The organism is Cellulomonas palmilytica (assembly GCF_021590045.1).
Lineage (GTDB): Bacteria > Actinomycetota > Actinomycetes > Actinomycetales > Cellulomonadaceae > Cellulomonas > Cellulomonas palmilytica.
Genome location: NZ_CP062221.1, coordinates 3,613,708 through 3,670,827 on the forward strand (window position 1 = coordinate 3,613,708; position 57,120 = coordinate 3,670,827).

At 72.9% G+C, this 57,120-nt stretch carries 52 protein-coding genes and 4 tRNA genes (2 of these 56 cut by a window edge); 12 read left to right on the plus strand and 44 right to left on the minus strand.

Going from position 1 to position 57,120, the window contains the following annotated elements; all coding sequences use genetic code 11:
• The 20 genes from rplD to F1D97_RS16470 form a co-directional block, all read right to left on the minus strand.
• Positions 1–654 carry the 5' portion of a 50S ribosomal protein L4 gene (rplD, locus tag F1D97_RS16375; RefSeq protein ID WP_094182299.1) on the minus strand. It extends 33 nt beyond the left edge of the window, so only the first 654 of its 687 coding nucleotides appear in the window; it begins with the start codon at positions 652–654; its stop codon lies beyond the left edge, outside the window.
• A gap of 5 nt (positions 655–659) precedes the next feature.
• Positions 660–1,319 carry a 50S ribosomal protein L3 gene (rplC, locus tag F1D97_RS16380; RefSeq protein ID WP_236121547.1) on the minus strand — a complete coding sequence of 220 codons (660 nt, stop codon included), beginning with the start codon at positions 1,317–1,319 and terminating at the stop codon, positions 660–662.
• Between the two features lie 23 nt (positions 1,320–1,342).
• Positions 1,343–1,651 (minus strand): 30S ribosomal protein S10, encoded by a 309-nt coding sequence (gene rpsJ / locus F1D97_RS16385; RefSeq protein ID WP_013117879.1) that lies wholly within the window; start codon positions 1,649–1,651, stop codon positions 1,343–1,345.
• A 314-nt stretch (positions 1,652–1,965) separates the two neighbouring features.
• Positions 1,966–2,379 carry a hypothetical protein gene (locus F1D97_RS16390; protein WP_236121548.1) on the minus strand — a complete coding sequence of 138 codons (414 nt, stop codon included), beginning with the start codon at positions 2,377–2,379 and terminating at the stop codon, positions 1,966–1,968.
• Positions 2,376–2,639, minus strand: coding sequence for a hypothetical protein (locus F1D97_RS16395; protein WP_236121549.1), 264 nt, complete (start codon positions 2,637–2,639; stop codon positions 2,376–2,378). Before F1D97_RS16395 ends, F1D97_RS16390 begins: the two co-directional genes overlap by 4 nt.
• The gene (locus tag F1D97_RS16400; RefSeq protein WP_236121550.1) at positions 2,636–3,847 is read right to left on the minus strand and encodes a hypothetical protein; all 1,212 of its coding nucleotides are present in this window, start codon (positions 3,845–3,847) and stop codon (positions 2,636–2,638) included. The genes F1D97_RS16395 and F1D97_RS16400 overlap by 4 nt, the downstream gene beginning before the upstream one ends.
• Positions 3,844–4,158 carry a hypothetical protein gene (locus F1D97_RS16405; protein WP_236121551.1) on the minus strand — a complete coding sequence of 105 codons (315 nt, stop codon included), beginning with the start codon at positions 4,156–4,158 and terminating at the stop codon, positions 3,844–3,846. Before F1D97_RS16405 ends, F1D97_RS16400 begins: the two co-directional genes overlap by 4 nt.
• A 171-nt stretch (positions 4,159–4,329) precedes the next feature.
• On the minus strand, positions 4,330–5,169 hold the full coding sequence (locus tag F1D97_RS16410; RefSeq protein ID WP_236121552.1) for a LiaF domain-containing protein: 840 nt from the start codon (positions 5,167–5,169) through the stop codon (positions 4,330–4,332).
• A 219-nt stretch (positions 5,170–5,388) separates the two neighbouring features.
• Positions 5,389–6,582 (minus strand): elongation factor Tu, encoded by a 1,194-nt coding sequence (gene tuf / locus F1D97_RS16415; protein ID WP_236121553.1) that lies wholly within the window; start codon positions 6,580–6,582, stop codon positions 5,389–5,391.
• A 122-nt stretch (positions 6,583–6,704) separates the two neighbouring features.
• On the minus strand, positions 6,705–8,807 hold the full coding sequence (gene fusA / locus F1D97_RS16420; RefSeq protein WP_317618902.1) for an elongation factor G: 2,103 nt from the start codon (positions 8,805–8,807) through the stop codon (positions 6,705–6,707).
• 78 nt (positions 8,808–8,885) lie between these two features.
• The gene (gene rpsG / locus F1D97_RS16425) at positions 8,886–9,356 is read right to left on the minus strand and encodes a 30S ribosomal protein S7 (protein ID WP_236121554.1); all 471 of its coding nucleotides are present in this window, start codon (positions 9,354–9,356) and stop codon (positions 8,886–8,888) included.
• A 4-nt stretch (positions 9,357–9,360) separates the two neighbouring features.
• Positions 9,361–9,729, minus strand: a complete 369-nt coding sequence (gene rpsL, locus F1D97_RS16430; RefSeq protein ID WP_013882841.1) for a 30S ribosomal protein S12 — start codon at positions 9,727–9,729, stop codon at positions 9,361–9,363.
• 381 nt (positions 9,730–10,110) lie between these two features.
• The gene (locus tag F1D97_RS16435) at positions 10,111–10,350 is read right to left on the minus strand and encodes a hypothetical protein (protein ID WP_236121555.1); all 240 of its coding nucleotides are present in this window, start codon (positions 10,348–10,350) and stop codon (positions 10,111–10,113) included.
• A 100-nt stretch (positions 10,351–10,450) separates the two neighbouring features.
• A complete protein-coding gene (locus F1D97_RS16440) occupies positions 10,451–14,320 on the minus strand; it encodes a DNA-directed RNA polymerase subunit beta' (protein ID WP_236121556.1) in 3,870 nt (1,289 codons plus the stop codon).
• 130 nt (positions 14,321–14,450) lie between these two features.
• Complete coding sequence (gene rpoB, locus F1D97_RS16445) at positions 14,451–17,960, minus strand: DNA-directed RNA polymerase subunit beta (RefSeq protein ID WP_236121557.1); 3,510 nt, start codon at positions 17,958–17,960, stop codon at positions 14,451–14,453.
• A 439-nt stretch (positions 17,961–18,399) separates the two neighbouring features.
• A complete protein-coding gene (gene rplL, locus F1D97_RS16450) occupies positions 18,400–18,792 on the minus strand; it encodes a 50S ribosomal protein L7/L12 (protein WP_236121558.1) in 393 nt (130 codons plus the stop codon).
• 96 nt (positions 18,793–18,888) lie between these two features.
• The gene (gene rplJ, locus F1D97_RS16455) at positions 18,889–19,419 is read right to left on the minus strand and encodes a 50S ribosomal protein L10 (protein WP_236123641.1); all 531 of its coding nucleotides are present in this window, start codon (positions 19,417–19,419) and stop codon (positions 18,889–18,891) included.
• A 255-nt stretch (positions 19,420–19,674) separates the two neighbouring features.
• Positions 19,675–22,311, minus strand: coding sequence for a CHAT domain-containing protein (locus F1D97_RS16460; RefSeq protein WP_236121559.1), 2,637 nt, complete (start codon positions 22,309–22,311; stop codon positions 19,675–19,677).
• 8 nt (positions 22,312–22,319) lie between these two features.
• Positions 22,320–22,823 carry a transthyretin-like family protein gene (locus tag F1D97_RS16465; RefSeq protein WP_236121560.1) on the minus strand — a complete coding sequence of 168 codons (504 nt, stop codon included), beginning with the start codon at positions 22,821–22,823 and terminating at the stop codon, positions 22,320–22,322.
• The gene (locus tag F1D97_RS16470; protein WP_317618904.1) at positions 22,820–23,449 is read right to left on the minus strand and encodes an RNA polymerase sigma factor; all 630 of its coding nucleotides are present in this window, start codon (positions 23,447–23,449) and stop codon (positions 22,820–22,822) included. The genes F1D97_RS16465 and F1D97_RS16470 overlap by 4 nt, the downstream gene beginning before the upstream one ends.
• 365 nt (positions 23,450–23,814) lie before the next feature.
• On the opposite strand from F1D97_RS16470, the gene F1D97_RS16475 reads away from it, so the two are divergent.
• Entirely contained in the window at positions 23,815–25,785 is a 1,971-nt protein-coding gene (locus tag F1D97_RS16475) for a peptidase S32 (protein WP_236121562.1), read from the plus strand.
• Between the two features lie 100 nt (positions 25,786–25,885).
• On the opposite strand, the gene rplA is transcribed toward F1D97_RS16475, so the two are convergent.
• From rplA to F1D97_RS16500, 5 genes are all read right to left on the minus strand, one after another.
• Positions 25,886–26,602 (minus strand): 50S ribosomal protein L1, encoded by a 717-nt coding sequence (rplA, locus tag F1D97_RS16480; RefSeq protein ID WP_236121563.1) that lies wholly within the window; start codon positions 26,600–26,602, stop codon positions 25,886–25,888.
• A 74-nt stretch (positions 26,603–26,676) separates the two neighbouring features.
• Positions 26,677–27,108, minus strand: coding sequence for a 50S ribosomal protein L11 (rplK, locus tag F1D97_RS16485; protein ID WP_236121564.1), 432 nt, complete (start codon positions 27,106–27,108; stop codon positions 26,677–26,679).
• 103 nt (positions 27,109–27,211) lie between these two features.
• The gene (nusG, locus tag F1D97_RS16490) at positions 27,212–28,000 is read right to left on the minus strand and encodes a transcription termination/antitermination protein NusG (RefSeq protein ID WP_236121565.1); all 789 of its coding nucleotides are present in this window, start codon (positions 27,998–28,000) and stop codon (positions 27,212–27,214) included.
• Between the two features lie 72 nt (positions 28,001–28,072).
• Positions 28,073–28,351, minus strand: coding sequence for a preprotein translocase subunit SecE (gene secE / locus F1D97_RS16495; RefSeq protein WP_236121566.1), 279 nt, complete (start codon positions 28,349–28,351; stop codon positions 28,073–28,075).
• A gap of 72 nt (positions 28,352–28,423) precedes the next feature.
• Positions 28,424–28,496 (minus strand) — tRNA-Trp (locus F1D97_RS16500).
• A gap of 248 nt (positions 28,497–28,744) precedes the next feature.
• Between F1D97_RS16500 and F1D97_RS16505 the strand changes: the two genes are divergently transcribed.
• From F1D97_RS16505 to F1D97_RS16525, 5 genes are all read left to right on the plus strand, one after another.
• A complete protein-coding gene (locus tag F1D97_RS16505; protein WP_396022538.1) occupies positions 28,745–30,010 on the plus strand; it encodes a pyridoxal phosphate-dependent aminotransferase in 1,266 nt (421 codons plus the stop codon).
• A 96-nt stretch (positions 30,011–30,106) separates the two neighbouring features.
• Positions 30,107–30,994, plus strand: coding sequence for an ABC transporter ATP-binding protein (locus F1D97_RS16510; RefSeq protein WP_236121568.1), 888 nt, complete (start codon positions 30,107–30,109; stop codon positions 30,992–30,994).
• Positions 30,991–31,848: an ABC transporter permease gene (locus F1D97_RS16515; RefSeq protein WP_236121569.1), complete on the plus strand. Its 858-nt coding sequence runs from the start codon at positions 30,991–30,993 to the stop codon at positions 31,846–31,848. The genes F1D97_RS16510 and F1D97_RS16515 overlap by 4 nt, the downstream gene beginning before the upstream one ends.
• A 118-nt stretch (positions 31,849–31,966) precedes the next feature.
• The gene (locus F1D97_RS16520) at positions 31,967–33,169 is read left to right on the plus strand and encodes a sensor histidine kinase (protein ID WP_236121570.1); all 1,203 of its coding nucleotides are present in this window, start codon (positions 31,967–31,969) and stop codon (positions 33,167–33,169) included.
• Complete coding sequence (locus tag F1D97_RS16525; protein ID WP_236121571.1) at positions 33,166–33,825, plus strand: response regulator; 660 nt, start codon at positions 33,166–33,168, stop codon at positions 33,823–33,825. Before F1D97_RS16520 ends, F1D97_RS16525 begins: the two co-directional genes overlap by 4 nt.
• A 34-nt stretch (positions 33,826–33,859) precedes the next feature.
• Here F1D97_RS16525 and F1D97_RS16530 read toward each other — a convergent pair whose 3' ends face one another.
• A complete protein-coding gene (locus F1D97_RS16530) occupies positions 33,860–35,935 on the minus strand; it encodes a variant leucine-rich repeat-containing protein (protein ID WP_236121572.1) in 2,076 nt (691 codons plus the stop codon).
• Positions 35,936–36,070: 135 nt separating this feature from the next.
• On the opposite strand from F1D97_RS16530, the gene F1D97_RS16535 reads away from it, so the two are divergent.
• Positions 36,071–37,129 (plus strand): adenosine deaminase, encoded by a 1,059-nt coding sequence (locus F1D97_RS16535; RefSeq protein ID WP_236121573.1) that lies wholly within the window; start codon positions 36,071–36,073, stop codon positions 37,127–37,129.
• 71 nt (positions 37,130–37,200) lie between these two features.
• Positions 37,201–37,977, plus strand: coding sequence for an SDR family NAD(P)-dependent oxidoreductase (locus F1D97_RS16540; protein ID WP_236121574.1), 777 nt, complete (start codon positions 37,201–37,203; stop codon positions 37,975–37,977).
• A 6-nt stretch (positions 37,978–37,983) separates the two neighbouring features.
• Here F1D97_RS16540 and F1D97_RS16545 read toward each other — a convergent pair whose 3' ends face one another.
• The 3 genes from F1D97_RS16545 to F1D97_RS16555 are packed head-to-tail and all read right to left on the minus strand — an operon-like array spanning position 37,984 to position 41,909.
• Positions 37,984–39,096, minus strand: a complete 1,113-nt coding sequence (locus tag F1D97_RS16545) for a UDP-N-acetylmuramate dehydrogenase (protein ID WP_236121575.1) — start codon at positions 39,094–39,096, stop codon at positions 37,984–37,986.
• A gap of 9 nt (positions 39,097–39,105) precedes the next feature.
• Positions 39,106–40,407 carry an MFS transporter gene (locus tag F1D97_RS16550; protein WP_236123642.1) on the minus strand — a complete coding sequence of 434 codons (1,302 nt, stop codon included), beginning with the start codon at positions 40,405–40,407 and terminating at the stop codon, positions 39,106–39,108.
• Positions 40,408–40,430: 23 nt separating this feature from the next.
• Entirely contained in the window at positions 40,431–41,909 is a 1,479-nt protein-coding gene (locus tag F1D97_RS16555) for an MFS transporter (RefSeq protein WP_236121576.1), read from the minus strand.
• Between the two features lie 306 nt (positions 41,910–42,215).
• Between F1D97_RS16555 and F1D97_RS16560 the strand changes: the two genes are divergently transcribed.
• On the plus strand, positions 42,216–43,277 hold the full coding sequence (locus F1D97_RS16560) for a LacI family DNA-binding transcriptional regulator (RefSeq protein WP_236123643.1): 1,062 nt from the start codon (positions 42,216–42,218) through the stop codon (positions 43,275–43,277).
• A 43-nt stretch (positions 43,278–43,320) separates the two neighbouring features.
• On the opposite strand, the gene F1D97_RS16565 is transcribed toward F1D97_RS16560, so the two are convergent.
• From F1D97_RS16565 to F1D97_RS16600, 8 genes are all read right to left on the minus strand, one after another.
• Entirely contained in the window at positions 43,321–43,743 is a 423-nt protein-coding gene (locus F1D97_RS16565) for a MaoC family dehydratase (protein ID WP_236121577.1), read from the minus strand.
• A complete protein-coding gene (locus tag F1D97_RS16570; protein WP_236121578.1) occupies positions 43,743–44,192 on the minus strand; it encodes an FAS1-like dehydratase domain-containing protein in 450 nt (149 codons plus the stop codon). Before F1D97_RS16570 ends, F1D97_RS16565 begins: the two co-directional genes overlap by 1 nt.
• Before the next feature lie 8 nt (positions 44,193–44,200).
• A complete protein-coding gene (gene rpmG, locus F1D97_RS16575) occupies positions 44,201–44,371 on the minus strand; it encodes a 50S ribosomal protein L33 (RefSeq protein ID WP_029290226.1) in 171 nt (56 codons plus the stop codon).
• A gap of 212 nt (positions 44,372–44,583) precedes the next feature.
• Positions 44,584–44,730, minus strand: coding sequence for a hypothetical protein (locus tag F1D97_RS16580; protein WP_236121579.1), 147 nt, complete (start codon positions 44,728–44,730; stop codon positions 44,584–44,586).
• 58 nt (positions 44,731–44,788) lie between these two features.
• Positions 44,789–44,862, minus strand: a tRNA-Met gene (locus tag F1D97_RS16585).
• Between the two features lie 51 nt (positions 44,863–44,913).
• Positions 44,914–44,986, minus strand: a tRNA-Thr gene (locus tag F1D97_RS16590).
• Between the two features lie 287 nt (positions 44,987–45,273).
• Positions 45,274–46,170: a type IV toxin-antitoxin system AbiEi family antitoxin domain-containing protein gene (locus tag F1D97_RS16595; protein ID WP_236121580.1), complete on the minus strand. Its 897-nt coding sequence runs from the start codon at positions 46,168–46,170 to the stop codon at positions 45,274–45,276.
• A gap of 444 nt (positions 46,171–46,614) precedes the next feature.
• Positions 46,615–46,696, minus strand: a tRNA-Tyr gene (locus F1D97_RS16600).
• 194 nt (positions 46,697–46,890) lie between these two features.
• Between F1D97_RS16600 and F1D97_RS16605 the strand changes: the two genes are divergently transcribed.
• Positions 46,891–47,388: a YajQ family cyclic di-GMP-binding protein gene (locus F1D97_RS16605; protein WP_236121581.1), complete on the plus strand. Its 498-nt coding sequence runs from the start codon at positions 46,891–46,893 to the stop codon at positions 47,386–47,388.
• A gap of 67 nt (positions 47,389–47,455) precedes the next feature.
• Entirely contained in the window at positions 47,456–47,905 is a 450-nt protein-coding gene (locus F1D97_RS16610; protein ID WP_236121582.1) for a hypothetical protein, read from the plus strand.
• A gap of 25 nt (positions 47,906–47,930) precedes the next feature.
• On the opposite strand, the gene htpX is transcribed toward F1D97_RS16610, so the two are convergent.
• From htpX to F1D97_RS16625, 3 genes are all read right to left on the minus strand, one after another.
• Positions 47,931–48,818, minus strand: a complete 888-nt coding sequence (gene htpX / locus F1D97_RS16615) for a zinc metalloprotease HtpX (RefSeq protein WP_236121583.1) — start codon at positions 48,816–48,818, stop codon at positions 47,931–47,933.
• Positions 48,819–48,952: 134 nt separating this feature from the next.
• Positions 48,953–50,335 (minus strand): FAD-dependent oxidoreductase, encoded by a 1,383-nt coding sequence (locus F1D97_RS16620; protein ID WP_236121584.1) that lies wholly within the window; start codon positions 50,333–50,335, stop codon positions 48,953–48,955.
• Between the two features lie 317 nt (positions 50,336–50,652).
• Entirely contained in the window at positions 50,653–52,464 is a 1,812-nt protein-coding gene (locus tag F1D97_RS16625; RefSeq protein WP_236121585.1) for a carbohydrate-binding module family 20 domain-containing protein, read from the minus strand.
• Between the two features lie 304 nt (positions 52,465–52,768).
• Between F1D97_RS16625 and rarD the strand changes: the two genes are divergently transcribed.
• Positions 52,769–53,779 carry an EamA family transporter RarD gene (rarD, locus tag F1D97_RS16630; RefSeq protein ID WP_236121586.1) on the plus strand — a complete coding sequence of 337 codons (1,011 nt, stop codon included), beginning with the start codon at positions 52,769–52,771 and terminating at the stop codon, positions 53,777–53,779.
• Here the strand turns inward: rarD and F1D97_RS16635 are convergent.
• The 4 genes in view from F1D97_RS16635 to eccD are tightly spaced (at most 13 nt apart) and all read right to left on the minus strand, a layout consistent with a single transcriptional unit that may run on beyond the window.
• Positions 53,736–54,518: a PP2C family protein-serine/threonine phosphatase gene (locus F1D97_RS16635; RefSeq protein ID WP_236121587.1), complete on the minus strand. Its 783-nt coding sequence runs from the start codon at positions 54,516–54,518 to the stop codon at positions 53,736–53,738. The two genes, rarD and F1D97_RS16635, sit on opposite strands and share 44 nt — an antisense overlap.
• Entirely contained in the window at positions 54,515–55,771 is a 1,257-nt protein-coding gene (gene mycP / locus F1D97_RS16640; protein ID WP_236121588.1) for a type VII secretion-associated serine protease mycosin, read from the minus strand. The genes F1D97_RS16635 and mycP overlap by 4 nt, the downstream gene beginning before the upstream one ends.
• Positions 55,768–57,069 carry a type VII secretion protein EccB gene (gene eccB, locus F1D97_RS16645; protein ID WP_236121589.1) on the minus strand — a complete coding sequence of 434 codons (1,302 nt, stop codon included), beginning with the start codon at positions 57,067–57,069 and terminating at the stop codon, positions 55,768–55,770. The genes mycP and eccB overlap by 4 nt, the downstream gene beginning before the upstream one ends.
• A 13-nt stretch (positions 57,070–57,082) precedes the next feature.
• Positions 57,083–57,120 carry the end of a type VII secretion integral membrane protein EccD gene (gene eccD, locus F1D97_RS16650; RefSeq protein ID WP_236121590.1) on the minus strand. 1,312 nt of this gene lie beyond the right edge of the window, so 38 of the gene's 1,350 nt are visible here — the last part of the coding sequence; its start codon lies off the right edge, out of view; the stop codon is at positions 57,083–57,085.

Below are 57,120 nucleotides of genomic sequence, written 5' to 3' on the forward strand. Positions count from 1 at the left end.
CGCCGTCGCCTTCGCACCCTTGACCGGGCCCGCGAGGAACGCGTCGAGCGCGCCCTGCGTGAAGACGACGTCGTCCGAGACGAGGACGTCGTAGGTGTTGAGCTGGTCCGCGACGAGCAGGTGCACGCGCTCGACGTTGCGCAGCGACTTCCACGTGATCTCGTCCGAGCGCTCCACGACCACCAGGACGTGGCGACGCACGGTGAGGTTGTCGAGCACCGCGAGAGCGGCCTTCGTCGACGGGGCCTCACCCGGCGCGAAGCCGGAGACGACGTGCACGCGACCGGCGCGGGCGCGGTCCGAGAGAGCACCGCGGAGCGCCGCGGCCTTCATCTTCTTGGGGGTGCGCTGCGAGTAGTCACGCGGCTGCGGGCCGTGGACGGTGCCACCGCCGGCGAACTGCGGAGCACGCGTCGAACCCTGACGGGCGCGGCCGGTGCCCTTCTGCTTGTACGGCTTCTTGCCGCCACCACGGACCTCACCACGCGTCTTGGTGTCGTGGGTGCCCTGGCGAGCCGCCGCGAGCTGCGCGACGACCACCTGGTGGATCAGCGGGACGTTGGTCGGGGCGTCGAAGACCTCACCGGGCAGGTCGGCCGTACCGGCCTTCTTGCCCTTCGGGTCCAGGACGTCGACGGTCAGCGTGTCGCTCATCGAGGTCACGCACCCTTCACAGCGGTACGCACGACGACGACGCCGTTCTTGGGGCCGGGGACGGCACCCTTGACGAGCAGGAGGCCCCGCTCGGCGTCGACCGCGTGCACGGTCAGGTTCTGGGTGGTCTGACGGGCGACGCCCATCCGACCGGCCATCCGCAGGCCCTTGAACACGCGCGACGGCGTCGAGGCGCCGCCGATCGAGCCCGGCTTGCGGTGGTTGCGGTGCGCACCGTGGGACGCGCTCACGCCGACGAAGCCGTGGCGCTTCATGACACCGGCGGTGCCCTTGCCCTTGGTGGTGCCGATGACGTCGACGAGCGAGCCTGCCTCGAAGACGGTCACGTCGAGCTCCTGCCCGAGCGTGAACTCGGCCGCGTTCGACGTGCGGATCTCGGCCACGTGCCGACGGGGGGTGACCCCCGCCTTCTCGAAGTGGCCCTTGAGCGGCTTGGTGACCTTGCGCGGGTCGATCTGGCCGAAGGCCAGCTGGACAGCCGCGTAGCCGTCAGCCTCAGCGGAGCGGACCTGCGTCACCACGTTCGTGCCGACCTCGACGACCGTGACGGGCACGAGGCGACCGGCCTCGTCCCAGAGCTGGGTCATGCCGAGCTTGCGGCCGAGCAGCGCCGTGACGGGGCGCGCGTTCTGCTGGGTAGCCATGAGGATCAGTTCCTTCCCAGCGATCAGAGCTTGATCTCGATGTTCACGTCCGCGGGCAGGTCGAGACGCATGAGCGAGTCGACGGCCTTCGGCGTGGGGTCGATGATGTCGATCAGCCGCTTGTGCGTACGCATCTCGAAGTGCTCGCGGCTGTCCTTGTACTTGTGGGGCGACCGGATGACGCAGAAGACGTTCTTCTCCGTCGGCAGCGGCACCGGACCCACGACCGACGCACCAGCGCGAGTCACCGTGTCGACGATCTTGCGCGCCGAGCTGTCGATGACCTCGTGGTCGTAGGACTTGAGCCGGATGCGGATCTTCTGTCCCGCCATGGCGTCCTCTACTTCTCTCTCTTCGAACCAGTCCTGTCCGACCCCCGCGCTCGGGCGTGTCGCATTCAGCGACGCACCAGGGCGCTGCGTACCGTGCGGTACAGGATCGGTGGTTGTCGTCGAACCGCCACCACCGGGTGGACCCCGGGGCTGACGCGGTTCGCCACGTCTGTCTGCCCGGCCTCAGGCGCACACGAAGGCACACCCGTAGCGGGCAACCTGAACAGTGTGCCAGACGAGCCCCCCGAACTCCAACCGGCCCCGGTGGTGACCTCGGACTCACCTCGCCGACGCCCGGGCGGCCGTGCCACGCGCTACTGCTGCGCGCCCACCCAGACGCGCGCCTCGAACGCGCCGCCCACCTGGTCCCCGCCGCGGGCCTCGACGCCCAGCAGCACCACCGGCACGCCCGCGACCTCGACGCGCTCCCCCACCTCGAGCGACGACACGTCGCCGAACGTCGTGACCGCGCACCCGTCCTCGGACAGCCCTCCGACCCCGAGCCGCACCTCGCCGACGACGAGCTGCGCGCCCTGCGCGACGGTCTGCACCGTCCCGCCGGCGGGAGCGTCGGCCGTGCGCGAGCACGCCCGCGGCTCGTCGTCGCCGTCGTCGAGCGCGTTCACGGCCACGACCGCCCCGAGTGCGACGACCAGCGCGCCCACCCCCGCGAGCACGGCCCACCGGGTGCGCCGCGACCCGGCGCCCGCCTCGTGCTCGCCGCTCACGCAGCGCCCTCGTCGGGCACGAACTCCAGCACCGCACGCCCCGCGCCGGACGCGACCACGTCACGCAGCGCGAGCGTCCCCCAGCCGGGCACGACGAGCACGCCGCCCCGGTCGACCCACGCCCGGTGCCGGTCGCCCCCCAGCCCGACCGCGAGGCGCGCGCGCACGTCGCCGCCGACGACGTCGAGCCCGACCACGCCGACGAGCGCCCCCGCGACCTCCCGCTGCGTCCCGCGCCGCAGCTCGAACGACTCGCTCACGGCACCTCCGAGACCGTCACGCGGCCGAACACCCGCGCGAACTCGTCCGCGTCCATCCGGAACACCTCGCCGCCGTCGGCGCCGTTGCCCGACCCCCAGGGGTTGCGCACCCACACGCCGCCGTCGTCGTCGATCCGCTCGACCATGTACGCGTGCCCGCCGACGACGTCGACCTGCGTCTCGACGACCGTGCCGCCACGCTCCACCTCGACCGTCAGGTCCTCGACGTCCGGGCGCCCGCCCGTGTCCGCGGTGACCGCCGCGCCACGCTGGAGCCGGTCGGCGATGTCGTCGCGGCTGCCGTCGAACTCGTCGTCCCACGGCCACCACGTGTCCGACGTCGTGTACTCCGTGCCGGCGTGCCCGGTGATCATCTCCATGGCGTCCCGGGGGTACCCGCCGTCGTCCAGGTCGGCGAACCCGAGCTCGGCGCCGAGCGCCGCCTCGTACAGCGACACGAGCCCGACCGTGCCCGCGGGCTGGCGTACGCCGCCGTCGTACACGCCGTCGACGAAGTCCTCCTTAGGCCGGCCGTCGACGTACAGCGTGACCCAGTAGCCCTGGCGCAGCTCGTCCCAGCGCACGTTGCCGCGCAGCAGCGCGTCGCCCGCGTCGGTGCGCATGTACCCCATGAGCGACGACAGCAGGTAGCACGATCCGATCTGCTGCTGGCGCACGTCCGCCTGGTCCGCCGAGCCGGTGAGCACGTCGTCGGGCACGGCCGTGTCGGCACGCGCGGCCGCGGAGAGCTCGGCGATCGCGTCCGCGCCCGTGCCGAGCGCCGCCCGCACCGCGGCAGCGGCCCGGTCGGCGGCGGACTGCGCGGTCTGCAGCGCGAGCCACGCGTCGAGGCGCGCGCGCTGGTGGTCGAACCACGCCGGCAGGTCGAGCGGGTTCGCCTCGACGCGCGCCCGCGCGCGACGACGCCGCTCGTCGGCGCCCTGCGCGTCGGACTGCGCGTCGGTGAGCGCGGCGGTGTACGTGCGCAACGCGGACTCGATCGCGGTCAGGCTCTGCGCCACCGCGTCAGCGCCACCCTCGACGGCCGCCAGGCGCGCGTCGCAGGCCTCGGCGGCCGCGCCGGTCCAGTCCATCGCGCCGCGCTGCGTGCGCACGAGGGTCCCCGCGCCCGTGACCGCGCGCGCCGCGTCCCCGACCGACGTCGCGGTTCGCCCCACCGCGGCCGGGTCGCCCGGGAGGACGCTCATCCGCCGACCCCGAGCGCGCCGAGGAGCCGCTGGAACAGCTGCTGCACGCGCTCGTCGGCCTCGCGGTACGCCGTCGCGCACTCCTGGAGCCGGATCCCGCAGCCGACCGTCACACCCTCGACGTCGTCGATGCGCTGCGTGAGCTGCGTGCGCGCCTCGGCCATCGCGTCCGCGAGCGAGGTGAACCCGTACGCGCCCGTGCCCGCCGCCCAGGTCGAGGGGTCCGCGGGCCGCAGCGTCGTCATGACCCCGAGCAGCGCGGACGCCGACCGCTCCAGGGACTCCGCCCTCGCCTCGAGCCCACCGCCCACGTGACCTCCCCTGCCGACTGGCGACGCGCCGAGACCGGCGCGCTCCGGACAACCCGGGCGACCGTAGCACGGCCACCCCACGCCCCGGTCGAGCCGGTCGCCCGCCCTGGGGACGCGGCAGGAGCCGCCCACCGCGTGCGGTGGACGGCTCCCGTCGAGCGTCGGTGAGGCTCAGGCGTGGTGGACCATGAGGGTCCCGACCCCGCTGGGCACCGTGATGAGGTAGTGCGGCTGGCTCTCGTCGAAGTCCTTGGTCGTGAACGACGAGCCCGAGGTCACGGAGTTCTCGGTCACGTCGTCGATCATGACCTGGCCCGCGCCGCCCGAGACCTCGACCTTCACGGCGACACCCTCCGGCACGGTGAGCAGGAACGACCCGAGGCCGGCCTCGAGGTTGATCACGGACGTGCCCGTCGGCTCGCCGAGGTGCACGTCGACCGACCGGGTCCCCGCGACGACCTGCAGGTCCTTGACGCGCGCCGCCGAGAGGTCACCGGCGACCGTGTCGGTCTGCACGTCCAGGACGAACGACCACTCCGCGTCGGCGGCCACCTTGACGGTCGACGTCTCGCCCGAGAGCGTCGCGACGGCGGGGCTGCCCTCGGCCGCCTGCGCCGCGGCGTCCGCGCCCGTGGCGGCGAGCGCCAGGAGCTGGTCCGCCGGGGCGTCGGCGCTCAGCTGGACCTGACCGACCGAGCCCTCGATGCGCAGGGTCGCGGAGGCGGCGTCACCGCGCGCGAGGGACGCGCTCGTCCCGGCGTTCGCGTCGTCGGCCTTGTCGTCGTCGGAGCCACCGCCGAGGACGGCGTAGGCACCGATGCCCACGACGATCGCGATGGCGAGACCGACGACCCAGCCGACGACCTTGCCGCGCCCGGCGGGCGCGGCCGGCGTGGCCGAGGACGTGACGACCGAGTCGAAGGACGGGGACGTGGGAGGGGTGTCGACGGCGGTCGCGGCGTCGCGACGGCCACCGGCCGCGGCGCGCGGCGGGGGGAGCTCAGCGGACATGCGCAGGACGCTAACCGCGCGCGTGTCGCGCACGCGAGGGATCCGGACGAATCGCCCGACGACTGAAACGTTTTGGAGCCGCCCGTCCGGGTCGCCCCTCCCCCGGCCGGGCGATGCCCGCCACCAGCGCGGACGACCACACGGCGACAGACGCACGCAGGGCCCGGGAGCCGAAGCTCCCGGGCCCTGCGTGACGTGATCAGCCCCGAGGGGCAGGGATCACTTGATGATCTTCGTGACGCGGCCCGAGCCGACGGTGCGGCCACCCTCGCGGATGGCGAAGCCGAGGCCCTCCTCCATCGCGATGGGCTGGATCAGCGTGACCGAGATCTCGGTGTTGTCGCCGGGCATGACCATCTCGGTGCCCTCGGGCAGCGTGATGACGCCGGTGACGTCCGTCGTGCGGAAGTAGAACTGCGGGCGGTAGTTCCCGTAGAACGGGTTGTGACGGCCACCCTCGTCCTTCGCCAGGATGTAGACCTGGCCCTCGAACTCGGTGTGCGGCGTGATCGAACCCGGCTTCACGACGACCTGGCCACGCTCGACCTCCTCGCGCTTCGTGCCGCGCAGGAGCAGACCGACGTTCTCGCCGGCCTCGGCGTAGTCGAGGAGCTTGCGGAACATCTCGACACCGGTGACGGTGGTCTTGATCGCCTTCTCCTTGATGCCGACGATCTCCACCTCCTCGTTCACCTTGAGCTGACCGCGCTCGACACGACCGGTGACGACCGTGCCACGGCCGGTGATCGTGAAGACGTCCTCGATCGGCATGAGGAACGGCTTGTCGATGTCACGCACCGGGTCCGGCACGTTCTCGTCGACGGCGTCCAGCAGGTCCTCGACCGACTTGACCCACTCCGGGTCGCCCTCGAGCGCCTTGAGGCCCGAGACGCGGACGACCGGGACGTCGTCGCCCGGGAAGCCCTGCGAGGAGAGGAGCTCGCGCACCTCGACCTCGACGAGCTCGAGGATCTCCTCGTCGTCGACCATGTCCGACTTGTTCAGCGCGACCAGCAGGTAGGGAACGCCGACCTGACGGGCGAGCAGGACGTGCTCACGCGTCTGGGCCATCGGGCCGTCGGTGGCCGCGACCACGAGGATGGCGCCGTCCATCTGCGCCGCGCCCGTGATCATGTTCTTGATGTAGTCGGCGTGACCCGGAGCGTCGACGTGCGCGTAGTGACGCTTCTCCGTCTGGTACTCGACGTGCGCGATGTTGATGGTGATACCGCGCTGCTTCTCCTCCGGCGCCTTGTCGATCTCGTCGAACGGCGTGAAGGGGTTCAGGTCGGGGTACTTGTCGTGCAGCACCTTCGAGATCGCGGCGGTCAGCGTCGTCTTGCCGTGGTCGACGTGACCGATGGTCCCGATGTTGACGTGCGGCTTCGTCCGCTCGAACTTCGCCTTGCCCACTAGGTGTCCTCCTCAGGACTTGGTAGAGACTGCCCGGCTGCTGGTTCCGGAAGGTACCGGCAGGACGTGCGGTCCCACGGGTCGGTTTGTGTGATGGAACTACAGGTTTCGACCTGTGGGACTTACTCGCCCCGGGTCTTCTTGATGATCTCTTCGGCCACGTTACGAGGAACCTCGGCGTAGCTGTCGAACTGCATCGAGTACACCGCACGACCCTGGGTCTTCGACCGCAGGTCACCGACGTACCCGAACATCTCGGAGAGCGGCACCTGGGCGCGGATCACCTTCACGCCCGTCGCGTCCTCCATGGACTGGATCATGCCGCGGCGCGAGTTCAGGTCGCCGATGACATCACCCATGTAGTCCTCGGGGGTGCGGACCTCGACGGCCATGACCGGCTCGAGAAGAACCGGGTCGGCCTTGCGGACCGCCTCCTTGAGGGCCATCGAGCCGGCGATCTTGAACGCCATCTCCGAGGAGTCGACGTCGTGCGCCGCACCGTCGATGAGCGTCGCCTTGATGCCCACCAGCGGGTAGCCCGCGAGCACGCCGAGCTGCATCGCGCTCTGGATACCGGCGTCGACCGACGGGATGTACTCGCGCGGGACGCGACCACCGGTGACCGCGTTCTCGAACTGGTACAGCTCGCCCTCGTCGGACTCGAGCGGCTCGAAGGTGATCTGGACCTTCGCGTACTGCCCGGAGCCACCGGTCTGCTTCTTGTGCGTGTAGTCGAACTTCTCCACCGTGCGGCGGATCGTCTCGCGGTACGCGACCTGCGGCTTGCCGACGTTCGCCTCGACCTTGAACTCGCGACGCATGCGGTCGACGAGGATGTCGAGGTGGAGCTCGCCCATGCCGCCGATGACGGTCTGGCCGGTCTCCTCGTCGAGCTTGACCCGGAACGTCGGGTCCTCCTCGGCGAGCTTCTGGATCGCGACGGAGAGCTTCTCCTGGTCGCCCTTGGTCTTCGGCTCGATCGCGACGTCGATGACGGGCTCGGGGAACGTCATCGACTCGAGCACGACGGGCGCGCTCGGGTCGGTGAGCGTGTCACCGGTCGTGACGTCCTTGAGGCCGATGAAGGCGTAGATGTGGCCCGCCTGGGCCTCGCCGACCGGGTTCTCCTTGTTGGAGTGCATCTGGAAGAGCTTCCCGATGCGCTCCTTCTTGCCCTTGGTCGCGTTGAGGACCTGGGCGCCCTGCTCGACCTTGCCCGAGTACACCCGGACGTAGGTGAGCTTGCCGAAGAACGGGTGCGCGGCGACCTTGAACGCGAGGGCCGCGAACGGCTCCGTCGCGTCCGGGTGACGCTCGACGACGACCTCGGGGTCCTTGACGTCGTGCCCCTCGACCGCGGGGACGTCCAGCGGCGTCGGCAGGTAGTCGATCACGGCGTCGAGCATGGGCTGCACGCCCTTGTTCTTGAACGCCGAGCCGCACAGCACCGGGTACGCCTCGGAGGCGACCGTCAGCTTGCGGATGCCGCCCTTGATCTCCTCGACCGTCAGCTCCTCGCCGCCGAGGTACTTCTCGAGCAGCGACTCGTCGGTCTCGGCGACGGCCTCGATGAGCTCGGCGCGGTACTGCTCCGCCTTCTCGACGAGGTCGGCCGGGATCTCCTCGATCTCGTACTTCTCGCCGAGCGCGGTCTCACCGCGCCAGACGAGCGCACGCTGCTCGACGAGGTCCACGACGCCGATGAAGTCGCTCTCGGCACCGATCGGCAGCTGGAGGACCAGCGGCTTGGCCTTGAGGCGGTCGACGATGGTCTTCACGGTGAAGTAGAAGTCCGCGCCCAGCTTGTCCATCTTGTTGACGAAGCAGATGCGGGGGACGTCGTACTTGTCCGCCTGGCGCCACACGGTCTCCGACTGGGGCTCGACGCCCTCCTTGCCGTCGAACACGGCGACGGCGCCGTCGAGGACGCGCAGCGAGCGCTCGACCTCGACGGTGAAGTCCACGTGACCGGGCGTGTCGATGATGTTGATCTGGTTGTTCTTCCAGTAGCAGGTCGTCGCGGCGGACGTGATCGTGATGCCGCGCTCCTGCTCCTGCTCCATCCAGTCCATCGTCGACGCACCGTCGTGCGTCTCACCGATCTTGTAGTTGACCCCGGTGTAGAACAGGATCCGCTCGGTGGTCGTCGTCTTGCCGGCATCGATGTGCGCCATGATGCCGATGTTGCGGACCTTCGTGAGGTCCGTCAGCACGTCAAGTGCCACGTTGGTCTGCCCCTTGTCGGTTGGCTCGGTGGGGTGCGGCCGGCTCGCGCGTGGGCGTGCCGGCCGCACCGGCTGGAATCACCAGCGGTAGTGCGCGAAGGCCCGGTTGGACTCGGCCATCTTGTGCATGTCCTCGCGACGCTTCACAGCGGCACCCAGGCCGTTGGAGGCGTCGAGGATCTCGTTCATCAGACGCTCGGTCATCGTCTTCTCACGACGAGCGCGCGAGTAGTCGGTCAGCCAGCGCAGCGCGAGCGTGGTCGCACGCACGGGACGGACCTCGACCGGCACCTGGTAGGTGGCACCACCGACGCGGCGCGACTTGACCTCGAGCGACGGGCGCACGTTGTCGAGCGCACGCTTGAGCACGACGACCGGGTCCGACTGGGTCTTCTCGCGGACGCCCTCGAGCGCGCCGTAGACGATGGACTCGGCGACGGTCTTCTTGCCGTCGAGGAGGATCTTGTTGATCAGCTGCGTGACGACCGGCGAGCCGTAGACGGGGTCGACGATCAGCGGCCGCTTCGGGGCGGGACCCTTACGAGGCATCGGTTCAGCCCTTCTTCGCGCCGTAGCGGCTGCGCGCCTGCTTGCGGTTCTTCACGCCCTGCGTGTCGAGCGCGCCGCGCACGATCTTGTAGCGGACACCGGGGAGGTCCTTCACACGACCACCGCGGACGAGCACGATCGAGTGCTCCTGGAGGTTGTGGCCCACGCCGGGGATGTACGCCGTGACCTCGACGCCCGAGGACAGGCGCACACGGGCGACCTTCCGCAGGGCGGAGTTCGGCTTCTTGGGGGTCGTGGTGTACACGCGCGTGCACACACCGCGACGCTGGGGGCTGCCCTTGAGGGCAGGCGTCTTCGACTTGTTCGTCTTCGCCTGCCGGCCCTTGCGGACCAGCTGCTGGATCGTAGGCACTACGTCTCCGTCTGGTAGATGAGCTCTGGTCGACCGGACCCCGTCACCCAGGACGGCCGGCAAGTGCGCGAGTCGCCGCCCGTCGCGCGGCTATCGCCTGGTCTTTCCTCCCGCACCGACCCCCGCGCTCGGGCGTGTCGCCCCGGTCCTTCGCGGCGCCGGAGCCCAGCAGGAGCTGGACGGCGGGTGCCGCGCGAGTGGCGGGGGATCGCTTGCCGCACTCGTCGTGACGCCCGTCCGGCGAACCGGACATCGTCCGTGCGAGTGCACGCGCGAGGGCCCGACGGCGCGGGCACGGTGTCCAACGTTACCTGGCCGCCCACACACCGTCAAAGGACGACGGTGTGACGCTGCCCCGACGCTACGCGCGGTCGCGCGCGCTCACGACCGGAACGCGACCCGCTCGGGCCACCGCCCCGACGTCCGCCGCACGCGCAACGCCTTGACCAGCACCCACTGCGCCGACAGCGGCCGCTCGGGTGAGCCCTGGACGCACCACGCGTCGAGGTCCGCCACCGGGACGACGAGCACGCCCTCGCCCAGCTCCGGCGTCGCGCCGAACGCGTACCGCACCTCGTCGGGCGACTCGTCGACCTTCCGCCCGTACGCCACACCACCCACCGCACACCTCCTCGTCGTCGCCCGCCGCCCCGGCCAGGAACGCCCGAGGGGGCCCACCGGAGTGCGGTGGACCCCCTCGGGTCGGGTCAGGAGACCGACGTCAGCGCAGGTCGCCGAAGTCGATGTCCTCGAGCGGGATCGCCTCGCCCGAGCCGAAGCCCAGGGCGGGGAAGTCGATCTCGTCGTAGCCGAACGTCGGGTACAGCTCGGCCTTCGCCTCCTCCGTCGGCTCCACGGCGATGTCGCGGTAACGCGGCAGGCCGGTGCCGGCGGGGATGAGCTTGCCGAGGATGACGTTCTCCTTGAGGCCGAGCAGCGGGTCGGAACGACCCGACATCGCCGCCTCGGTGAGCACGCGGGTGGTCTCCTGGAAGGAGGCCGCCGACAGCCACGAGTCCGTCGCGAGCGACGCCTTCGTGATGCCCATGAGCTCCGGACGACCCGAGGCCGGCTGACCGCCCTCGGCGACCGCCCGACGGTTCGCGTCCTCGAACTTCCCGCGCTCGGCGAGCTCGCCGGGCAGCAGGTCGGTCGAGCCGGAGTCGAGCACCGTCACGCGACGCAGCATCTGCCGCACGATGACCTCGATGTGCTTGTCGTGGATGTCCACGCCCTGCGAGCGGTAGACCTCCTGCACCTCGTCCACCAGGTGCTCCTGCGTCTTGCGCGGGCCGAGGATGCGCAGGACCTTCTTCGGGTCCACGGCACCCTGCACCAGCTGCGTGCCGACCGCGACGTGGTCGCCGTCGTTCACGAGCAGACGCGAGCGCTTGGTGATCGGGTACGCGATCTCCTCCGAGCCGTCGTCCGGCGTCAGGACGATGCGCCGCGAACGGTCACCCTCCTCGATCGCCACCCGGCCCGAGAACTCCGCGATCGGCGCCTCACCCTTGGGGGTACGGGCCTCGAAGAGCTCCTGGACACGCGGCAGACCCTGCGTGATGTCCTCCGCGGAGGCGACACCACCGGTGTGGAAGGTACGCATCGTCAGCTGCGTGCCGGGCTCACCGATCGACTGCGCCGCGATGATGCCGACGGCCTCACCGATGTCGACGAGCTTGCCGGTGGCCAGCGAACGGCCGTAGCACTTCGCGCACGTGCCGACGCGCGACTCGCAGGTGAGCACCGAGCGCACCTTGAGCGTGTCGACGCCCGACTCGAGCAGACGGTCCAGCAGGACGTCGCCGACGTCGTCACCGGCGTGACCGATGACCTCGCCGTCGACCTCGATGTCCGTCGCCAGCGTGCGCGAGTAGACGCTCGTCTCGACCTTGTCGTGACGACGCAGCGCACCGTCCGCGCCCGGGACGCCGATCGGCATCGTCAGGCCGCGCTCCGTGCCGCAGTCCTCCTCGCGGACGATGACGTCCTGCGAGACGTCCACCAGACGACGCGTGAGGTAACCCGAGTCGGCGGTCCGCAGAGCGGTGTCCGCCAGACCCTTGCGGGCACCGTGCGTCGCGATGAAGTACTCGAGGACGGACAGGCCCTCGCGGTAGTTGGACTTGATCGGGCGAGGGATGATCTCGCCCTTCGGGTTCGCCACGAGACCGCGCATACCGGCGATCTGACGGACCTGCATCCAGTTACCACGCGCACCCGAGCCGACCATCCGGAACACCGTGTTGCGCGCAGGGAAGTTCTCCTGCATCGACTTGGCGACCTTGTCGGTGGCCTGCGTCCAGATCTCGATGAGCTCCTGACGACGCTCGTCGTCGGTGATGAGGCCCTTCTCGTACTGGCCCTGCACCTTCGCCGCGCGCGCCTCGTGCTCCTCGAGGATCCCGGCCTTCGCCGCCGGCGTGGCGACGTCGGAGATCGCGATGGTCACGCCGGACCGCGTGGCCCAGCGGAAGCCGGCCTCCTTGAGCGCGTCGAGGGACGCCGCGACGGCGACCTTCGGGTAGCGCTCGGCGAGGTCGTTGACGATGACCGACAGGCGCTTCTTGTCGACGACGCCGTTCTCGTACGGGTAGTCGACGGGCAGCAGCTCGTTGAACAGCGCACGGCCCAGCGTCGTCTCGAACAGCAGCGTCTGGCCGTACTCGTAGCCCTCGGGCGCGTCGTCCTCGGACAGCACCAGGTCGTCGAACCGGATCTTGACGACCGCGTTGAGGTCGAGCGTGCCCTGGTCGAACGCCATGACGGCCTCGGCGACCGAGCTGAACGCCCGGCCCTCGCCCTCGGCACCGGCCTTGTCGGACGTCAGGTGGTACAGACCGATGATCATGTCCTGCGAGGGCATGGTCACCGGACGACCGTCCGACGGCTTGAGGATGTTGTTGCTCGAGAGCATGAGGATGCGGGCCTCGGCCTGCGCCTCCGCGCTCAGGGGCAGGTGGACGGCCATCTGGTCACCGTCGAAGTCCGCGTTGAACGCGGCGCAGACGAGCGGGTGCAGGTGGATCGCCTTGCCCTCGACGAGCTGCGGCTCGAACGCCTGGATGCCGAGACGGTGCAGCGTGGGCGCACGGTTCAGCAGCACCGGGTGCTCGGTGATGACCTCCTCGAGCACGTCCCACACGACCGGGCGCGCGCGCTCGACCATGCGCTTGGCCGACTTGATGTTCTGCGCGTGGTTGAGGTCCACGAGGCGCTTCATCACGAACGGCTTGAACAGCTCGAGCGCCATCTGCTTGGGCAGACCGCACTGGTGCAGCTTGAGCTGCGGGCCGACGACGATGACCGAACGGCCCGAGTAGTCGACGCGCTTGCCGAGCAGGTTCTGACGGAACCGGCCCTGCTTGCCCTTGAGCATGTCGGAGATCGACTTGAGCGGGCGGTTGCCGGGGCCCGTGACCGGGCGGCCGCGGCGGCCGTTGTCGAACAGCGAGTCCACGGCCTCCTGGAGCATCCGCTTCTCGTTGTTGACGATGATCTCCGGAGCGCCCAGGTCCAGGAGCCGCTTGAGGCGGTTGTTCCGGTTGATGACGCGGCGGTACAGGTCGTTCAGGTCCGACGTGGCGAAGCGGCCACCGTCGAGCTGGACCATCGGGCGCAGGTCCGGCGGGATGACCGGCACCGCGTCGAGGACCATGCCCGTCGGCGAGTTGTTCGTCGTGAGGAACGCGTTGACGACCTTCAGGCGCTTGAGCGCGCGCGTCTTGCGCTGGCCCTTGCCCGTCCGGATGATCTCGCGCAGGTTCTCCGACTCCGCCTCCAGGTCGAACGCCTCGAGACGCTTCTGGATCGCCGCGGCGCCCATCGAGCCCTCGAAGTAGTTGCCGTAGCGGTCCTGGAGCTGGCGGTAGAGCATCTCGTCGCCCTCGAGGTCCGCGACCTTGAGGTTCTTGAACCGGTCCCAGACCTGCTCGAGACGCTCGATCTCCGCGTCCGCACGCTTGCGGATCTGCGCCATCTCGCGCTCCGCCGAGTCACGCACCTTGCGGCGCGCGTCGGCCTTGGCGCCCTCCGCCTCGAGCTCGGCCAGGTCGGCCTCGAGCTTCGCGGCGCGGTTGTTGATGTCGTTGTCGCGGCGGTCCGCGATCTCCTTGCGCTCCAGGTCGATCTCGTTCTGGAGGTTCGGGAGGTCCTCGTGACGGCCCTCCTCGTCGACCCACGTGATCATGTAGGCCGCGAAGTAGATGACCTTCTCGAGGTCCTTGGGCGCCAGGTCGAGCAGGTAGCCCAGACGCGACGGCACACCCTTGAAGAACCAGATGTGCGTGACGGGGGCGGCCAGCTCGATGTGGCCCATGCGCTCACGGCGCACCTTGGAACGCGTCACCTCGACGCCGCAGCGCTCGCAGATGATGCCCTTGAAGCGCACGCGCTTGTACTTGCCGCAGTTGCACTCCCAGTCCCGGGTGGGACCGAAGATCTTCTCGCAGAAGAGACCGTCCTTCTCCGGCTTCAGGGTCCGGTAGTTGATGGTCTCGGGCTTCTTGACCTCGCCGTGCGACCAGGCACGGATGTCGTCGGCCGTGGCCAGGCCGATACGCAGCTCGTCGAAGACGTTGACGTCGAGCAAGGGGGTCCTACTTCCTTCGCTAGCCGGGCCCGGGACGGGCCTGCGGCGGACGGAATGGTGCAAGGGGTGGTGCGGGCGGCTCGTCGTGCGCTCTCACCCGCAGGTGGGCGGCACGACGAGCCGCTCGACGTCAGATCTCCTCGACGCTGCTCGCGTTGGGGCGACGCGACAGGTCGATGCCGAGCTCCTCCGCAGCGCGGTAGACCTCGTCGTCGTTCTCCTTCATGTCGATCGAGACGCCGTCGGACGACAGCACCTCGACGTTCAGGCAGAGCGACTGCATCTCCTTGAGCAGAACCTTGAACGACTCCGGGATGCCCGAGTCGGGGATGTTCTCGCCCTTGACGATCGCCTCGTACACCTTGACGCGCCCGGGGACGTCGTCGGACTTGATGGTCAGGAGCTCCTGCAGCGTGTAGGCCGCGCCGTACGCCTCGAGGGCCCACACCTCCATCTCGCCGAAGCGCTGGCCACCGAACTGCGCCTTACCACCCAGCGGCTGCTGCGTGATCATCGAGTACGGACCCGTCGAACGCGCGTGGATCTTGTCGTCGACGAGGTGGTGCAGCTTCAGGATGTACATGTAGCCCGTGGACACCGGCTCCGGGAACGGCTCGCCGGAGCGCCCGTCGAACAGGCGCGCCTTGCCGTCGGGGCCGACCATGCGCTCGCCGTCGCGGTTCGGCAGCGTGCTGGAGAGCAGACCCGCGAGGGCGTCCTCCTGCAGACCGTCGAACACCGGCGTCGCCACCGGGTTGCGGGGCTCGCTGCTCGCGGCGTTCGCGGGGACGTTGTCCTTCCAGGACAGGTCGCCCTCGGCGGCCAGCGAGATGTCCCACCCCTGCGCGGCGATCCACCCGAGGTGGACCTCGAGCACCTGGCCGACGTTCATACGGCCCGGGACACCCATCGGGTTGAGGATGATGTCGACCGGCGTGCCGTCCTCGAGGAACGGCATGTCCTCCTCGGGCAGGATCGTCGAGATGACGCCCTTGTTCCCGTGGCGGCCGGCGAGCTTGTCACCCGCGGTGATCTTGCGGCGCTGGGCGATGTAGACGCGCACGAGCTCGTTGACGCCCGCGGGCAGCTCGTCGCCGTCCTCGCGCGAGAACGTGCGCACCTCGATGACCGTGCCGGACTCGCCGTGCGGGACCTTGAGCGAGGTGTCGCGCACCTCGCGCGCCTTCTCGCCGAAGATCGCGCGCAGCAGGCGCTCCTCGGGGGTCAGCTCGGTCTCACCCTTGGGGGTCACCTTGCCGACGAGGATGTCGCCCGCGCCGACCTCGGCACCGATGCGGATGATGCCGCGCTCGTCGAGGTCCGCGAGGACCTCCTCGGAGACGTTCGGGATGTCCCGCGTGATCTCCTCGGGGCCGAGCTTGGTGTCGCGCGCGTCGACCTCGTGCTCCTCGATGTGGATCGAGGACAGCACGTCGTCCTGCACGAGGCGCTGCGACAGGATGATCGCGTCCTCGTAGTTGTGGCCCTCCCACGACATGAACGCGACGAGCAGGTTGCGGCCGAGCGCGAGCTCGCCCTCGTCCGTCGCCGGGCCGTCCGCGAGCACCGAGCCGACCTCGACGCGCTGGCCGCTGTCGACGAGCACGCGCTGGTTGTAGGACGTGCCCTGGTTCGAGCGGCGGAACTTCGCGACGCGGTACGTCGACGTCGTCGCGTCGTCGTTCGCCACCGTGATGAGGTCCGCGGAGACCTCCGTGACCACACCCGGCTTCGTCGCGACGATCACGTCACCCGCGTCGACCGCCGCACGACGCTCCATGCCGGTGCCGACGAGCGGCGCCTCGGAGCGGACCAGCGGCACGGCCTGGCGCTGCATGTTGGCGCCCATGAGCGCGCGGTTCGCGTCGTCGTGCTCGAGGAACGGGATCAGGGCCGTCGCGACCGACACCATCTGGCGCGGCGAGACGTCCATGTAGTCGATCTGCTCGCCGGGGATGTAGTCGATCTCGCCGCCCTTGGTGCGGACGAGGACGCGGTCCTCCTCGAACTCGCCGTTCTCCTTGAGCGGCGCGTTCGCCTGCGCGATGACGTGGCGGTCCTCGTCGTCGGCCGTGAGGTAGTGCACCTCGTCCGTGACCTTGCCGTCGACGACCTTGCGGTACGGGGTCTCGACGAAGCCGAACGGGTTGATACGACCGAACGACGCGAGCGAGCCGATCAGACCGATGTTCGGGCCCTCAGGGGTCTCGATCGGGCACATGCGGCCGTAGTGCGACGGGTGGACGTCACGGACCTCCATGCCGGCGCGGTCACGGGACAGACCACCCGGGCCGAGGGCCGACAGACGCCGCTTGTGCGTCAGGCCCGCGAGCGGGTTGTTCTGGTCCATGAACTGCGAGAGCTGCGACGTGCCGAAGAACTCCTTGATCGACGCCACGACCGGGCGGATGTTGATCAGGGTCTGCGGCGTGATGGCCTCGACGTCCTGCGTCGTCATGCGCTCGCGCACGACGCGCTCCATCCGGGACAGGCCCGTGCGGACCTGGTTCTGGATGAGCTCGCCGACCGCGCGGATGCGGCGGTTGCCGAAGTGGTCGATGTCGTCCGTCTCGACGCGGACCTCGATCGCCTCGCCGTTGCGCGTGCCGGGCAGCGTCGTGGCGTCGATGTGCAGCGCCGCGAGGTACTTGATCGTCGCGACGACGTCCTCGAGCGAGAGCACCGAGTCGGTGAGCGCGGCGTCCCGGCCGAGCTTCTTGTTGACCTTGTAGCGGCCGACCTTCGCGAGGTCGTAGCGCTTGGAGTTGAAGTAGAAGTTCTCCAGCAGGGCGCGGCCGGCCTCGACCGTCGGCGGCTCGCCCGGGCGGATCTTGCGGTAGAGGTCGAGCAGCGCCTCGTCCTGCGTCTGGACGTGGTCCTTCTCGAGCGTCTCGATGACGGCCGGGTACGCGGCGAACTCCTCGCGGATCTCGCCCTCGGTCATGCCGAGCGCCTTGAGCAGGACGGTCGCGTTCTGCTTGCGCTTGCGGTCGACGCGCACGCCGACGTTGTCGCGCTTGTCGATCTCGAACTCGAGCCACGCGCCACGGCTCGGGATGACCTTGGCCGTGAGGATGTCCTTGTCGGACGTCTTGTCCGCCGTGCGCTCGAAGTAGACGCCCGGGGAACGCACGAGCTGCGAGACGACGACGCGCTCGGTGCCGTTGATGATGAACGTGCCGCGCTCGGTCATGAGGGGGAAGTCACCCATGAAGACCGTCTGCGACTTGATCTCACCGGTCGTGTAGTTGACGAACTCGGCGGTGACGAACAGCGGCGCGGCGAAGGTGAAGTCCTTCTCCTTGCACTCCTCCGCCGTGTACTTCGGCGGCTCGAAGCGGTGCTCGCGGAAGGAGAGCGACATGGTGCCGCCGAAGTCCTCGATCGGGGAGATCTCCTCGAAGATCTCCTCGAGGCCGGCGGTCTGCGGGACGTCGTTGCGACCCGCCTCGACCGCTGCCGCCACGCGCGCCTGCCAGCGCTCGTTGCCCAGGAGCCAGTCCATGCTCTCGGTCTGCAGACCGAGCAGGTCGGGGACCTCGAGGGGCTCGTGGATCTTGGCGAAGGAGATGCGGCGAGAGGCGGTGCGGTTCGCGATGGCGTCGGCGGTCGGTGCAGAAGGGGTGCGCGAGGCAGCCAAGAGGGGTCCTTCCCTGCGGTCGAGAGCACGCTGCGCTGCCTGGCAAGGCGCGATCCCCGGCCGCGACGACGGTGTTCGACGCGCACGTACGTCGAGCTCCGAGTCGGGATATCTGAGATCGCGGGCACAGGCCAGCGCAAAGCGCTAGCATACTCGGCCCTGGCGCGAAAGTCCACCGGCTTCCGGCGCGCTCTCGTCGCACCCGCTCCAGCCGGACCCTGCGGTCCGCGGCCGCGCCCGGCCCTCCGGCCGGACGGGCGACCTCGTCGTCGCCGCGGCCATGGTGGCACACGAGCCGCGCCCGGGGGAAGCCGGAGGCCACGACGCTCTCCCGGCTGCCGTCCGTGGGGACGACGAAGGCCCGCCGCCCCACGCGGGGGTGACGGGCCTTCGTGCGTGAGCACCTCCGCTCCGGGGCGAGGCCCCGGGCGGAGTCAGGTCACTTGAGCTCGACGCTCGCGCCGGCGCCCTCGAGCTGCGCCTTCGCCTTCTCGGCCGTCTCCTTGTTGACGCCCTCGAGAACCGGCTTCGGCGCCTCGTCGACGAGGTCCTTGGCCTCCTTGAGGCCGAGCGACGTGAGCGCGCGCACCTCCTTGATGACCTGGATCTTCTTGTCACCGGCGGCGAGCAGGACGACGTCGAACGAGTCCTTCTCCTCCTCGGCGGGGGCGTCCGCGCCCGCACCACCGGCGGCCGGCGCGGCGGCGACGGCGACGGGGGCAGCGGCGGTGACCTCGAAGACCTCCTCGAAGGCCTTCACGAACTCGGACAGCTCGATCAGGGTCAGGCCCTTGAACTGCTCGATGAGCTCCTCGGTGCTGAGCTTCGCCATGAGAGGCGTTCCTTTCTTCGGTGCTCCGCGACGCGTCGTGCGTCGGAAGCGGGATGTGGGGTGATGCGCGGAGCGCTGACCAGGCCGGGGCCCGGGTCAGGCAGCCGCACCTTCCGACTCCTGCTTCTGACGCAGGGCATCGATGACACGAGCGGCCTGGGCGGTGTTCGCGGTGAAGACGTAGGCAGCCTGGTAGAGCTTGGCCTTCATCGCGCCGGCCGCCTTGGCCAGCAGGACCTCACGGGACTCGAGGTCCGCGAGCTTGGTGACCTCCGCGGCGGTCAGGGCGCGTCCGTCGAGGACACCACCCTTGATGACCAGCGCGGGGTTCGCCTTGGCGAAGTCACGCAGACCCTTGGCGGCCTCGACCGGGTCGCCGGTGACGAAGGCGATCGCCGACGGGCCCGCGAGCGCGTCGTCGAGGCCCGTCAGGCCGGCTTCCTTGGCCGCGATCGCGGTCAGCGTGTTCTTCACCACGGCGTAGGTTGCGTTGCCGCCGAGCGCGCGACGCAGCGTCTTGAGCTGCGCCACGGAGAGCCCGCGGTACTCGGTCAGCACGGCCGCGTTGGACGCACGGAACTTGTCCGCGATCTCCGCGACGGCGGCTGCCTTGTCCGGCCTCGCCATGGCAATCCTTCCGATGGTGGTGCCGGTCGGTCCCCAGAACGACGAAGAGCCCCGCGCAGGCGCGGGGCTCGACAGGGCGGGGCGGACGAACCGCACCATCATGTGGAACTCTCACCTGCGCTGGCCTCCGCGAGCTGCGGGACTTCGGTCGCTCCGACGAACGGAGACGACGACCGGCGGTCTTGGGCCCCACGAGACTACGGCAGCGACGGCCGACGACCAAATCGCCGCCGGACCCCGCGCACGAGGGCTCGGTCACACGGGCGCGCCCAGGCACACGAGAGGCACCAGCCCACCGCCACCGCGCTCGTGCTCCGCGCACGCCTGCGCGACCGCCGCAGCCACCGGCACGCCTGCGCGCATGCGCTCGTGCACGCCCGACATCACGTGCATCGCGGTCTCGTCGGGCAGCGGCGCGATCGCCGCCACCACGCACGGCACGCCCGTGCGCAGCAGCACGCTCGCCAGGCCCAGCGCCTCTCCCCCGGCCCGGATCGTCGCACGGCCGACCTCGCACGACGACAGCAGGACGAGGTCGGGCACCCGGCCGCCCGCGTCCAGCTCGTGCGCGAACAACGGGCCGTCGGCCAGCCGCAGCGACGAGAACAACGGGTTGTCCGGCTCGTGCCGCCCGTGCGCCGCGAGGTGCACCACACCCGGAGACGCGAGCGCCTCGGCGACGTTCGCGACGCTCGCCTCGTCCTCGACCAGCACACGCGCACCCGGCCACAGCTTGGCGACGTGCCGCGCCTCGTCGGCCGCGTGCACCAGGCCCGGGCCCGCGGCCGCCGTCAGCGGGGCGTCCGGCAGGCCCGCGCCCGCGTACCGCATCCAGTGGTGCACCGAAGGTGCGACGACCGTGGGCGCGCCCCGCCGGGAGGGCAGCATCGACCACGGCAGCACGCCCAGCCACCCGCCCGCGACGACGACGAGCTCGTCCGCGCCGTCGAGCACCGGCCGCACCACCGCGTCGAGCCGCTCGAGCGCACCCCGCAGCGACCGTTCCGCGACCGCACGCAGCTCCGCGGGCACCAGCGGGTTCGCGACGACCTCGAGGTCCGCGTGCACGCGCCGCACGAGCTCCGCGGCCGGCGCGGCCTCCCCCAGGTCGGCCAGCTCGGACCCCGCCACGCCCATGCTCACCGCGAGCAGGCGCCCCTCGTGGTCGATCACGTCGAGCAGCAGGGTCTGCGGACGTCGCGCGAGCAGCGCGCGCACCTCGTGCGCCCGACCCTCGCGCTCGTCGCGCGCGCTGCGCCCCGGCTCGTGCCACGACCGCGCGAGGATCTCCAGCTTGAGGCGCTGCGCGTCCGCGATCAGCTTGCGCCGCTCCGGGTCCGCCGCGGGACGGCCCGTGACGGGACGGCTGCCCTCCACGAGCCTGCGCAGCTGCGCGAGCAGCTCGGCCGTGCGGGGGTCGCGGGGCGGGTTGACGCGCGGCGCCCCGCCCATGACCGCACGCACGCGCTCGGCCGACTCGAGCACGCGCTCGGGGTGCCCCGTCGCGAGCGCGAGCCGCATGTCGAGCTCCGCGAGCGCCGTGCCGTGCACCGCGCCCGCCGTGCGCAGGTCGAGCGAGCCGAACCGGCTGCGGTGCAGCGCGAGGTCCCGCTGCCCCGCCCGCACGTGGTGCGCCGCCCGGTCGGGGCGGCCCGCCGCCACCGCCAGCAGCGCCCGGATCCGACGACCGTGCAGGCGCAACGTCAGCGGCTCCTCGGCCTGCACCGTGCCCAGCCCGTCGAGCACCCGCTCGGGGTCCGGCCCCACGCCGCGCGCCAGGTCCGCCTCGATGCGCAGGTAGGACGCCGCCCGCTGCCACGTCGGCCGACCGGTCGTCCGGCACAGCTCCTCGACCTCCGCGGCCCGCCGCGCCACGCCCGCCCAGCCGCTGCGCGACGCGCGGCCCTCGCTCTGGCGTGCCAGCACCCCCGCGTCCGCCTGCAGCTCCAGCAGCGACGAACGCACCACCCACGCCTCGTCGCCGCGCCGCGCGAATCGGCGCCGCGCGCTCGACGCCCAGTGCCGCGCGGCGACCGGGTCGCCGCGCAGCAGCGCGCACTCCGCACGACCCAGCTCGCACTCCGCCACCTCGCGCGGCAGCTTCTCGTCGGCGAACATCTGCGCGGCCTGCGCGAGCGTCGCGTCCGCGACGCCGACCAGGCCCGCCTCCAGCAGCACCTCGCTACGGTCCCGCAGCGCCGTGGGCCGCACCGGCCCGGGCAGGCTGCGGGCCGCCGCCTCCATCGTCGCGAGCGCCTCCGGCAGACGCCCCTCCCGGAAGTGCACGTACCCGAGGTTGTGCTCCGCCTTGAACACCAGCAGGTCGAAACCCGCGTCGCGCGCCCGGCGCGCGCACTCCGAGTAGTCCGCGCGCGCCGCCGCCGTGTCCCGACGCTCGCTGTGCAGCGTGCCGCGGTTGAGCAGCGCGCGGCACCCGTCCACGGGGTCCGCGACGTCGAGCTGCGCGACCGCGGCGTCCAGCGCGACGAGCGCCTCGTCCTGCCGCCCGCCGCGCAGCGCCAGCAGCCCCCGCACCCCCGCCGCCGCGGGGACGATACCCGGCCACGCGTGCGCGGCACCCGCCGCGACGAGCCCGTCGAGCTGCGCGAGTGCCGCCTGCGGACCGCCGCGCGTCTCGAACTCGCACTTCGCGAGCTCCATGAGCGCCCGCGCTCGCACGCGCACGCGCAACGGGTCGGTCAGCTCGTCGTCGCCCGGGAGCCGGTCGAGGCGCCCGAGCGCCGCGACCAGCCGACGACGCGCCTGGTTCGGGTGGCCCTCGGCGTTGTCCGCCTCGGCCAGGGCGACGTCCACCGCCACGCGCTCGAGAGCGGTGCGGTGGTCGCCGCCCGGCAGCGGCCCGGCGGAGGCCGGACCGGAGCGTTCGGCCATGGTGCCCGCTAGAGCTCGATCTGCGGGGTCACGACCGGCATGGTCGGGTCCGACGGGCGGCGCAGCACGAGCCGCGCGGGACCCCGGTGCAGGTCGACGAACGCGAACCGACCGTCCTCGTCCGACGTCGTCGTCGTGACGTGGCCCGACTGGTGCAGCTCGACGGCGAGCTCCCCCGCGGGCGCGGCCCACCCGTCGACGCGTACCAGGTCGTTCTCGTGGTGCACGGAGATCATCACGGTCAGGACGTCCGTGGTGAACGTGATCGTGCCGGCCTCGATGCTCGTCTCGTCGGTCCGTACCGCGAGCGCCGGCTCGCCGACGAGGTGCAGTTCGGCGAGCTCCGCGTGCAGGGCCTCCATCGTCAGGGCCAGGCCGATGCTGTCGACCAGCCCCTCGGGCACGGGGTCCGCAGCGTCCACGAGCGCGGCGAGACGGTCGAGGATCTCGATGTCGAGGTCGTCGACGGCGCCCCCGGCGAGCAGGGCGACGGTGACGTCGTCGGGGGTCATGACATGCTCCAGGAAGGGTCGGAGGCGAGGGCTGCGCGCAGCTTGGCGAGGCAGCGCCCGCGCGTGGGGCCGATGCTGCCCACCGGCATGCCCAGGGACTGGGAGACGACGGCGTAGTCGGGTCGGTCGACCATGGCGACCAGGCCGAGCAGGCGACGGCACCGCTCCGGCAGGGTGCGCACGTTGTCCCACAGGACACGGTCCCGCTCGTCGCGCACCGCACGGACGTCCGGCAGCTCGTCGGCCGGCGCCGCGAGCCACTCGGTCGCGGCCTCGTCCGAGTCCGTGCGGGCGGCCTCCTCGCGCGAGCGGCGCACCGCACGCCAGGCCGCGCGCTTCGCGGTGACGAGCGTCCACTGCAACGTCGCCCGGGGGTCGCGGATCGTGTCGATCTCACGCACCAGCGCGAGCCACACGTTCTGCACGATGTCCTGGGCCTGCTCCGTGCCGGCGCCCTGCGCCCGCACGGTGTGCCACAGCAGCGGCGTCATCACCTGCACGAGAGCCGCGAGCGGCGCAGGATCGCCGTCGCGGTACGCCAGCACAGCCCGGGCCGCCTGGTCGGCGAGCCCCTCCCCCTGGCCGCGGAGCGCGGTGTCCACCGGCTCCACCAGGTCGTCACTCATCATTGGCCCCTCACTCGACCGGTCCCGTCGGGCGGCCGTCCCATGACACTAGGACGGCCTGGACAAACCCGACAAGCACGTTGGCGCACGCGGAGCCGGGTCGTCGTCGAGGAGCACGCGCGCGGGACCCAGATACGCACCGGACGGACAGCGGGTGAAGTTCACCCGAGCGGGTGACGGGCGCACTAGCGTTCAGCCAGGGGGCGCCCGCGCCGGCCCGCACCGGCGCGCACGACGACGAGGTCCGCGCAGGTCAGGCGCAAGTCAGGCGGGCGCAGATGTATCAGGCCCGCCCCCCGACGCTCCTGACCGGCGGCCCTCGCAGCCCCTGGCCACCGTCACCCGTCTTGAGGAGTGTCGTCCCGATGACCGAGCAGGACCCCCGCACCGACCCGACGCCCGAGCCCGACGAGGCGCAGCCCACGGCGACCCGACCGCTCGAGGAGCGCGCCCGGATCCGCCCCACCAAGCGTGGCGTCGAGGACGTCCTGCTCTCCCGCTCCGGCGTCGTCGGCGTCGACATCGCCGAGAAGTGGTCCCAGGGCCGCCCCACCGGGCAGCAGGCCATCGTCGTGCACGTCGAGCGCAAGCGCCCCCTCGACGAGCTGTCCGACGACGAGCGCATCCCCGCCGAGTACGACGGCGTGCCCACCGACGTCGTCAGCGGCCGCGTCTCGCCGCTGGCCGCCACCGGCGGCACCGGTGCCGCGGGCCACGCCGCGCGCGTGCGTCCCCTCGCCGGAGGGCTGAGCATCGGCCCGTCCGACGCCGTGACCATCCCCGTCGAGGGCCGCGCGCAGCTGCGCAGCGTCAACGGCACCCTCGGGGTCGTCGTGCGCGAGCGCCACACCGGGCGCCCGTTCGCGCTCACCAACTGGCACGTCGCCGCAGGTGACGGGCGCGAGGACGTCGGGTCGTCGTGGCTGCAGCCCGCGATCGCCGACGGCGGACGCGCACGCGCGGACCGGTTCGGCGCGCTCGTGCGCGGCGCCGTCACCGACCGTATGGACGCCGCCGTCGTCGCGCTCGCACCCGGCGCGCCGTGGGTCCCCGGCATCGTCGGGATCGGCGCCGTCACCGGCGCAGGCCCCGCCGTCGTCGGCTCGACCGTCAGCAAGTCCGGACGCACGACCGGCCTGACCGTCGGCACCGTCGTGTCCACCGACTACACGACGGCCGTCGACTTCGGGCCCGGCGTCGGGCTGCGCACGCTGCGCGACCAGATCCGCGTCGAGCCCGCCGACGGCGCCGAGCGGTTCTCCGCCGGCGGGGACTCCGGCTCCGTGATCGTCGACGAGGACGGGGTCGTCGTCGGGCTGCTGTGGGCCGGCGAGGACGACGGGAGCTTCTCCGTCGCGAGCCCCATCGACGTCGTGCTCGACACGCTGGGGGTGTCCGTGGCCGCCGCGCCCCGCACGTGGCGCGACCGGCTGCGGGCCACGTCAGGGCGCCGGGCGTCGGGGGGCGCCCGCACCGACGGCGCGGACGGCGCCGCGGCCGACGCCTCCGGCGACCGGGACGCGCAGGGGGCGTCCCGGCTCGCCGGGGCGTCGACCCAGCCGTTCACCGAGCCGTTCACCGAACCGTTCACCGAGGCGCTCGGAGCGAACCCGTTCACGGAGCCGTTCACCGAGCCCTTCACGGAGCCCTTCACCGAGCCCTTCACGGAGCCCTTCACGGAGCCGTTCACCGAGGCGCTCGGTACGAACCCGTTCACGGAGCCCTTCACGGAGCCGTTCACGGAGCCCTTCACCGAGGCGCTCGGAGCGAACCCGTTCACCGAGCCGTTCACCGAGCCGTTCACCGAGCCGTTCACCGAGCCGTTCACGGAGCCCTTCACGGAGCCGTCTACCGAGGCACTCGGAGCGAACCCGTTCACCGAGCCGTTCACCGAGCCCTTCACGGAGCCGTTCACGGAGCCGTTCACCGAGGCACTGGGAGCGAACCCGTTCACGGAGCCGTTCACGGAGCCGTTCACGGAGCCGTTCACCGAGCCGTTCACGGAGCCGTTCACCGAGGCCGCCGCCGACGCCCGGCGGACGCGCGCGGCGTACGTCGCGGGCCGGCGGATCGGGGTCACGCAGGCACGTGCCGCGTACGCGGCGGGTGTCCGCGCGGGTCGTCGCGCGGGGGCGGCGGCGAGTGGCGCGACGGCGACGCGCGTCGCACGGCAGGCGTACCGCGCGGGCTACGTCGCGGCGTACCGCGCCGCGGTCAAGGCGCTCGCCCTCCGGGCGCAGGCCGCCCGTCGCGGTGCGGCGCGTTCGGCCTACGTCGCGGGCTTCCGCGCCGGCGTGCGGGCTGCGGGGAGCTCGGGGGGAGACTCCCGCAGCTGAGCGGACGCCGGTCCGCGGGTACGACGAAGGGTCCGACCCCCGTGGGGGTCGGACCCTTCGTGCTGGTGGACCGTGCTCGGTCCTCAGACGTGCTGGGGACTCAGTCCTCGTCCTCGGCGGTCAGGTTCCGGGTCTTGTTCTGGTCGAGCAGGATCCCGGGGCCGTTCGTGGTCGAGATGGTCGCCTTGGTGATGTAGCGGCCCTTCGACGCGGCGGGCTTGAGACGCAGGATCTCGTCGAGCGCCGCGGCGTAGTTCTCGACCAGCGCGACGTCGGAGAACGACGTCTTGCCGATGATGAAGTGCAGGTTGGCGTGACGGTCCACGCGGAACTCGATCTTGCCGCCCTTGATGTCCGCGACGGCCTTGGCCACGTCCATCGTCACGGTGCCGGTCTTCGGGTTCGGCATGAGACCACGCGGGCCCAGGACCTTGCCGAGTCGACCGACCTTGCCCATGAGGTCCGGGGTCGCGACCGCGGCGTCGAAGTCGGTCCAGCCGCCGGCGACCTTCTCGATGAGCTCGTCGCCGCCGACCTCGTCCGCACCGGCGGCGCGGGCCTGCTCGGCACGCTCGCCGTTCGCGAACACGATCACGCGCGCGGTCTTGCCGGTGCCGTGGGGCAGGTTGACCGTGCCACGGACCATCTGGTCCGCCTTGCGCGGGTCGACACCGAGTCGGAAGACGACCTCGACGGTCGCGTCGAACTTGGAGACGGAGGTCTCCTGCGCCAGACGGACGGCCGCGAGGGGGCTGTAGACCTTGCCGTCCTCGATCTTCTCGACGGCGGCGCGGTACGCCTTGCTGTGCTTGGGCATCTGCTTCTCCTTGGTGAGCAGTCGTGGTCAGACGGGCCGCACAGGGCCCTGCCACTGGGGGTGGGGACGAGGGGTCAGCCCTCGACCTTGATACCCATCGACCGGGCGGTGCCGGCGATGATCTTCTCGGCCGCGTCGAGGTCGTTCGCGTTGAGGTCCTCGAGCTTGGTGGACGCGATCTCGCGCACCTGCTCGCGGGTCAGCGTCGCGACCTTGACCGTGTGCGGCGTGGGCGAGCCCTTGGCGACGCCCGCGGCCTTCTTGATGAGCTCGGCGGCCGGCGGCGTCTTCGTGATGAACGTGAACGAGCGGTCCTCGTACACGGTGATCTCGACGGGGATGACGTTGCCGCGCTGCGACTCGGTCGCCGCGTTGTACGCCTTGCAGAACTCCATGATGTTCACGCCGTGCTGACCGAGCGCGGGGCCGATCGGCGGGGCGGGCGTGGCCGCACCGGCGTTGATCTGGAGCTTGATGAGGCCGGTGACCTTCTTCTTGGGGGGCATGACGCCACCTCTTCCTTGCTTGTGGGCCGACGCCGTGGGCGATGACCCGGTTGCAGGTCGTGCCCGCGGCGCGGGCACGAGACGCCCCGAGGGGCGCGTCCGGTCAGATCTTGGCGACCTGGCTGAACGACAGCTCGACCGGGGTCTCCCGGCCGAAGATGGAGACGAGCACCTTGAGCTTCTGCGCCTCGGCGTTGATCTCGGAGATCGTCGCGGGCAGCGTGTCGAAGGGGCCGTCGGTGACCGTGACCGACTCGCCGACCGTGAAGTCGACCTGGATCGCGGCGGCGGCCTTCGCCGCGGCGGCCGGGGCCGCCGGGGCCTTCGTCTCGAGCGTGGGCGCGAGCATCGAGAAGACCTCGTCCAGCGTGAGCGGGACGGGCTGGTGCGTGTGCCCGACGAAGCCCGTGACGCCCGGCGTGTGCCGCACGGCGCCCCACGACTCGTCGGTCAGGTCCATGCGCACGAGGACGTAGCCGGGGATCCGGACGCGGCGCACGACCTTGCGCTGCGCGTTCTTGATCTCCACGACCTCCTCCATGGGGACCTCCACCTGGTAGATGAAGTCCTCCATGTTGAGGCTCTGCGTGCGGTTCTCGAGGTTCGCCTTCACGCGGTTCTCGTAGCCCGCGTAGGAGTGGATGACGAACCAGTCACCGGGCAGGCTGCGCAGACGCGCCTTGAACGCGGCGACCGGGTCCTCGTCGGGGTCGACCTCGTCGCTCTCCTCGGCACCGGGCTCGTCGGCCGGCTCCTCGGTGGCGGACTCGTCGACGACGACCTCGTCGGACGCAACCTCGTCCGCGACCGACGCCTCGACGGCGTCGACCGACTCCACGGCGTCCGACAGCTCGACGTCGGCCGGGGTGGGCTCAGACGACTCGTGCGACACGTACGAACCTGCTTTCTTCCAGTGCGGAGGTGCGGCTCGACCGAGCCTGGCGGGCCACGCGGGCCGCGGGGGTCAGCCCCCGAAGACCCAGAACGTGACCTTGCCGATGCCCAGGTCGACCAGGGTGACGAACGCCATGACCACGGCGACGAACACCAGCACGACCGACGTGTAGGTGATGAGGTCCTGCCGCGTGGGGCGGACCACCTTCTTGAGCTCGGCGACGACCTGGCGCACGAACAGCGCGATGCGCGCGAACAGGCCACGGCGCTCGCCGGACGGGGCCTTCGGCGCGGTCTTCCGCGCCGAACCCTCGGCGCCGGACGCCGCGGAGGCTGCGGTTTCGCTCACGTGTCGGCCTCTGTGTCTCGTCGATGCTCGGACTGTCCCTGTCTGCACGGGAGTGCAGACAGGGAGATTGCGCAGGGCAGACAGGACTCGAACCTGCAACCTGCGGTTTTGGAGACCGCTGCGCTACCAATTGCGCCACTGCCCTACGGCGGTCCCGGTCCAGGACGACGAGCTCCCCACGTGCTCAGGAGCATGCTCCCGAGGCCCGTGCGGGCACAGGTCATCTTGGCGAACGTCAACCGCCGGTGGACAACCATACGGGACGGAGCGCCCCGGGTCGAACCGCGTCCGGGACGAACCGACGAGGGGCACGCGACGGGCGGCCGACGGGCACCCGGCGGACGGCGCACGGACGGCGCACGGACGGCACCCGAGCGCTGCTCGCGCACCGGAATGCGCACGCGTCCGGCGCGTGACCTCTGCCACTATGACCGGGTGAGCCAGCAGACGTCGCAGCCCCGTTCCCGTGTCTCGAAGCGCCTCGCCGCCATCGCACCCTCGGCGACGCTCGCGGTCGACGCGAAGGCCAAGGCCCTCAAGGCCGCGGGCCGCCCCGTGATCGGCTTCGGTGCGGGCGAGCCGGACTTCCCCACGCCGAGCGCGATCGTCGACGCCGCCGCGGCCGCGGTGCACGACCCCACGAACCACCGGTACACCCCGGCCGCCGGCCTGCCGGCGCTGCGCGAGGCGATCGCCGCCAAGACGCTGCGCGACTCGGGCTACGAGGTGAGCCCGGCCGACGTCCTGGTGACCAACGGCGGCAAGCAGGCCGTGTTCCAGGCGTTCGCCTCGGTCGTCGACCCGGGCGACGAGGTCCTGCTCCCCGCGCCGTACTGGACGACGTACCCCGAGGCGGTCCGCCTCGCGGGCGGCGTGCCCGTCGAGGTGTTCGCGGGCGTCGACCAGGGCTACCTGGTGACCGTCGAGCAGCTCGAGGCGGCGCGCACCGAGCGCACCAAGGTCCTGCTGTTCTGCTCGCCGTCCAACCCGACGGGCGCGGTGTACTCGCCCGCGCAGACCGAGGAGATCGGGCGCTGGGCGCTCGAGCACGGGATCTGGGTGATCACCGACGAGATCTACGAGCACCTCACGTACGACGACGCGGTGTTCACGCCCATCCAGCGCGTCGTGCCCGAGCTCGTCGACACCTCGATCGTCCTCAACGGCGTCGCCAAGACGTACGCGATGACGGGCTGGCGCGTCGGCTGGATGATCGGCCCGTCCGACGTCGTCAAGGCCGCGACGAACTTCCAGAGCCATCTCACGTCCAACGTCGCGAACGTCTCGCAGCGGGCCGCGATCGCCGCGCTCACCGGCGACCTCGCGGCGGTGCACGAGATGCGCACCGCGTTCGACCGCAGGCGCCGCACGATGGTCGAGATGCTGTCGCAGATCGACGGGGTCGTCGTCCCCGCGCCGCAGGGCGCGTTCTACGCCTACCCCTCGGTCGAGGGCGTGCTGGGCCGCACGATCCGCGGCGTGACCCCGACGACGTCCGCGGAGCTCGCGGCGCTCATCCTCGAGCAGGTCGAGGTCGCGGTCGTGCCGGGTGAGGCGTTCGGCCCGTCGGGCTTCCTGCGCCTGTCGTACGCGCTCGGCGACGACGACCTCGTCGAGGGCGTCTCGCGCATCCAGTCGCTGCTCGCCGAGGCACGCTGACGCGCCGCGGATGACGGCGGTGCCCACCGATCGGTGGACACGCGGTCCCGACCGACGGTCCTGTCGCGCGCGTCGTGACGGGTCCAGGCTTGAGCCATGACACCAGGACCAGCGGTCGAGGTCAGCGCGCTGCGCAAGGCCTACGGCGAGAAGAAGGCGGTCGACGGTCTGGACCTCGTCGTCGCCCGCGGCGAGATCGTCGCGGTGCTCGGCCCCAACGGCGCCGGCAAGACGACGACGGTCGAGATCCTCGAGGGGTTCCGCGAGCGCGACGGCGGCGACGTGCGCGTGCTGGGCGAGGACCCGGCGCGGGCCGGGCGGGCGTGGCGCTCGAGGATCGGCGTCGTCCTGCAGGGCACCGACGACCTCGCGGAGGCGACGGTCGGCGAGCTCGTGCACCACTTCGCGCGCTTCTACCCCGGCGCGCGCGACGTGGACGAGGTCATCGACGCCGTCGGCCTGCGCGAGAAGGTCCGCACGCGGGCCCGCCAGCTGTCCGGCGGTCAGCGCCGGCGCCTCGACGTCGCGCTCGGCATCGTCGGGCGCCCCGAGCTGGTGTTCCTCGACGAGCCGACCACCGGGTTCGACCCGCAGGCGCGCCGCGACTTCTGGGACCTCGTCGCGGGGCTGCGTGAGGACGGGACGACGATCCTGCTCACGACGCACTACCTCGAGGAGGCCGAGCACCTGGCGGACCGCGTGGTCGTCGTGAACGCCGGCCGGGTGGTGGCCGAGGGCACCCCCGCCGACCTGGGCGGACGTACCGCGCGGCAGGCGCTCGTCCGCTGGACGACGCCCGACGGACCGCGCGAGGAGCGTACGGACACCCCGACCGCGCTCGTGCGCGAGCTCGCGCAGCGGCACGGCGAGGTGCCGGGGCTGCAGGTGCTGCGGCCCACGCTCGAGGACGTCTACCTGTCCCTGATCGGCGACGCGGCCGCAGCACCGGCCACGCACGACGAGCGCGCGGAGGTGCTGCGATGAGCACGACCCAGGCCGGGACCGCACCGCGGACCCGCCCCGCCCTGCCGGGCACGCTCACGCTCGGGCTCGCCCGCACCGGCTACGAGCTGCGCACCTTCTTCCGCGAGCGCGACGCGGTGATCTTCATCTTCGCCTACCCCGTGATCATGCTCGCGATCTTCGCGACGGTGTTCGGGCAGGACGACGCGAGCATCGAGACGGCGAACGGGAACATCCCGTTCGCGCAGTACTTCCTGCCCGGCATGGTGGCCACGGGTGTCATGCTCACGAGCTTCCAGAACCTCGCGCTCTCGATCGCGGTCGAGCGCGACGAGGGCGGGCTCAAGCGCCTGCGCGCCACTCCCCTGCCGGCCACGTCGTACTTCCTGGGCAAGGTCGGGCAGGTCCTCGTGAACTGCACGATGCAGGTCGTGGTGCTGCTCGCCGTCGCGGCGCTCGTGTTCGACGTCCCGATGCCGCAGGACGTCGCGCACTGGGCGACGTTCGCGTGGGTGCTGCTCCTCGGCACGGCGACGGGCGCGGTCTGCGGCGTCGCGTTCTCGTCGCTGCCGCGCAGCGGACGGTCCGCGAGCGCCGTCGTGACCCCGATCGTCCTCGTCCTGCAGTTCATCTCCGGGGTGTTCTTCCAGTTCGACCAGCTCCCGTCGTGGATGCAGCAGGTCGCGTCGGTGTTCCCCCTGAAGTGGATGGCGCAGGGCATGCGCTCGGTGTTCCTGCCCGACGAGGCCGCGCAGCTCGAGGTCGGAGGGTCCTGGCAGCACGGCGCGATCGCCGCGGTGCTGCTCGTGTGGCTCGTCGTCGGTCTCGTCGTCGGCGTGCGCACCTTCCGGTGGCGCCGCCGGGACGACGGCTGACGGCGGGCGCATGGCCGTGCACCACGCACGGACGGGCGGTCCCGGCGGCGCGCCGGACCGCCCGTCGGCGTCGCCCTCCGACGACCGTGCGGGCGTGCGTGACCGGGAGGACCGCGGCGTGAGCAGTCGCCGCGACGAGTTCTGGCGCCACTCGATGCGCGCGTGGGACGTCGCGTTCTGGGTCATGCTCGCGATCAGCGCGGCGTTCGCCGTTCCCGACGCCGAGACGACGGGGCACGCCGTCTCGGTGCTGGCCGGGTTCGCCGTCCTGTCGCTCGCGTACCTCGCGCTCGGCCGGCGCGGGGCGCGCCGGGGCGATGCGCGCCTCACGCAGACCTACCTCGTCGTGCTCGTCCTCGTCGTCACGTTCGAGACGTGGGCTGCCGCTCTCGGCATCGTCCTGCTGTTCGTCGCGTACTCGCACATCTGGTTCTTCGCGCTGTCACGCCTGCAGGGCGTCGGGTGGACCGTGCTGCTCACCGCGGGAGTCGTCGTCGCGACCGCCCTGCGGGTGCGGGCCGAGGCGGTCGACCTGCCGTCCATCGCGGGGCAGGCGACCCTCGGGATGGTCTTCTCGATCGGTCTGGGGCTGTGGGTCACGTACGTCGCCGAGCAGAGCGAAGAACGTGCCGTCCTGCTCGACGACCTGCGCGCCACGCAGGCGGCGCTCGCCGCGAGCCACCACGAGCAGGGCGTGCACGCCGAGCGCGCGCGGCTCGCGCAGGAGATCCACGACACGCTCGCGCAGGGGTTCACGAGCGTCGTCATGCTGACGCAGACCGCCTCCGCCGAGCTCGACGCGGGCCGGGCACCAGCCGCGCGCGAGCGGCTCGCGCAGATCGAGGCGGTCGCGCGCGACAACCTCGCCGAGGCGCGAGCGCTCGTCGCGGCGTTCGCCCCGCCCGCGCTCGACGACGGGCTCGCCGCCGCGCTGCACCGGCTCGGTGACCAGCTGCGCACGCAGGCAGGGCTCGACGTCCGGGTCGAGACCGACGACGTGGGCGAGCTGCCGCAGGAGACCGCGGTGACGCTCCTGCGCGCCGCGCAGGAGTCGCTCGCGAACGTGCGTCGGCACGCCGGGGCGTCGGGCCTCACCGTGCGGCTGGGCAGGTCGTCGGACGTCGTCGAGCTCGAGGTCCTCGACGACGGACGTGGCATGCGGGACGACGACGGCGAGGGCAACGGCGTGCGCGGCATGCGCGAGCGCGCCCGCGCGGCGGGCGGCGAGCTCGAGCTCCACGGGACGCCCGGTGCGGGCACGCGCGTCGTGCTGCGCCTGCCGACCACCCCCGACGACGTGCGCAAGGATGCGCTCGCATGAGCACCCACGAGGCCGCGGACGACGGCCGCACGACGATCCGCGTGCTCGTCGCGGACGACCACCCGGTCGTGCGCTCCGGCATCGCCGGTCTGCTCGGGGTCGAGCCCGACGTGGACGTCGTCGGCGAGGCGTCCGACGGTGAGGAGGCGCTCGCGCTCGCGCACGCGCTGCACCCCGACCTGGTGCTGATGGACCTGCGGATGCCGCGGCTCGACGGGGCGGGGGCGACCGCGCGGATCGTCGCCGAGCTTCCCGGCACGCACGTGCTCGTCCTGACGACGTACGAGACCGACACCGACATCCTGCGCGCGGTCGAGGCCGGTGCGACCGGCTACCTCCTCAAGGACACGCCGCGCGCGGAGCTCGTCGCGGGCGTGCGCGCGGCCGCGCGCGGCGAGGCCGCGCTCTCGCCGTCGGTCGCGCGGCGCCTCGTGCAGCAGGTGCGCGGCACGGGCGAACGCCTCACCGCGCGCGAGACGCAGGTGCTGGCGGCCGTCGCGCGAGGGCTCTCGAACGCCGCCGTGGGTGCCGAGCTGTTCATCTCCGAAGCCACCGTCAAGACGCACCTGCTGCGGGTGTTCGCCAAGCTCGGGGTCGACGACCGCACGCACGCGGTCACGGTGGCCATGTCGCGCGGCATCCTGCCGCCCGCCTGACCGATCGGGTCACGCGGGCGGCAGGAACCGGGCGTCAGCTGCAGGCGGCCTCGACCGCGCCGTCCTCCGGCGTGTACGACCACTGCGCGCCGTCGGCGAGCTCCAGCCCGACGCAGTAGTCCGTGCCGTCGTTCGAGCCCGGGTCGAACGTGACGGCCTCGACGCCCTCGGACACGTCGGTCACGTCGCTCGACCCCGCGGGCGTCGTGAAGACGTACTTGCCGCCCTGGATCGAGAACGCGTTCGGCGTCAGCGGACCCGCGGACGGGTCGACGTAGTAGATCGAGGCCTCGATGCCGAGCGAGTACAGGTCGCTCTGCGCCGACCAGGACGACTCGTCCCAGTCCCACGTGTCCTCACCGTCGTCGGACCCGCCGCCGGCGTCGATGTCGCCGTCGTCGTACGTCCACTCGTCGTCGTCGAGGCCGCCGAGGTCGTCGAGGCCGCCGTCGAGGTCCCCGAGGTCCGGCACCGTGCCGAGCGAACCCAGACCGCCGAGCGCGCCCAGGCCGAGGCTCGAGCCGAGGTCACCGAAGTTGTCCTCGATCCACTGCTGGTCCTCGAGCTTGCCCTCCTTCTGCAGGCGCAGCAGGTTGTCGAGCATCGTGCCGTACACGTGCGCGACCGTGCCGAGGACGGACACGCGGTACCCGCCGTCCTCCTTCACGGCCACGAGGCCCAGCTCGTCCAGGCCCAGCTCGACGAGGCCCTTGTTGTCCGCGATGCACCGCTTCTCGCCCTCGACGGTCGCGCACGTGCCCTCGATGAGGACGGTCTCGCCGCCGCCCGAGAGCGCGACCTTCTTCGGCTGCAGCAGCTGGCGACCCGAACCCAGGTCGCGCGCGTCGAACGACGCCTCGTCGACCGTCACCGGGGTGTCGGACGCCGAGAAGTCGCCGACCCACTGCGAGACGTACACGTCCATGAAGCGACGCTCACCCTCCGCGAGCGTGCCGGACAGCGCGTCCAGGTCGCCGGTGCTGAGACCCGCGAGCGCCTCCGTGAACGCGACGCCCGCGTCCTGCGGCGAGCCCGCGGCCTTGCCGCCGTCCGTCGGCATGGCGCCGCGCGTCCCGCCCTGCGCGACGGTGACGTACTCACCGATCGTCATGAGCGGGCTGACGTACCAGTCGCCGCCCTCCTCGACCGCCATGAGGAACGGCAGCTGCTCCTCCCCCTGCGCCTCGAAGGTCAGCTCGGCCGCGTCGACCGACCACGGCAGCGCGTCGTCGGCCTGCTGGATCGCCTCGTCGCGCTCGGCGCCTGTCGGCACGGCCTGGCCGTACGCCTCGAGCACGGGCGTGAACGCCTCGATCGCGAGGTCCGTCAGCTCCTCGGCGTCGCCGTCGACCGTGAGCGTCCCGCCCGCGATCGAGACCTTCGCCAGGCCCTCGTCGACCTCCTCGACCTTGAGGTCCAGCCCCTCGATGTCGACCTTCAGCGCCTCGAGCGCCTCGCGGAGCTTCTCCGGGTCGACCGTCTTGTCGTCGCCCGCGAAGTCCTCGAGGCCGTCGAACGAGTCGCGGAACGAGGCGACCTCCGACGGTGCGAGCACGCCGTACACGGCGACGCCGTCCTTGTCCGCGACGCCCTCGACGAGCTGCGTCACCGCGGCCTCGGGCGAGCCCGCGCCGCCGAGCTTGCTCAGCACGGTCGCCCACGCCGCGTACCCGCCGGCGCCGACGACCGCGACCGCTGCGACGGCCACGCCGACCCACAGGCCGGTGCGTCGCTTGCGCGGCTGCTCGCCGACCGGCGCGTACTCCGCGCCGGGGGCGTCGCCGTTCTCGGGCACGACGTACGCGACCGGACCGGCCGGGTCGCCGAACGCGGCCGGGGCCGGGGCGGGTGCCGGCGCAGGCGCAGGCGCCGGGGCAGGTGCCGGGGCAGGTGCCGGGGCGGCGGGCTGCGTGGCGGCCGTGCGCGCGGCCACCGCGGCGGCGACCTGCGGGTCGCCCTGCGCCGCGAGCCAGCCGAGCAGCTCGGGGTAGGCAGCGGGGTGCGCGGCGATGCGCGCGCGCAGGTCGGGTCGCTCGGCCGCGAGCCGGGCGAGCTCGGCGGGGGACGTCGACGGGTCGTCGAGAGCGGCGGCGGTCGGGTCGTGAGTCATGGAACCCCCTGTCGGGCTGATGCGCCGCCGGCGGGCGACGAACAGGCAACTGTAGGGGGGAGGCACCAGGCGCCGTGAGCGATTTGCGCCAACCTCCGGTCAGATTTCACCTGCCAGGGTGGCAGACTGACCGCCGTGCGCGACCTGGCCCGGCTCCCGAAGGCGCACCTGCACCTGCACTTCACCGGCTCGATGCGGGTGAGCACGCTCGGCGAGCTCGCGCAGCGGCACGGCATCCGGCTGCCGAGCGCGCTGCTCGACGCGGACCCGTTGCACGTCCCCGCCACCGAGCGCGGGTGGTTCCGGTTCCAGCGTCTGTACGACGCGGCGCGCGCGTGCGTGCGCGGCGAGGCGGACATGCGCCGCGTGATCGCCGAGGCGGTCGCGGACGACGGCGCCGAGGGGTCGGGGCGCCTGGAGATCCAGGTCGACCCGACGTCGTACGCGCCGTTCGTCGGGGGGATCACGCCGGCGCTGGAGATCGTGCTCGACGAGGCGCGTGCCGCGAGCGCGCGGCACGACGTGTCGGTCGGCGTCGTCGTCGCCGCGTCCCGGATGCGGCACCCGCTCGAGGCCCGCACGCTCGCGCGCCTCGCGGCGCGGTACGCGGGCGACGGGCCGGGCGAGGTCGTCGGCTTCGGGCTGTCGAACGACGAGCGTCGCGGCGACACCGCGGAGTTCGCGCCGGCCTTCGCGATCGCGCGCCGCGCGGGACTGGCCGCGGTGCCGCACGGGGGCGAGCTGCTCGGCCCCGTGCACGTGCACGACGTCGTGACGCACCTGCACCCGGACCGGCTGGGGCACGGGGTGCGCACGGGCGAGGACCCGCACCTGCTGCGCGAGGTCGTCGAGCGGGGCGTCGCGCTCGAGGTGTGCCCCGCGTCGAACGTGTCGCTCGGCGTCTACCCCGACGCGGCGGCGGTCCCGCTGGGTGCGCTCGTCGACGCGGGCGCCCAGGTCGCGCTCGGGGCCGACGACCCGCTGCTGTTCCGGTCGCGGCTCGTCGCGCAGTACGAGGTCGCGCGGGACGTGCACGGGTTCGACGACGCCGCGCTGGCGGACCTCGCGCGTTCCTCGATCCGCGCGAGCCGCGCCGACGACGCGACCCGGGCCCGCCTGCTGGCGGGCGTCGACGCGTGGCTCGCCGCGCCGGCCCCCGACCCGGCGCTCGCGTCCGCCGCCACGGACCGCTAGCCGCGGGCGTCCGCCCGCTCCCGCCACCCTCCGCGCTGCCGCCGGCAGCCCTCCGTCCCGAGAGGTCACCCATGTCGCTCGTCCTCGTCACCGGTTCCACCGACGGCATCGGCCTGGAGTCCGCCCGCCGGCTCCTCGACGCGGGGCACGACGTCGTCGCGCACGCGCGCGACGCGCAGCGCGCGGCGGACGTCAGGGCGGCGCTGCCGGGTCTGCGCGACGTCGTCGTCGGCGACCTGACCTCGCTCGCGCAGACGCGCGCGCTCGCGGACGCGGCGACGACCGCGGCGGGCGGCGCGTACGACGCGGTGATCCACAACGCGGGGGTCGGCGGCGGCGCGCCGCGGACACCGACGGCGGACGGCCTCGAGCGGATCCTGCAGGTGAACACCGTCGCGCCGTACGTGCTGACCGCGCTCATGCCGCGTCCGGCGCGGCTCGTCTACCTGACGTCGGGCCTCGAGTCGGACGGTCGCGCCACGTTCGACGACCTGCTGTGGGAGTCCCGCCCGTGGGACGGCATGCAGGCGTACTCCGACTCGAAGCTGTACGACGTGATGCTCGCGTTCGCGGTGGCCCGCCTCTGGCCGGACGTCCTGTCGACGACCGTCGACCCGGGCTGGATCAAGACGAAGCTCGGCGGGCCGGACGCGTGGGACGAGGTCGGCGACGGCGCCGCGACGCAGGTGTGGCTCGCGACGTCCGACGACGACGCCGCGCGCGTCACGGGCCGCTACCTCAAGCGGTTCGAGGTGCTCGAGGCGAACCCGCAGGCGTCCGACGTCGCGCTGCAGGAGCAGCTGCTCGAGCGGCTGGCCGCGCTCACGGGGGTCACGCTCCCCCGCTGAGGCCGCTCAGAGCGTGAGGCCGACGAGCACCGGCTCGGGCTCGAGCGTCACCCCGAACGCGTCCCGCACACCGTCGCGCACCTGCCGCGCGAGGGCCACGACGTCCGCGGCGCTCGCACCGCCCCGGTTGGTGAGCGCGAGCGTGTGCTTGGTCGACACGGCCGCCGGGCCGGGCGTGCCGAAGCCGCGCGCGAACCCCGCGCGCTCGATCAGCCACGCGGCGCTCGTCTTGACCACGCCGTCGCCCGCCGGGTAGCGGGGCGCCTCGGCGGGCAGGCGCGCCGCGGCCGTCTCGTCCAGGAGCGGGTTGGTGAAGAACGAGCCTGCGCTGCGCGTGTCCGCGTCCGCCGGGTCGAGCACCATGCCCTTGCGACCGCGCAGCTCGAGCACGGCCGCGCGCACGTCGAGCAGCGGCGCGCGCTCACCGATCTCCACGCCCAGCGTGCGCGCGAGCTCGCCGTAGGCGATGGGCGCCGAGAGCGTCCCCTGACGCAGCTGGAACGTCACGTCGAGCACCACGTAGCGGGGCGTCGGGCCCCACGGCGCGCGCTCGTCGGCAGGGTCGCGGGGGTCACGGCGCGGGTCGTCCGCCGCGAGCAGGGAGCGCTTGAGCAGCGACGTGCGGTAGCCGAACCGCAGGTCGACGAGCGGCAGCGTCCGCACCCGCGCCCGCTCGCGGTCCCACACGCGCACGGTCGCGATGGTCTGCGCGACCTCCTGGCCGTACGCGCCGACGTTCTGCACGGGCGTCGCGCCGGTCGAGCCCGGGATGCCGGACAGCGCCTCGACGCCGTACAAGCGGTGCGAGGTCGCCTCCGCGACGACGTCGTCCCACGGCGTGCCCGCGGGCACCGTGTACGTCACGCCCGCGCACGCCGAGTGGTCGGGCACCTCGATGCCGGTGCGGGTGTCGCGCACGACGAGGCCGTCGAAGCCCTCGTCGGACACCAGCAGGTTCGACCCGCCGCCGAGCACCAGGACGGGCTCGCCGGACTCGTCGGCGGTGCGGACCGCGTCGATCAGCTCGGCCTCGCTCGTCGTCTCGACGTAGCGGGCGACCGGCCCGCCGACGCCGAGCGTCGTGAGGTCAGCGAGACGGGGTGCGGTGCCGACGGTCATGGCCCCAGGCTACGGGCGGGGGCGGGACTCGTCGTGCGGGTCCGCCGTGACGTCGTCGGCCGGGTGCGCGTCCTGGACGTCCGCCGCGCGGCCCACCTGCAGCGGCGCGGCCGCCCCCGCGACGAAGATGCCCAGCGCGACCGGCACGAGGATCACCAGGAGCGCGTGCCGGTAGCCGACGTGCTGTGCGAGCAGACCGAGCAGCGGCGGGCCGGCGAGGAACGCCGAGTAGCCGATGGTCGACACGACGCTCACGCGCGCCGCGGCGCGCAGCGGGTCGTCGGCCGCGGCGGACATCCCCACCGGGAAGCCGAGCGCGGCACCCGCACCCCACGCGACGATCCCGACGAGCGCGAGCCACATCGTCGGCGCGAGCCCGAACAGCGCGAGACCGACGAGCGCGAGGAGCGCGCACAGCCGCAGGACGAACACGCGCCCGTACCTGTCGAGCAGCGCGGTGCCGAACCAGCGCATGGCCGTCATGGACGCGAGGAAGATGCCGAGCGCCACCGCGCCGAGCGCGTGCGGCGTCTCGAAGCCGTCGACGACCGCGAGGCTCACCCAGTCGTTCGCGGAGCCCTCGGTCAGCGCGGCCGCGAGGACGACGAGGCCGATGAGCAGCGTGCGCGGCTCGAGCCAGGCGGCGAACGCTCGTCGTGCCCGGCCCTGCCCGGCGGGCGCGTCCTCGTGGTGCTCGACCACGAGCTGCGCCTCGTGGTCCGTGAGGAACAGCCGGACCGACCAGACCACGGCGACCATCGACAGCCCCAGCGCGACGGGCAGGTGCACGACGACGGGCACGTGCAGCCAGGCCGCGACCGCCGCGACCCCGGCCGCCGCGACCGTGCCCAGCGAGAAGCCCGCGTGGTAGCGCGGCATCACGGTGCGCCCGAGCCGCTGCTCGACGACCGCGCCCTCGACGTTCATGGCCGCGTCCCACACGCCCGTGCCCACGCCGTAGACGACGAGCCCGAGCGCCGCGAGCGGCACCGAGCCGGCGGCGACGCCCACCGCGGCGAGCGTGAGCCCGCTCGCGTTGAGCAGCGCCGAGTACAGCACGGTCCGGCGGGCGCCGAGGTGCTCGATGATCGTCCCGGACAGCGGGAGCGCGACGAGCGAGCCGACCGACCCCACGAGCAGCAGCAGGCCCATGCGGCCCGCGGACAGCTCGAGGCCGTCGCGCACGGCGGGCAGCCGCGACGCCCAGCTCGCGAAGTTGAACCCGGAGAGGAAGAACACGGCGAACACCGCGAACGACGCGGCGTTCACCGGGTCGCGTCGGATCCCTGCGGTCACGGACCTGTCCTCCACCTCGTCGTGGTCTCGCGTGCGGCTCACGGTACGCGTACCTCCTGGCGTGTCGGGACGGGTGCGGTGGGTGAGGCGGCGCCGACGAGCGCCGGGGCGGGCGGGTCGGCACGGGTGTCGTCGAGCGGCTCGTGCGGCGTCGGGACGACGAGCGTGCGGGCTGCTGCGGCGTCGGTGCCGTCGGCCGACTGGCCGGGCGGGGTCTCGTCGGTGGCGGGCGGCGCGACCTGGCGTGCGAGGCAGACGCTCGCGACCATCGCGACCGCGATGAGCGCGAGTGCCTGCCGGGCGCCCATCGACTCGGCCGCGAGGCCCAGCAGGGGCGGGGCGGCGATCGACGCGACCGACGAGAACGAGGACACGACCGCGACTCGCCCGGCGGCTCGCAGCGGGTCGTCGGACGCGGCGGCGATACCGATCGGCACCGCGAGCGCCGCGCCGAACCCCCACAGCACCACGCCGACGGACGCGAGCGAGAAGGACGGGGCGAACCCGAACAGCAGCAGCCCGACGACCGACACGACGCCGGACCCGCGCAGGACCGCGACGCGGCCGTACCGGTCGATCAGCCGCGTCCCCGCGAGCCGGACGAGCGTCATGGCCGCGACGTACAGCGCGAGGACCACGCCGCCGACGGCCTCGGTGCGCCCGAACCCGTCGACGACCGCGATGGACAGCCAGTCGTTCGCGGCGCCCTCGGAGAGCGCGGCCGCCATGATGACGACACCGACGAGCAGCGTGCGCGGCTCGCGCCACGCGTCCAGCGCGGTGCCGATCCGGCGGCGGCGGGCAGCGGGCACGGCCTGCGCCGGGACGGGTACGAGGGTCCGCGGCTGCCCGTCCGCGTCCGGAGGCAGGACGACGCCGCGCAGCGACGCGAGGCGCCAGGCGACCGCGACCGCCGCGACGGCCGTGAACTGCACCGGCAGCGGGACGCCCTGGCGGGAGGCGAGCGCGCCGAGGCCCGAGCCGGCGACCGCGCCGATCGAGAACGCGGCATGGAACTGCGGGATGACCGTGCGACCCATGGCGCGCTCGACGCGCGCCGACTCGACGTTGAGGGGCACGTTGCCGAGCGCGATCGACATGCCGTTGAGGAACACCCCGACGGAGAGCAGCACCACGGACCCTGCGCCCGGCCCGACCCCCATGAGCACGTACGCGACGGCGAGCAGCACGGTCGAGGCGAGGATCGCCGCCCGGCTCCCCCACCGCTGCACGACGATCCCCGCGAACGTCACGGTGACGAGCGCGCCGACGGAGCCGACGAGCAGCACGCCGCCGAGCGCGGACGTCGACAGGTCGAGCTCGGTCCGGACCGTGGGCAGGCGCGCGAGCCAGCTCGAGAAGACGATGCCGAGCAGCGCGAACAGGCCGAGCAGGTGCAGGCGGGCGCGCGCGACGACGGGCGCCACGGCGGGCACGGTGGTCGCGGCGGGCACGGTGGTCGCGGCGGGCTCGGCACGCTCGGCGGCCGTTCGCGCGTGGGGCGCGCGCAGGGTCACAGGGGTTCTCCGGGGTGGGGCGGGACGAGGCGGGGCCGGTGGGACGAGCCCGGGCCGGTGGGGCGGGGCGAGGCGGAGCCAAGATCGAATCGATTCGACAGAGCGGCGGACGGTCAGGTCGAATCGATTTGATGGCAGACGGCTATTCTGCGGGTACGCTGACCGCTGCGTCAAACGACGCACGCGAGGACCGGTTCGCGGCCGCTGACCAGCCCCGCACGACCGCCCGGACCTGCACTCTCGTCCGACCAGGTCGACCACTCGACGCCCCGCTCGCCACACCGAGCCGCCCGCCGGAGGTGCCCGCTGTCGTCCCAGCGCCCGACGCTCGCCGACGTCGCCTCAGCCGCCGGGGTGTCCGTCTCCACGGCCTCCCTCGCGTTCTCCGGCGCCGGCCCGATCGCGTCCACCACGCGTGAGCGCGTCCTGGCCGCCGCTGCCGACCTCGGCTACCTCGGCCCGAACCCGCTCGGCCGCCAGCTGCGCAGCGGACGCTCCGGCATCGTCGGCGTCGTCGTCGGCGACGCGCTGCGCCGCTCGTTCCGCGACCCCGTCTCCATCCAGGTGCTCGACGGACTCGTCGGGACCCTTGGCGAGATGGGCCTCGGCGTCCTGCTCATCCCCGGCCCCACCGACCCCGCCGAGGTGCCCGTCGACCCGCTCGTGCTGTCCGCCGCGATGGACGTCGCCGTGCTGCTGTGGGGCAGCGGCACCGAGGACCCCGTGCTCCAGGCGCTGCGCCGCCGCGGCGTCCCGACCGTCGTCGTCGAGGGCATCCCCGAGCCGGACGTCGCGACCGTCGGCATCGACGACCGCCGCGGCATGGCCGACGTCGTCCGACACCTCCAGGAGCTCGGGCACGAGCGCTTCGCGTGCGTCACCCTCGCGTTCGACCGGCAGCGCCGCGACGGCTTCGTCGAGCCCGCCCGCTGGGACGAGGTCGTCTGGCAGGTCACGCGGCGCCGCCTGGACGGCGTGCTCGACGCCGGCGTCACACCCGACGCGGTGTACGAGACGCCCGCCTCCCTCGTCGAGCACGGCAAGGCCGCGGGCTTCGCGATCCTCTCCCGCGAGGACCGCCCCACCGCGGTCGTCTGCCAGTCGGACCTGCTGGCCTCGGGCGTCGTCCTCGCCGCGCGCGAGCTCGGGCTCGCCGTGCCCGGCGACGTGTCGATCGCCGGGTTCGACGGGCTCGACCTGCCGTGGCTCGCGCCCGACGTGCTCACGTCCGTCGTGCAGCCGCTCGCCGAGAAGGGCATGGTCGTCGGACGCGCGGTCGCCTCGCTGCTCGCGGGCGACATCCCCGACCCGACCGTCCTGCCCGTGACGCTGCGCCCAGGGACGACGACGGGCCCCGCCCCGCGCTGAGCGCGGAGGGGGCCCGTTCGACGAACGATCCCTCGCGAGGAGGTCAGGACAGGCGGACGACCGCCTGCGCCTTGCCGAGCACGCGCTGCCCCTCGACCGTCACCGTCAGGTCGATGCGCGCGGTGCCCGCCTCCGCGTCGAGCGCGCCCACCGCACCGACGACATCGACCGTCGCGTGCCCCGGGTCCGGCACCGGCACCGGCCGCGTGAACCGCACCTGGTAGTCGACGACCCGGCCCGGGTCCCCCACCCAGTCCACGACCGGGCCGACCGCGGCGCCCATGGTCCACATCCCGTGCGCGATCACGCCGGGCAGGCCCACCGACAGCGCGACGCGCTCGTTCCAGTGGATGGGGTTGAAGTCACCCGACGCCGCCGCGTACCGCACGAGGCGCGCGCGGTCGACGACGACCTCGCGGCGCGCGACCTCCTGGCCGACCTCGAGGTCCTGCAGACGCGGCGCCATCAGGACTCCTCGGGACGCACGGCGAGCGTCGACACGACGGTGGCGACGGCCTCGCCGTCCTCCGCCGCGATCTCCGCGCGCGTGGTGATCATCGCCAGACCGGCGCGCTCGACGATCGAGTCGACGTGCAGCACCGTCACCAGCCGGTCGCCCGCGCGCACGGGGCGGTGGTGCGTGAAGCGCTCGTCGGCGTGCACGACCCGGCTGAAGTCGATGCCCGCGGCGGGGTCCTCGAACAGCTGGGCCTCGGCGCGCTGCGCGACCACGACCGCGAAGGTCGGGGGCGCGATGACGTCGGGGTACCCCAGCGCACGCGCCGCCTCGACGTCCGTGTGCGCGGGGTGCTGCGCGCCCACCGCGGCCGCGAACGACCGCAGGTGCTCGCGCCCGACCTCGTAGACCGCGTTCGGCGGGTAGACCCGCCCGGCGTACCCGGTGTCGACCGGCATCGCCAGGGTCAGCGGGTCTCGCGGTGCAGCGTGTGGCGGTTGTCGCGCGGGCAGAACTTCTTCATCTCGAGACGGTCGGGGTCGTTCCGACGGTTCTTCTTCGTGATGTAGTTCCGCTCCTTGCACTCCGTGCATGCGAGCGTGATCTTCGGACGGACGTCCGAGCTCTTGCTGGCCATGGTCTTGCCACCTCTCGCGCCACCACGGCGCTTGCGTTCGAACGGCGGGCACCGGCGGCACCCTCGGGGTCAACGGTGGTCGTGTCGCGCCCTCAGGCGACTGCGCTCCCGAGCGGCACGCCCCGGGGCCGGCCCGGGCGGCCGTCGATGCACACGCACACAGACCGCCGACAAGAATAGCGCACCGACCGGCCCCGGCCGTGCCGGGTACGTCACGACGGCTCCTGTCCGGCACCGCCCGCTCGCAGCCCTCCGGCCACGACCGCGGCCGCCGAGGTCAGGAGGACCACCACGGCGAGGCCGCCGGCCGTCGTGAGGTCGACCACGTACAGGCTTCCCAGGGCCAGGTAGCTCTGCATGAAGCAAAGACAGAAAAGCACGAAGGCCCGCCGGTGACCGGCGGGCCTTCGATGTCTGTAGCGGGAGCGGGACTCGAACCCGCGACCTCACGATTATGAGTCGTGCGCTCTCACCAACTGAGCTACCCCGCCTCGGGTGCGGGCCGGGGGTGCGGACCAACCGCACCCCCGAACACACCACAGAGCCCCGAAAGGGAATCGAACCCTTGACCTTCTCCTTACCATGGAGACGCTCTGCCGACTGAGCTATCGGGGCAGCGCGGAACAGGCTACACGGCCACAGGCCCCCCGCGAAATCCGCCCCCGCACCCCACCCCTCCCCCTCGTCTCACCCTCCGCCACCCGACTGCTGACGTTCCATCTCGACCGCGCACGCACCACGCCAGCACTCGCTCACGAACGTCAGCGGTCGGCGCGCGGGCCGACGACGCGCGGTCGAGCGCCGGGCCGGACGCCGGGCCGGTCGGCGCGACCCCTCACCTGCCGAGTGCGGACGTCGCGGACCGGGCGCGCACGCTCGACGGGCGCAGTCGGGCAGGGACGTCAGCAGTCGGCGGGGCCGGTGGGTGGGGTTCGGGGGGTGGGGCGGAGACCCGCGCGGTGGAGGGTGTCGACCATCGGGCCGCCCCGCATCGCGTCCTGCCACGTCCAGCGGGCGACCGCGCGGACCAGGGCGCGCAGGCGGTCCTCGCGGAGCTTCTCGCGCCACAGCGCGTCGCCCCTGGCGCCGCCGTACTTGACCTTGCCGTCGAACTCGCCGACCACACCGCAGTCCGGCCACCAGAAGTCGACCCGGGCGACGAACCCGCGGTCGTCGAACAGCTCGTGCTGCAGCACGGGTGCCGGTAGCCCGTGCTCGTGCATCCGCGCACGGCTCAGGGACTCACCCGGCGACTCGCACGCGCCGTCGGCCAGCCGCGCCAGGGCCCGCGCCGCGAGCGCGCCGCGACCCGACCCGACCGCTGCGACCTCGCGCGCGAGCTCGTCGGACGACGTCATGCCGGCGCGCAGCGCCGCGTCCGCCGCCACGAGACCCGAGGCCAGACCGCCGACGCGGGCGAGGTCGACCACGGTGCGCGCGACGCTCGTCACTCGCAGCCCGCCCGCGACGCCTTCGCTGGGGGTACCGGAACGGGTGTGCCGCACGATCCCGCGCGCGGAGCGCCCGCCCGGCGCCGCGGGCACGGTGACGTGGACCCGCTCGTCGGGCCGGCCGACGGTGGGCAGTCCCCACACCGCCGCGGCCGACCAGTGCGACACGAGCGGTTCACCCGTGGCCACGGCGGCGGTCGCCTGCACGACGAGGAGATACCGCTCGTCGTCGCCGAGCCCGTCCCAATGCTCCCGGCCCACGTACGCGCCGCGCCGCACGCGTACGAGCCCCGGGTCGCGCACCGCCGCCGCCCCACCACCGACCACGAGCCCGCTCGTCGCCCCCACTGCGCTCCTCCACCCGTCGCCCGGCACCGTCGCCGCCGCACCCTGGCACAGGCGCCGGCACCGCGTGGTCCGCCATCCCCAGCCCACCCCGCCACCCGACCCGAGCCCCCACCCCGCCGAGAGCGCACGTCCCGGACCGAGCGCGCACGCCCGACGGCCGCACTCGCGCACCGACGTGCGCACTCGACGCAAGGGGCCCGGGTGACGGGCGCGGTCTCACGGCGGGAGGCGACCGGCGGGAGGTCCGGGCGCGCCCTGCCTCAGGACCGGCGAGTGCGCACGGTCCGGGTCGAGTGCGCACGCTCTACCGGTGCACTCGCGCATCACCGTGCGCACTCGGCGGAGGGGGTGGGGGCGGGGGTGGGTGGGCGCGGGAGGGTGGCGAGGGGAACCACCCCCGGGAACGGCGAAGGGGCGTCCCGGGTGGGACGCCCCTTCGGTCGGTGGCGGGTGAGGGATTCGAACCCCCGTAGGCGTTGCCAGCTGATTTACAGTCAGCCCCCTTTGGCCACTCGGGTAACCCGCCAGGGTGCGTGCCGACGATCGTCGGACCGTGTCCACCGCCGTCCCACGAGGGGGATGGCCGTGATCGCAGTCGTCGCTCGCGCGGCGTGCCGTGGAAGGATAGCAACACCCGGGCCCCACCGAGAAAACGGCGGCCCGCACGAGGACGAGCGACGGCCGGGAAGCGGCTGTCGCGACAGCACGGGAGGGCATTCCATGGCGAGCGAGTCGTCGTTCGACGTCGTCAGCAAGGTCGACCGGCAGGAGGTCGACAACGCGCTCAACCAGGCGGCGAAGGAGATCGCCCAGCGGTACGACTTCAAGGGCGTCGGCGCATCCATCGCGTGGTCCGGCGAGTCGGTGCTCATGATCGCCAACTCCCCCGACCGCGTCCTCGCGATCCTCGACGTGTTCGAGTCGAAGCTCATCAAGCGCGGGATCTCGCTGAAGGCGCTGGACCTGGGCGACAAGGAGCCGAAGCCGTCGGGCAAGGAGTACCGCCTCGCCGCCGGCATCAAGGAGGGCCTGTCGTCGGAGGTCGCGAAGAAGCTCGCGAAGATCGTGCGCGACGAGGGCCCCAAGGGCGTGAAGACGCAGATCCAGGGCGACGAGCTGCGCGTCTCGGCGAAGAGCCGCGACGACCTGCAGGCCGTGATCGCGCTCCTCAAGGGCTCGGACGTGGACGCCGCGCTCCAGTTCGTGAACTACCGCTGAACCGCCCACCTGCCCGCGAGTACTCGGCGCCGCCGCGGCGCCGAGCACTCCTGCGCCGCGTCCTGCCATGAGGCGCGACGAGAAGCGGGCACGCGCGGCCATGGAGCGCGGACGGCGGTACTTCCCGGCGCGCACGATCGTCGTCTCCGGCGACCCCGGCGCCGCGCGCGCCACCGCGCTCCACGTCCTCACGCGTGCCGGCTACCGGCTCCTGGAGCCCGCGGACGCGCCGCGCGTGCAGCTCGCGTACTCGTCGTTCTGGGGCGACGTCGTGCGGGACCTGTTCTGGGTGGACGCCGTCCGGTGGCTCAGGGGGAAGCCGCAGGGCGAGGCCCGGCTCACGCTCGACGTCGCGACCGAGGGGCCCACGACGACGATCACGGTCGCGCTGCGCAGCGGCATCACCGGGCACCCGGACGCCGTCCGCGCCGCGATCGACGAGCTGCTGGCGACCTTCCAGCACGCCGGCGTGCTCGTCGACCCCGGGGTTCCGGCGTCGTCGCTCGAGGTGCCCTGAGGCGACCGGAAGGGGCGCGTGCCGGTCAGTAGCGGGTGATGCCGCCCTGCGTACCCGCCTGGGCCTCGAGGCGGGCGATGCGCTCCGCCATGGGCGGGTGCGTCGCGAACAGCCGCGCGACGCCGGCGCCCTTGAACGGGTTGGCGATCATGAGGTGCGAGACGTTCTCGAGCCGCTGGTCCTGCGGCAGCGGGCGGGCCTTGGTGCCGGCCTCGAGCTTGCGCAGCGCGGACGCGAGCGCGAGCGGGTCGCCGGTGAGGCTCGCGCCGTCCTCGTCGGCGTCGAACTCGCGCGTGCGGCTGATCGCCATCTGGATCATCATCGCGGCGAACGGGGCGAGGACGACCATCAGCAGCCCCGCGATGGGGTTGGCGCCCTCGCGCCGGTCCCCGCCGCCGCCGAAGAAGAACGCGAACTGCGCGAGCGACGTGATGACGCCGGCGACCGCGGCGGCGACGGACGACGTGAGGATGTCGCGGTTGTAGACGTGCTGCAGCTCGTGCCCGAGCACGCCGCGCAGCTCGCGCTCGTCGAGGATCTGCAGGATCCCGGACGTGCAGCACACGGCGGCGTTGCGCGGGTTGCGGCCCGTGGCGAACGCGTTGGGCGCCATGGTCGGCGAGACGTACAGGCGCGGCATGGGCTGGCCCGCGCGGGTGGAGAGCTCACGCACGATGCGGTACATCGCGGGCTGCTCGACCTCGGTCACGGGGACCGCCTGCATGGTGCGGATCGCGATCTTGTCGGAGTTCCAGTAGCTGACGGCCGTCATGAGCACGCCGAGCCCGGCGAACAGCAGGACGAACCGCGACGTGCCGCGGCCCAGGATCCAGCCCAGCCCCAGCAGCACCGCCCACATGACGCCGAACAGGGCCGCCGTCTTGAGGCCGTTGAAGTGGTGCCGAGTCGTCATGCTGTCCCTCCGCTGGTCGTCCACGTCGAAGAACGCACCACGATCACATCACGTTCCCGGGGCACTCATCGGGGACACGACGAGAGGCACGGCCCCGCGGACGGGTGCCGTGCCTCTCGGACGGTCGTGCGGGGTCAGCCCTGCGTGCCGCGGCCCAGCGAGATGTCGACCATCTCCTCGCGCGGGACGACCTTGACGCGCTCGCGCCCGTGCGGCTCGCCGAGCGAGCGCTCGTACGCGTCGAGCAGCTGCCAGCCGGACCACTCGATGACCTCGACGCCGCGCGCGGCGAGGAACTCGGTGATCGCGGCGGGGTCGCGGTCGGTGGCGGTGTAGAACGCGTCGCCGCCCGCCTCGACGTCCTCGGTCAGGTGGCGGATGGTCTCGGACGCGTCGGACTTGGTGTGCCCGATGAGGCCGACCGGGCCGCGCTTGATCCAGCCGGTGGCGTACACGCCCGACAGGTGCTCGCCGTCGACGTCCACGACGCGGCCCTCGCGGTTGGGGATGACGCCCGCGACGTCGTCGAACGGGATGTCGACGAGCGGCGAGCCGAAGTACCCGACCGCACGGTAGACGGCCTCGACGGGCCAGTCGTGGAACACGCCCGTGCCGGTGACGTTGCCGTCGCCGTTGAGCGCGGTGCGCTCGGTCCGCAGCCCGACGACCTTGCCGTCCTCACCGAGCACCTCGGCGGGCTTGTGCAGGAAGTGCAGGTGGATGCGGCGCGACGCGGTGAGCTCCTCGGGCTCCTTGAGCGTCCAGTCCGTGAGGGTCTTGACGACCTGCTTGGTCTGGTTCGAGGAGTGGATCGCGGCCATCGAGCCGTCGTCGAACTCGAAGTCCTCGGGGTAGACGACGACGTCGACGTCGGGGACGTGGCCGAGCTCGCGCAGCTCGAGCGGGGAGAACTTCACCTGCGCGGGGCCGCGGCGCGCGAAGACGTGCACGTCGGTGATCGGGTTCTGCTTGAGGATGTCGTAGACGTTGGCCGGGACCTCGGTGGGCAGCAGGTCGTCGGCGTGCTTGGCGAGGATGCGCGCGACGTCGAGCGCGACGTTGCCCGCACCGATGACCGCGACGGTCCGGTGCTCGAGCGGCCAGGTGCGCGGCACGTCGGGGTGCCCGTCGTACCAGGACACGAAGTCCGCGGCCCCGTACGAGCTCTCGAGCTCGATGCCGGGGATCGGCAGGGCCGCGTCGCGGATCGAGCCGGTCGAGAAGATCACGGCGTCGTAGAACTGGCGCAGGTCGTCGAGCTTGAGGTCCGTGCCGTAGTCGACGTTCGCGAGGAGGCGGATGTCGCCGCGCTCGAGCACCTTGTGCAGCGCGACGATGATCTGCTTGATGCGCGGGTGGTCGGGGGCCACGCCGTAGCGCACGAGGCCGAACGGCGCGGGGAGGCGCTCGAACAGGTCGATGCTGACGTCGAGGTCGGTCTTGGACAGGATGTCCGAGGCGTAGATGCCGGCGGGACCGGCGCCGACGACGGCGACGCGCAGGGTCGGGGTGCTCACGGGCGGACCTTCCGATCGGGGGACCAGACGCCCCGCTGTCCTCGTGGAACCAGCCCTCGGACGGCCTTCCGAGGTGCGCCCGGGACGGCCCTCGAGGCGCGGTCACGGCAGGCAGGGCGGGTTGCTGCGCGCCATCTTAGGCCGACCTCAGCCACCTGTTGGACACCCCTGCCAGCATGCGGACAATCGCCCACGATGCGGGCCATCCGACGACCGGCGGCGACGGGGTGGTGCGCGCACCTCCACGCGCCCGCACCACCCCGCCCGCGGTCCGCGCACCCCGGGGCAGGGGCGCGCGGCCGTCCGTCAGCGCTGCGTCACCAGCGCCACGACTCGGTGAGCGTGAGGGTCCCGCTCGCCGGGACCGTGACGGTGCGGTCGGCACCGGTCTCCCAGGTCACCGAGCCGTTCGCCTCCTTGCGGACGTACTTGTACGCGACGGTGCTGCCCGGGGTCAGCGTCACCGACGCCCGCCACACGGGGTACGTCGCCGACGAGAGCGGGACCGCCTTCGCGGGGTCCCAGCCGCCGAGGGCCGCGACGTCGCCGACGACGAACACGTTCTGACCCCACACGGTCGTCGCGTTCACGCCGAACGACACGGCCGCGCTCGTCGGGACGGTGGGCGTCGCGGTCGGGCTCGGGGTGCCCGTGCCCGGGCGCGCCTCGACGTGCAGCGCGACCGCGCCGTTCGCGGGCACGGTGAAGGTCGCGGCGCCCGACGAGCCGACGGTCACGGTCGTCCCGGAGCACGAGGACCCCGCGCTGCCGGAGATCACGTCGCAGTAGGAGCCCGCGGGCAGGCTCGTCGTGAACGTGCGGGTCAGCGGGTTGCCCGAGCGGTTGATGGCGACGAAGCCCTTGTCCCCGCGGCCGAACGCGATCTGGTCGTACCCGTTGTCCCACCAGTGCACGACGCTCGTCGTACCGACCGCGTCGCGGAACCCGACCATGTGCGCCGTCTCGTTCCAGCGGTGCGCGCACGTCCACGCGCCCTGGCCGCACACCGCGTCGAGCACCTCGCCCGAGCCGGTCTGCGGGGCGCCCGCGTCGTGGTTCGAGAACGCGTACCCGGAGTAGACGGTGGGCCAGCCGTACGGGTGGGCGAGCATGAAGACGTTCGCGAGCCGGTAGGTCGAGCCGTTCTTGTAGCTGAGCGTCTCGCCGTTGCGCTCGGTGTCGTGGTTGTCGACGAACACGCCCGCCTGGGCCGAGGGCAGGAGCCACGACGCGCCCGTCAGCCCGTTCAGCGACGTCAGGCTGCCGGTGAACGCGCTCTTCAGGTGGCGGGCGTAGGCGAACTCGTGCGAGTCGCCGACGCCCAGGTACTCGCTCGGCTGGACGGGCTCCCCGGCCGCGCCGATGACCTCCTGCACGATGTAGACGCTCTGGTCGGAGAGCTGGGCCTTGATCGCGGCGAGGTCCGCGGCCGCGATGTGCTTGGCCGCGTCGACGCGGAACCCGCGCACGCCGAGCGCGATCAGGTCGTTCAGGTACCGCCCGATCTCCTCGCGGACGTACTGCGCACCGGTGTCGAGGTCCTGCAGCCCGACGAGGCGGCAGTTCTGCACCTGGTACCGGTCGGTGTAGCTCGCGATGTTCGACCGGCACGCGTGGAAGTCCTGCGGGCCGTACCCGCCCTCGGGCCCCGGGTAGCGCTCCTCGGTGAACGTCGTGCCGGCCCAGCCCGTGCCGCTCGTCTGGCCGGACATGTGGTTGACGACGACGTCCGCGATGACGTCGACGCCCGCGTCACGGCAGGCGTCGATCATCGCCTTGTACTCCGCGCGCGTCCCGAGCTTGGACTCGACCTTGTAGCTCACGGGCTGGTACGACGTCCACCACTGGCCGCCGAGCACGGGGTGCTCGTTGGGCGGGGAGGTCTGCACCCACGCGTAGCCGTCGGGGCCGAGGTGCGTGGTGCACTCGTCCGCGATCGCGTTCCACGTCCACTGGAACAGGTTCACGCCGACGTTGCGCGTGCCGGGCGGTGCGGCGGTCGCCGGGGCGGCGCCCAGGGACGTCGCGACGACGAGCGTGCCCGCGAGCGCGAGTGCGGCGCCGACGAGGGCCGCGAGGGCGCGCCGCGCGGGGTGGCGGCGTCCTCGGGGGATGGTGGTGGTGCGCACGACAGCTCCTCCTGGTCGGGCCGGCACCGTCGCCGGCCGGATCGGGCCGTCGCACCGTTGCGACGACCGTGCGCCGGCCATGGCCGGCTCGGGGCGCCACGTCCGCGGACGGACGAGGAGGAGGTGGCCGGACGACGAGCGTCCGGGGCGCGCCCCGTACTCGACACCCGCGTTGCAAGAGCATTGCAAGACGGGCGCAACTTGCTGCAAACGGACAGTAGGGCTGTCCCGTGGGCTCGTCAACCGGTCGGCCGCACGGGTGTCGCGGAGCGCCCCGCGCCCGGCGCCGCCCTAGGGTCGCGCCATGCGCGCGGACCAGACCCCCTCCCCCGACCCCGCGCGCACGGCCTCCCCGACGAACCCGCCCGCCGACCGGCGCGGGCTCGCGAGCGGCGTCGCCGCCTACACCCTGTGGGGGTTCCTGCCGCTCTACTTCACGGTCCTCGCCCCCGCCGGGCCCGACGAGATCGTCGCCCACCGCGCGCTGTGGTCCCTGCTCGTGTGCGCCGCGCTGCTCGCCACGACCCGCACCTGGCACGCGTTCGTCGTCGTGCTGCGCGACCGGCGCACGCTCGGCCTGCTCACGCTCGCCGCCGTGCTGCTCGCCACCAACTGGCTCGTCTTCGTCCTCGCCGTCGCGACCGACCGCGTCGTCGACGCCTCGCTCGGCTACTTCGTCAACCCGCTGGTCACCGTCGCCCTCGCCGTCACCGTGCTGCACGAGCGGCTGCGCACCGTGCAGTGGGTCGCGCTCGGCTGCGGCGCCGCCGCCGTCGCCGTGCTGACCGTCGGGTACGGGCGGGTGCCGTGGATCGCGCTCACCCTCGCGGTCTCGTTCGGGCTCTACGGCCTCATCAAGTCCCGCGTCGGCCGGCACGTCGCCGCCGTGCCAGGGTTCGCCGCCGAGACGCTCGTGCTCGCCCCGGTCGCCGCCGGGTGGCTGGTCTGGCTGCACGTCCAGGGGACGGGCACGTTCGTCGGGAACGGGGTCGGGCACGCGCTGCTGCTCGCGCTGTCCGGCGTCGCGACGACCGTCCCGCTCGTGCTGTTCAACACCGCGGCCGCCCGGCTGCCGCTGTCCGTCGTCGGGCTGCTGCAGTACCTCACACCGCTGCTGCACCTGGTGATCGGGGTCGTCGTCCTGCACGAGCCCATGCCGCCCGCACGGTGGTGGGGGTTCGCGCTCGTGTGGCTCGCGCTCGCGCTGCTCACCGTCGACGCCGTGCGCACGTCGCGCGCCGCGGCACTCGGACGACGAGCGCAGGCGCGCGTCAGCGCGGAAGAGTCGCCGGGGCGTCGACCACCACGACCGTGACGTTGTCCGCCGCCCCGGCCGCGACCGCCGTCGCGACCAGCCGGTCCGCCGCCGCCTGAGGGTCCGCCTCCGCCTTCAGGTCCGCCTCGATGCGCGCGTCCGGCAGCGCGTCCGTCAGACCGTCCGAGCACACCAGCATCCGGTCGCCCGGGCTGACCGCGAGCACGTCCACGTCCGGCTCCACGCTCGCGGCACCGCCGCCGAGCGCACGCGTCACGACGTGCCGCCACGGGTGGTGCGCCGCCTCGTCGGGCCGCACCAGACCGTCCGCCACCAGCTCCGCGACCTCCGAGTGGTCGCGCGTGACCTGCTCCAGCACCGCGCCCGCCATGCGGTACGTGCGCGAGTCGCCGACGTTGAGCACCACCCAGCACGACGTCGCCTCGTGCACCGTCAGCACGACGCCCGTCGCGGTCGTCCCCGGCCGGCGTCCGGTCTCGCTCCCGAGGGCGCGCACGCGCTCGTGCGCCTCGAGCAGGGCCGCGCGCACCTCGTCGGGACCCGCCGCCCGCCCGACGAGCGAGCGCAGCACCTCGACCGCGGTCGCGCTCGCGACCTCGCCCGCGTCGTGCCCGCCCATGCCGTCCGCGACGACGAACACGTCGGTGTCCGCGAGCAGCGCGTCCTCGTTGTGCGACCGGCCGCCCTGCGACGTCGCGGCACCCCAGCGCAGCTCGAACGGCGCCCCCGGCGACGACCCGGACGACGATCCGGACGACGACCCGATCGACCCGCTCATCGCGACCTCCGCGGCCCGACGAGCCGCCACGCCAGCGCGACGAGCGTCACCACCGTCGTGGCGACGAGCACCCACCACACCGCCGTCCGGCGCACCGGCTCGAGCGGGTCGACGCTCTCGGCGACCGCGACCGGCGTCACCGCCGCCGACGGCGCACGCGTGCTCGTCGGGTTCTGCGGGCCGAGCGCCGTGCCGTCGTCGACGTGCTGCAGCGCCTCGTCCGGGCGCAGCACGCCCCACCCGGTCTCGGGCGTGCGCAGGTGCTCGACCGACCGCGCCGCCGTGACCTCGAGCCGGTACGCCCACTGCGCGGGCGTCTCGTCGGGGAACCGCTGCGCGACCAGCGCCGCGGCCGCCGACGCGTACGCCGTCGACCAGCTCGGCGCCGGCGCCTCCGTCGCGAACCAGCAGTCCCCCGCGCCCCGGTACACCCCGAGCACGTCCTGGCCGGGCGCGGCCACGTCGACGTGGTCGCCGTGGATCGAGGCGTCCGTGGGGTTCAGGTCCCGGTCGACCGCCGCGACCGCCAGCACGTCCGGGTACGCCGCGGGGTACCGGGGGCTGTCGGAGTCGTCCTCGGCGGTGTTGCGGTTGCCCGCGCTCGCGACGACGAGCGCGCCGCGCGCCGTCGCGTGCTCCACCGCGGCCCGCAGCGCGGGGACGTCGGCGTCGCTCGACATCGACACGTTGACCACCTGCGCGCCGTTGTCGACGGCCCACCGGATGCCCTCCGCGATGCGGTCGGGGTCCGGGTCCGTGCCGTCGCGCTCGTCCTCGAAGTCCTCGCCGTAGTACACACGCACCGGCAGGATGCGGGCGTCGGGCGCGAGCCCCCGCACGCCCGAGCCGTCCACCGGGCGCGCCGCGATGATGCCCGCGACCGTCGTGCCGTGCCCCCACGTGTCCTTGCGGCCCGCGTCGGCCGTGCCCGCGCGGACCACGTCGGTGCCCTGGAGCACCGCGCCGGCCAGGTGCGGGTTGCGGTCGTCCACGCCCGAGTCGACGACCGCGACCGTCACTCCCGCGCCCGTCGCGAGCTGCCACGCCTTGCTCGCGCCGAGCTGCGCGAGCGCGGGCGGCTCCTCGTCGAGGTACCGCGGCGCCTCGCCGCCGCACCCCTGCTCGGGCGCGGCCTGCGCCGCGGGCGCGACGACGAGCGCGCCCGTGAGCAGGCCCGCGCCCCCGAGCAGCACCGCCGCGACGCCCCGACGCGCGCGACCCGCTCGTCGCTGGGCGGCAGGGGCTCGCGTCACGACGTCACCGGGGTCCGCGCCGCGTCCACCGTGAGGTCCGGACCGGGCTCGAACAGGTCGACCCACGCGGGCGGCACGACCGTCACGTGCTCGCGGTCGTACCCGAGCCGCGTGAGCACGTCGTCGTCCCCCTGGTCGACCGACGACAGGCCGAACCGGCGGCCCGTCTCGTCGATCAGCGCGTGCACGCCCTTGCCGCCGCCCGTGCGGGACAGCACCAGGGCGCCGCCGCCGGGTGCGACGTGCACGCCGGGACGCAGCTCCTGCGTCGTCGAGACGAGCTCGACCGTCCCCTCGTCGCCGGGGGTCAGCACGACGCACGGCGCCGCGTCGGCCGGGACCGCGGTGACCGGCTGCTCCGGCCAGTCCGCGGGGGCGAGCGCGTCCGCCGTCTGCGCGGCGCCCACGTCCGCGAGCGTGAGGGTCACGGCCTCGGTCCGCGCCTGGTACAGGCTCACCGCGAACGGCGTCAGCGGCGCGACCTCGCCCTCGTCGTCGACCACGTACCAGCGGTCCGCCGTGCCCGTGCCCGCGACGCGGATCAGCGTGCCGACCGTCAGGTCGCCGAGCGCCGAGCCCGCCGGGAGCGGGTCGCCCGCGCCGTCCATCGTCAGGAGCTGCAGGTCGGAGCCCTCGGGCACGAGGTTCAGCCACGTCGCGGGGACGTCCACGGGAGCCACGGTGTCCAGGCCGACGGCACGCAGCACCGCGGACTCGTCGGACGGCACGCGGTGACGCAGGCCGCCCGCCACGACGAACGTCTCCCCCGCCGACCGCGCGACGAGCGCACCGCCCGACTCGGTGGGCAGCTCGACCCCGACCGACGCGGCCACCTCGGTGCCCGCCACGCACGCGGTCCACCCGTCCGCGACCAGCGACGACACCGACGGCGGCGTGTCCGGCGCACCGACGATGCCGATCGTCTCGCCGCGCTCGGTGTCCGCGATGACGCCGGGCGCGAGCTCGACCACGCCGAACTGACCGGACTCGACCGCGAGCCGCGCGCTCGTGGTGTTGACGACCGGGTGCAGCACGCCCGCGAGCGAGACGTACCGCGTGCCCTCGCCCTTGACGACGACGAGCTTGTTCGACTCCCACCCCTTCGGGTCGCTGCGGATCGCGCCCCAGGCGAGCGAGCCGAGGACGACGAGCACCGCGAGCGACACGCCCGCGACCACGCCGCGCATGGGCTTGGTCGGCTCGAGCTCCTGGCCGCCCGGCGCGCCGCTGACGAACGCCGTCAGCAGCCGGCGGCGGCTGAAGGACTGCGCCTCGACGAGGTCCCGCTTCGCTGCCACGCCCGCTCCCGGGTCAGACCATGCCCGCGGCGGCGACGCCGAGCGGGAGCA

What these genes read in the sequence shown, in the direction of transcription:
- rplC (WP_236121547.1), bottom strand. Translation starts at nt 1,319, where the DNA reads ATGGCTACCCAGCAGAACGCGCGCCCCGTCACGGCGCTGCTCGGCCGC.
- rpsJ (WP_013117879.1), bottom strand. Translation starts at nt 1,651, where the DNA reads ATGGCGGGACAGAAGATCCGCATCCGGCTCAAGTCCTACGACCACGAG.
- F1D97_RS16400 (WP_236121550.1), bottom strand. Translation starts at nt 3,847, where the DNA reads ATGAGCGTCCTCCCGGGCGACCCGGCCGCGGTGGGGCGAACCGCGACG.
- F1D97_RS16410 (WP_236121552.1), bottom strand. Translation starts at nt 5,169, where the DNA reads ATGTCCGCTGAGCTCCCCCCGCCGCGCGCCGCGGCCGGTGGCCGTCGC.
- rpsG (WP_236121554.1), bottom strand. Translation starts at nt 9,356, where the DNA reads ATGCCTCGTAAGGGTCCCGCCCCGAAGCGGCCGCTGATCGTCGACCCC.
- rplL (WP_236121558.1), bottom strand. Translation starts at nt 18,792, where the DNA reads ATGGCGAAGCTCAGCACCGAGGAGCTCATCGAGCAGTTCAAGGGCCTG.
- rplJ (WP_236123641.1), bottom strand. Translation starts at nt 19,419, where the DNA reads ATGGCGAGGCCGGACAAGGCAGCCGCCGTCGCGGAGATCGCGGACAAG.
- F1D97_RS16460 (WP_236121559.1), bottom strand. Translation starts at nt 22,311, where the DNA reads ATGGCCGAACGCTCCGGTCCGGCCTCCGCCGGGCCGCTGCCGGGCGGC.
- F1D97_RS16465 (WP_236121560.1), bottom strand. Translation starts at nt 22,823, where the DNA reads ATGACCCCCGACGACGTCACCGTCGCCCTGCTCGCCGGGGGCGCCGTC.
- F1D97_RS16470 (WP_317618904.1), bottom strand. Translation starts at nt 23,449, where the DNA reads ATGAGTGACGACCTGGTGGAGCCGGTGGACACCGCGCTCCGCGGCCAG.
- F1D97_RS16475 (WP_236121562.1), top strand. Translation starts at nt 23,815, where the DNA reads ATGACCGAGCAGGACCCCCGCACCGACCCGACGCCCGAGCCCGACGAG.
- rplA (WP_236121563.1), bottom strand. Translation starts at nt 26,602, where the DNA reads ATGCCCAAGCACAGCAAGGCGTACCGCGCCGCCGTCGAGAAGATCGAG.
- rplK (WP_236121564.1), bottom strand. Translation starts at nt 27,108, where the DNA reads ATGCCCCCCAAGAAGAAGGTCACCGGCCTCATCAAGCTCCAGATCAAC.
- F1D97_RS16505 (WP_396022538.1), top strand. Translation starts at nt 28,745, where the DNA reads ATGCGCACGCGTCCGGCGCGTGACCTCTGCCACTATGACCGGGTGAGC.
- F1D97_RS16510 (WP_236121568.1), top strand. Translation starts at nt 30,107, where the DNA reads ATGACACCAGGACCAGCGGTCGAGGTCAGCGCGCTGCGCAAGGCCTAC.
- F1D97_RS16515 (WP_236121569.1), top strand. Translation starts at nt 30,991, where the DNA reads ATGAGCACGACCCAGGCCGGGACCGCACCGCGGACCCGCCCCGCCCTG.
- F1D97_RS16525 (WP_236121571.1), top strand. Translation starts at nt 33,166, where the DNA reads ATGAGCACCCACGAGGCCGCGGACGACGGCCGCACGACGATCCGCGTG.
- F1D97_RS16530 (WP_236121572.1), bottom strand. Translation starts at nt 35,935, where the DNA reads ATGACTCACGACCCGACCGCCGCCGCTCTCGACGACCCGTCGACGTCC.
- F1D97_RS16540 (WP_236121574.1), top strand. Translation starts at nt 37,201, where the DNA reads ATGTCGCTCGTCCTCGTCACCGGTTCCACCGACGGCATCGGCCTGGAG.
- F1D97_RS16545 (WP_236121575.1), bottom strand. Translation starts at nt 39,096, where the DNA reads ATGACCGTCGGCACCGCACCCCGTCTCGCTGACCTCACGACGCTCGGC.
- F1D97_RS16565 (WP_236121577.1), bottom strand. Translation starts at nt 43,743, where the DNA reads ATGGCGCCGCGTCTGCAGGACCTCGAGGTCGGCCAGGAGGTCGCGCGC.
- F1D97_RS16570 (WP_236121578.1), bottom strand. Translation starts at nt 44,192, where the DNA reads ATGCCGGTCGACACCGGGTACGCCGGGCGGGTCTACCCGCCGAACGCG.
- rpmG (WP_029290226.1), bottom strand. Translation starts at nt 44,371, where the DNA reads ATGGCCAGCAAGAGCTCGGACGTCCGTCCGAAGATCACGCTCGCATGC.
- F1D97_RS16580 (WP_236121579.1), bottom strand. Translation starts at nt 44,730, where the DNA reads ATGCAGAGCTACCTGGCCCTGGGAAGCCTGTACGTGGTCGACCTCACG.
- F1D97_RS16605 (WP_236121581.1), top strand. Translation starts at nt 46,891, where the DNA reads ATGGCGAGCGAGTCGTCGTTCGACGTCGTCAGCAAGGTCGACCGGCAG.
- F1D97_RS16610 (WP_236121582.1), top strand. Translation starts at nt 47,456, where the DNA reads ATGAGGCGCGACGAGAAGCGGGCACGCGCGGCCATGGAGCGCGGACGG.
- htpX (WP_236121583.1), bottom strand. Translation starts at nt 48,818, where the DNA reads ATGACGACTCGGCACCACTTCAACGGCCTCAAGACGGCGGCCCTGTTC.
- rarD (WP_236121586.1), top strand. Translation starts at nt 52,769, where the DNA reads ATGCGCGCGGACCAGACCCCCTCCCCCGACCCCGCGCGCACGGCCTCC.
- F1D97_RS16635 (WP_236121587.1), bottom strand. Translation starts at nt 54,518, where the DNA reads ATGAGCGGGTCGATCGGGTCGTCGTCCGGATCGTCGTCCGGGTCGTCG.